The organism is Vibrio coralliilyticus ATCC BAA-450 (assembly GCF_000176135.1).
GTDB lineage: Bacteria > Pseudomonadota > Gammaproteobacteria > Enterobacterales > Vibrionaceae > Vibrio > Vibrio coralliilyticus.
This window is the reverse complement of the sequence record NZ_ACZN01000013.1, coordinates 1-57,671: the sequence shown is the minus strand read 5'-3', so window position 1 is coordinate 57,671 and position 57,671 is coordinate 1. Positions and strand designations below refer to the sequence as shown.

The 57,671-nt window shown below is 46.2% G+C and carries 55 protein-coding genes and 1 pseudogene (1 of these 56 running past the window's edge); 43 read left to right on the top strand and 13 right to left on the bottom strand.

Annotated features, from left to right (window positions below; translation table 11 throughout):
- From nrdR to pgpA, 8 genes are all read left to right on the top strand, one after another.
- Positions 1-396, top strand: partial view of a transcriptional regulator NrdR gene (gene nrdR, locus VIC_RS03695; protein WP_006957923.1) — the 3' portion only. 54 nt of this gene lie to the left of the window's left edge; 396 of the gene's 450 nt are visible here — the last part of the coding sequence; the start codon falls outside the window, past its left edge; its stop codon occupies positions 394-396.
- Between the two features lie 7 nt (positions 397-403).
- The gene (gene ribD / locus VIC_RS03690) at positions 404-1,510 is read left to right on the top strand and encodes a bifunctional diaminohydroxyphosphoribosylaminopyrimidine deaminase/5-amino-6-(5-phosphoribosylamino)uracil reductase RibD (protein WP_006957922.1); all 1,107 of its coding nucleotides are present in this window, start codon (positions 404-406) and stop codon (positions 1,508-1,510) included.
- A 2-nt stretch (positions 1,511-1,512) separates the two neighbouring features.
- Complete coding sequence (locus tag VIC_RS03685; RefSeq protein ID WP_006957921.1) at positions 1,513-2,163, top strand: riboflavin synthase; 651 nt, start codon at positions 1,513-1,515, stop codon at positions 2,161-2,163.
- A gap of 80 nt (positions 2,164-2,243) precedes the next feature.
- Positions 2,244-3,353 carry a bifunctional 3,4-dihydroxy-2-butanone-4-phosphate synthase/GTP cyclohydrolase II gene (gene ribBA, locus VIC_RS03680; protein ID WP_006957920.1) on the top strand — a complete coding sequence of 370 codons (1,110 nt, stop codon included), beginning with the start codon at positions 2,244-2,246 and terminating at the stop codon, positions 3,351-3,353.
- A 177-nt stretch (positions 3,354-3,530) separates the two neighbouring features.
- Positions 3,531-4,001, top strand: a complete 471-nt coding sequence (gene ribH / locus VIC_RS03675) for a 6,7-dimethyl-8-ribityllumazine synthase (RefSeq protein ID WP_006957919.1) — start codon at positions 3,531-3,533, stop codon at positions 3,999-4,001.
- A complete protein-coding gene (nusB, locus tag VIC_RS03670; protein ID WP_006957918.1) occupies positions 4,001-4,468 on the top strand; it encodes a transcription antitermination factor NusB in 468 nt (155 codons plus the stop codon). The genes ribH and nusB overlap by 1 nt, the downstream gene beginning before the upstream one ends.
- A gap of 66 nt (positions 4,469-4,534) precedes the next feature.
- Positions 4,535-5,500, top strand: a complete 966-nt coding sequence (gene thiL, locus VIC_RS03665; RefSeq protein WP_039951250.1) for a thiamine-phosphate kinase — start codon at positions 4,535-4,537, stop codon at positions 5,498-5,500.
- Positions 5,501-5,514: 14 nt separating this feature from the next.
- Positions 5,515-6,021: a phosphatidylglycerophosphatase A gene (gene pgpA / locus VIC_RS03660; RefSeq protein WP_006957916.1), complete on the top strand. Its 507-nt coding sequence runs from the start codon at positions 5,515-5,517 to the stop codon at positions 6,019-6,021.
- Between the two features lie 104 nt (positions 6,022-6,125).
- Here the strand turns inward: pgpA and VIC_RS03655 are convergent, their stop codons facing one another.
- The 3 genes from VIC_RS03655 to map all read right to left on the bottom strand — a co-directional run bounded on the left by VIC_RS03655 (position 6,126) and on the right by map (position 10,259).
- Positions 6,126-6,509 carry a DUF3461 family protein gene (locus VIC_RS03655; RefSeq protein WP_006957915.1) on the bottom strand — a complete coding sequence of 128 codons (384 nt, stop codon included), beginning with the start codon at positions 6,507-6,509 and terminating at the stop codon, positions 6,126-6,128.
- A 147-nt stretch (positions 6,510-6,656) separates the two neighbouring features.
- Positions 6,657-9,278, bottom strand: coding sequence for a bifunctional uridylyltransferase/uridylyl-removing protein GlnD (gene glnD, locus VIC_RS03650; RefSeq protein WP_006957914.1), 2,622 nt, complete (start codon positions 9,276-9,278; stop codon positions 6,657-6,659).
- A gap of 102 nt (positions 9,279-9,380) precedes the next feature.
- On the bottom strand, positions 9,381-10,259 hold the full coding sequence (map, locus tag VIC_RS03645) for a type I methionyl aminopeptidase (protein ID WP_006957913.1): 879 nt from the start codon (positions 10,257-10,259) through the stop codon (positions 9,381-9,383).
- A 361-nt stretch (positions 10,260-10,620) separates the two neighbouring features.
- On the opposite strand from map, the gene rpsB reads away from it, so the two are divergent.
- The 21 genes and pseudogenes from rpsB (at position 10,621) to VIC_RS03540 (ending at position 33,171) form a co-directional block, all read left to right on the top strand.
- Entirely contained in the window at positions 10,621-11,349 is a 729-nt protein-coding gene (rpsB, locus tag VIC_RS03640; protein ID WP_006957912.1) for a 30S ribosomal protein S2, read from the top strand.
- Between the two features lie 132 nt (positions 11,350-11,481).
- The gene (tsf, locus tag VIC_RS03635; protein WP_006957911.1) at positions 11,482-12,324 is read left to right on the top strand and encodes a translation elongation factor Ts; all 843 of its coding nucleotides are present in this window, start codon (positions 11,482-11,484) and stop codon (positions 12,322-12,324) included.
- Between the two features lie 181 nt (positions 12,325-12,505).
- Positions 12,506-13,237: a UMP kinase gene (pyrH, locus tag VIC_RS03630; RefSeq protein WP_006957910.1), complete on the top strand. Its 732-nt coding sequence runs from the start codon at positions 12,506-12,508 to the stop codon at positions 13,235-13,237.
- Positions 13,238-13,338: 101 nt separating this feature from the next.
- Positions 13,339-13,896 (top strand): ribosome recycling factor, encoded by a 558-nt coding sequence (gene frr / locus VIC_RS03625; RefSeq protein WP_006957909.1) that lies wholly within the window; start codon positions 13,339-13,341, stop codon positions 13,894-13,896.
- Positions 13,897-13,992: 96 nt separating this feature from the next.
- Complete coding sequence (locus VIC_RS03620) at positions 13,993-14,748, top strand: isoprenyl transferase (RefSeq protein ID WP_006957908.1); 756 nt, start codon at positions 13,993-13,995, stop codon at positions 14,746-14,748.
- 11 nt (positions 14,749-14,759) lie between these two features.
- Positions 14,760-15,602: a phosphatidate cytidylyltransferase gene (locus VIC_RS03615; protein ID WP_006957907.1), complete on the top strand. Its 843-nt coding sequence runs from the start codon at positions 14,760-14,762 to the stop codon at positions 15,600-15,602.
- A 50-nt stretch (positions 15,603-15,652) separates the two neighbouring features.
- Positions 15,653-16,861, top strand: a complete 1,209-nt coding sequence (gene ispC / locus VIC_RS03610; protein WP_006957906.1) for a 1-deoxy-D-xylulose-5-phosphate reductoisomerase — start codon at positions 15,653-15,655, stop codon at positions 16,859-16,861.
- Positions 16,858-18,216 carry a sigma E protease regulator RseP gene (rseP, locus tag VIC_RS03605; protein ID WP_006957905.1) on the top strand — a complete coding sequence of 453 codons (1,359 nt, stop codon included), beginning with the start codon at positions 16,858-16,860 and terminating at the stop codon, positions 18,214-18,216. Before ispC ends, rseP begins: the two co-directional genes overlap by 4 nt.
- A 38-nt stretch (positions 18,217-18,254) precedes the next feature.
- Positions 18,255-20,660, top strand: coding sequence for an outer membrane protein assembly factor BamA (gene bamA, locus VIC_RS03600; protein ID WP_006957904.1), 2,406 nt, complete (start codon positions 18,255-18,257; stop codon positions 20,658-20,660).
- 26 nt (positions 20,661-20,686) lie between these two features.
- Entirely contained in the window at positions 20,687-21,187 is a 501-nt protein-coding gene (locus tag VIC_RS03595) for an OmpH family outer membrane protein (RefSeq protein WP_171366175.1), read from the top strand.
- 6 nt (positions 21,188-21,193) lie between these two features.
- Positions 21,194-22,226: pseudogene (gene lpxD / locus VIC_RS03590) on the top strand (UDP-3-O-(3-hydroxymyristoyl)glucosamine N-acyltransferase).
- Between the two features lie 158 nt (positions 22,227-22,384).
- Entirely contained in the window at positions 22,385-22,837 is a 453-nt protein-coding gene (gene fabZ / locus VIC_RS03585) for a 3-hydroxyacyl-ACP dehydratase FabZ (RefSeq protein ID WP_006957902.1), read from the top strand.
- A 1-nt stretch (position 22,838) separates the two neighbouring features.
- Positions 22,839-23,627: an acyl-ACP--UDP-N-acetylglucosamine O-acyltransferase gene (gene lpxA, locus VIC_RS03580; protein ID WP_006957901.1), complete on the top strand. Its 789-nt coding sequence runs from the start codon at positions 22,839-22,841 to the stop codon at positions 23,625-23,627.
- A gap of 73 nt (positions 23,628-23,700) precedes the next feature.
- Positions 23,701-24,846 carry a lipid-A-disaccharide synthase gene (gene lpxB / locus VIC_RS03575; RefSeq protein WP_006957900.1) on the top strand — a complete coding sequence of 382 codons (1,146 nt, stop codon included), beginning with the start codon at positions 23,701-23,703 and terminating at the stop codon, positions 24,844-24,846.
- 2 nt (positions 24,847-24,848) lie between these two features.
- Positions 24,849-25,469, top strand: a complete 621-nt coding sequence (gene rnhB / locus VIC_RS03570; protein WP_171340005.1) for a ribonuclease HII — start codon at positions 24,849-24,851, stop codon at positions 25,467-25,469.
- Positions 25,470-25,560: 91 nt separating this feature from the next.
- The gene (dnaE, locus tag VIC_RS03565; protein WP_006957898.1) at positions 25,561-29,040 is read left to right on the top strand and encodes a DNA polymerase III subunit alpha; all 3,480 of its coding nucleotides are present in this window, start codon (positions 25,561-25,563) and stop codon (positions 29,038-29,040) included.
- Between the two features lie 38 nt (positions 29,041-29,078).
- Positions 29,079-30,038, top strand: coding sequence for an acetyl-CoA carboxylase carboxyl transferase subunit alpha (gene accA, locus VIC_RS03560; RefSeq protein WP_006957897.1), 960 nt, complete (start codon positions 29,079-29,081; stop codon positions 30,036-30,038).
- A 94-nt stretch (positions 30,039-30,132) separates the two neighbouring features.
- A complete protein-coding gene (gene tilS, locus VIC_RS03555; RefSeq protein WP_006957896.1) occupies positions 30,133-31,467 on the top strand; it encodes a tRNA lysidine(34) synthetase TilS in 1,335 nt (444 codons plus the stop codon).
- Between the two features lie 36 nt (positions 31,468-31,503).
- The gene (locus tag VIC_RS03550; RefSeq protein WP_006957895.1) at positions 31,504-31,818 is read left to right on the top strand and encodes a c-type cytochrome; all 315 of its coding nucleotides are present in this window, start codon (positions 31,504-31,506) and stop codon (positions 31,816-31,818) included.
- Between the two features lie 103 nt (positions 31,819-31,921).
- Positions 31,922-32,260, top strand: coding sequence for a nitrogen regulatory protein P-II (gene glnB / locus VIC_RS03545; RefSeq protein ID WP_006957894.1), 339 nt, complete (start codon positions 31,922-31,924; stop codon positions 32,258-32,260).
- A 53-nt stretch (positions 32,261-32,313) separates the two neighbouring features.
- On the top strand, positions 32,314-33,171 hold the full coding sequence (locus VIC_RS03540) for an endonuclease/exonuclease/phosphatase family protein (protein ID WP_006957893.1): 858 nt from the start codon (positions 32,314-32,316) through the stop codon (positions 33,169-33,171).
- Here VIC_RS03540 and VIC_RS03535 read toward each other — a convergent pair.
- The 3 genes from VIC_RS03535 to gloB all read right to left on the bottom strand — a co-directional run bounded on the left by VIC_RS03535 (position 33,151) and on the right by gloB (position 36,228).
- Positions 33,151-33,837 carry a YIP1 family protein gene (locus VIC_RS03535; RefSeq protein ID WP_006957892.1) on the bottom strand — a complete coding sequence of 229 codons (687 nt, stop codon included), beginning with the start codon at positions 33,835-33,837 and terminating at the stop codon, positions 33,151-33,153. The genes VIC_RS03540 and VIC_RS03535 overlap by 21 nt on opposite strands.
- Positions 33,834-35,399: a lytic transglycosylase gene (locus VIC_RS03530; protein ID WP_006957891.1), complete on the bottom strand. Its 1,566-nt coding sequence runs from the start codon at positions 35,397-35,399 to the stop codon at positions 33,834-33,836. Before VIC_RS03530 ends, VIC_RS03535 begins: the two co-directional genes overlap by 4 nt.
- 70 nt (positions 35,400-35,469) lie before the next feature.
- A complete protein-coding gene (gene gloB, locus VIC_RS03525) occupies positions 35,470-36,228 on the bottom strand; it encodes a hydroxyacylglutathione hydrolase (protein WP_006957890.1) in 759 nt (252 codons plus the stop codon).
- A gap of 39 nt (positions 36,229-36,267) precedes the next feature.
- Here gloB and VIC_RS03520 point away from each other — a divergent pair, with 39 nt between their 5' ends.
- Entirely contained in the window at positions 36,268-37,011 is a 744-nt protein-coding gene (locus tag VIC_RS03520; RefSeq protein WP_006957888.1) for a class I SAM-dependent methyltransferase, read from the top strand.
- Here VIC_RS03520 and rnhA read toward each other — a convergent pair.
- On the bottom strand, positions 37,004-37,468 hold the full coding sequence (gene rnhA / locus VIC_RS03515) for a ribonuclease HI (protein ID WP_006957886.1): 465 nt from the start codon (positions 37,466-37,468) through the stop codon (positions 37,004-37,006). The two genes, VIC_RS03520 and rnhA, sit on opposite strands and share 8 nt — an antisense overlap.
- A gap of 56 nt (positions 37,469-37,524) precedes the next feature.
- On the opposite strand from rnhA, the gene dnaQ reads away from it, so the two are divergent.
- Both dnaQ and VIC_RS03505 read left to right on the top strand, forming a co-directional pair.
- On the top strand, positions 37,525-38,265 hold the full coding sequence (dnaQ, locus tag VIC_RS03510; RefSeq protein ID WP_006957885.1) for a DNA polymerase III subunit epsilon: 741 nt from the start codon (positions 37,525-37,527) through the stop codon (positions 38,263-38,265).
- 8 nt (positions 38,266-38,273) lie between these two features.
- A complete protein-coding gene (locus tag VIC_RS03505) occupies positions 38,274-39,521 on the top strand; it encodes a TIGR03503 family protein (RefSeq protein ID WP_006957883.1) in 1,248 nt (415 codons plus the stop codon).
- Between the two features lie 62 nt (positions 39,522-39,583).
- Here the strand turns inward: VIC_RS03505 and fadE are convergent, their stop codons facing one another.
- A complete protein-coding gene (fadE, locus tag VIC_RS03500) occupies positions 39,584-42,034 on the bottom strand; it encodes an acyl-CoA dehydrogenase FadE (RefSeq protein WP_006957882.1) in 2,451 nt (816 codons plus the stop codon).
- 309 nt (positions 42,035-42,343) lie between these two features.
- On the opposite strand from fadE, the gene lpcA reads away from it, so the two are divergent.
- Entirely contained in the window at positions 42,344-42,922 is a 579-nt protein-coding gene (lpcA, locus tag VIC_RS03495; RefSeq protein WP_006957880.1) for a D-sedoheptulose 7-phosphate isomerase, read from the top strand.
- Positions 42,923-42,996: 74 nt separating this feature from the next.
- Positions 42,997-43,842: a class II glutamine amidotransferase gene (locus VIC_RS03490; RefSeq protein WP_006957877.1), complete on the top strand. Its 846-nt coding sequence runs from the start codon at positions 42,997-42,999 to the stop codon at positions 43,840-43,842.
- Between the two features lie 85 nt (positions 43,843-43,927).
- Here the strand turns inward: VIC_RS03490 and VIC_RS03485 are convergent, their stop codons facing one another.
- Both VIC_RS03485 and tsaA read right to left on the bottom strand, forming a co-directional pair.
- A complete protein-coding gene (locus tag VIC_RS03485) occupies positions 43,928-45,643 on the bottom strand; it encodes a proline--tRNA ligase (protein WP_006957875.1) in 1,716 nt (571 codons plus the stop codon).
- Between the two features lie 111 nt (positions 45,644-45,754).
- Entirely contained in the window at positions 45,755-46,450 is a 696-nt protein-coding gene (tsaA, locus tag VIC_RS03480) for a tRNA (N6-threonylcarbamoyladenosine(37)-N6)-methyltransferase TrmO (RefSeq protein ID WP_006957873.1), read from the bottom strand.
- A gap of 116 nt (positions 46,451-46,566) precedes the next feature.
- Between tsaA and VIC_RS03475 the strand changes: the two genes are divergently transcribed.
- The 4 genes from VIC_RS03475 to VIC_RS03460 all read left to right on the top strand — a co-directional run bounded on the left by VIC_RS03475 (position 46,567) and on the right by VIC_RS03460 (position 49,385).
- Positions 46,567-46,827, top strand: coding sequence for a type B 50S ribosomal protein L31 (locus VIC_RS03475; RefSeq protein WP_006957871.1), 261 nt, complete (start codon positions 46,567-46,569; stop codon positions 46,825-46,827).
- Positions 46,828-46,953: a type B 50S ribosomal protein L36 gene (ykgO, locus tag VIC_RS03470; RefSeq protein WP_005380299.1), complete on the top strand. Its 126-nt coding sequence runs from the start codon at positions 46,828-46,830 to the stop codon at positions 46,951-46,953. It begins immediately after the preceding gene.
- A 228-nt stretch (positions 46,954-47,181) separates the two neighbouring features.
- Positions 47,182-48,768 carry an AbgT family transporter gene (locus tag VIC_RS03465; protein WP_006957869.1) on the top strand — a complete coding sequence of 529 codons (1,587 nt, stop codon included), beginning with the start codon at positions 47,182-47,184 and terminating at the stop codon, positions 48,766-48,768.
- Positions 48,769-48,887: 119 nt separating this feature from the next.
- On the top strand, positions 48,888-49,385 hold the full coding sequence (locus VIC_RS03460; protein WP_006957867.1) for a GNAT family N-acetyltransferase: 498 nt from the start codon (positions 48,888-48,890) through the stop codon (positions 49,383-49,385).
- Between the two features lie 75 nt (positions 49,386-49,460).
- On the opposite strand, the gene VIC_RS03455 is transcribed toward VIC_RS03460, so the two are convergent.
- The 3 genes from VIC_RS03455 to metN are packed head-to-tail and all read right to left on the bottom strand — an operon-like array spanning position 49,461 to position 52,003.
- Positions 49,461-50,270 carry a MetQ/NlpA family lipoprotein gene (locus tag VIC_RS03455; protein WP_006957865.1) on the bottom strand — a complete coding sequence of 270 codons (810 nt, stop codon included), beginning with the start codon at positions 50,268-50,270 and terminating at the stop codon, positions 49,461-49,463.
- Positions 50,271-50,301: 31 nt separating this feature from the next.
- Positions 50,302-50,979 (bottom strand): methionine ABC transporter permease, encoded by a 678-nt coding sequence (locus VIC_RS03450; protein ID WP_006957863.1) that lies wholly within the window; start codon positions 50,977-50,979, stop codon positions 50,302-50,304.
- Entirely contained in the window at positions 50,969-52,003 is a 1,035-nt protein-coding gene (gene metN / locus VIC_RS03445) for a methionine ABC transporter ATP-binding protein MetN (protein ID WP_006957861.1), read from the bottom strand. The genes VIC_RS03450 and metN overlap by 11 nt, the downstream gene beginning before the upstream one ends.
- A 224-nt stretch (positions 52,004-52,227) precedes the next feature.
- On the opposite strand from metN, the gene gmhB reads away from it, so the two are divergent.
- The 5 genes from gmhB to treC all read left to right on the top strand — a co-directional run bounded on the left by gmhB (position 52,228) and on the right by treC (position 57,559).
- Positions 52,228-52,779 (top strand): D-glycero-beta-D-manno-heptose 1,7-bisphosphate 7-phosphatase, encoded by a 552-nt coding sequence (gene gmhB / locus VIC_RS03440; RefSeq protein ID WP_006957858.1) that lies wholly within the window; start codon positions 52,228-52,230, stop codon positions 52,777-52,779.
- A gap of 60 nt (positions 52,780-52,839) precedes the next feature.
- Positions 52,840-53,178 carry an MliC family protein gene (locus VIC_RS03435; RefSeq protein WP_038160950.1) on the top strand — a complete coding sequence of 113 codons (339 nt, stop codon included), beginning with the start codon at positions 52,840-52,842 and terminating at the stop codon, positions 53,176-53,178.
- 51 nt (positions 53,179-53,229) lie between these two features.
- Positions 53,230-54,177, top strand: a complete 948-nt coding sequence (gene treR / locus VIC_RS03430; protein ID WP_006957854.1) for a trehalose operon repressor TreR — start codon at positions 53,230-53,232, stop codon at positions 54,175-54,177.
- Between the two features lie 193 nt (positions 54,178-54,370).
- Positions 54,371-55,795, top strand: a complete 1,425-nt coding sequence (gene treB / locus VIC_RS03425; protein WP_039951246.1) for a PTS trehalose transporter subunit IIBC — start codon at positions 54,371-54,373, stop codon at positions 55,793-55,795.
- Between the two features lie 84 nt (positions 55,796-55,879).
- Positions 55,880-57,559: an alpha,alpha-phosphotrehalase gene (gene treC / locus VIC_RS03420; RefSeq protein WP_006957850.1), complete on the top strand. Its 1,680-nt coding sequence runs from the start codon at positions 55,880-55,882 to the stop codon at positions 57,557-57,559.
- Positions 57,560-57,671 lie beyond the last annotated feature (112 nt).

The following is a 57,671-nucleotide window of genomic DNA, read 5'->3' as shown; positions in this document are numbered from 1 at the left end:
GTGGCTGACGGTCATCAGGTTCGCCGTCGCAGGCAGTGTCTAGCTTGTAGCGAACGCTTTACCACATTCGAAACTGCTGAACTGGTGATGCCTCGCGTGATTAAATCAAATGGAAACCGCGAACCATTTAATGAAGATAAAATGGTCGGTGGTTTGCAGCGAGCGTTGGAAAAACGCCCAGTGAGTGCGGACTCTGTTGAGCTGGCGATCAGCATGATCAAGTCTCAGCTACGGGCGACCGGAGAGCGTGAAGTACCTAGTGAAATGATCGGTAATTTGGTTATGGATCAGCTTAAAGAGCTGGATAAAGTCGCTTACATTCGCTTTGCGTCCGTTTACCGTAGCTTTGAAGATATTCGTGAGTTTGGCGAAGAAATTGCCCGATTAGAAGATTAACGTAAACATGTCTGAATTCACCCCTCAAGATTATCAAATGATGTCGCGTGCGATTGAATTGGCTAAAGGCGGCATCTACACCACGGCACCAAACCCGAATGTTGGTTGTGTTATTACCCTTGATGACGACATCGTCGGTGAAGGCTTTCACTACCGCGCTGGCGAACCCCATGCGGAAGTGCATGCATTAAGAATGGCAGGCGATAAGTCTGTGGGGGCGACCGCTTATGTCACCCTTGAGCCTTGTTCTCATTACGGCCGCACCCCTCCATGCGCTGAAGGTTTGATCAAAGCTAAAGTGGCGAAAGTGATTTGTGCCATGGAAGACCCAAACCCACAGGTGGCGGGGCGTGGCATTAAAATGCTGTGTGATGCGGGTATTGAAGTTCAGGTTGGATTGCTAGAAAGCGATGCGATGGCTCTGAACTCTGCTTTCATCAAGCGTATGAAAACCGGAATGCCTTTTGTGCAGTTGAAAATGGCCGCAAGCTTTGATGGCCAAACCGCGCTGAGTAATGGTCAAAGTCAGTGGATCACGTCTCCTCAGGCAAGGCAAGATGTACAAAACTACCGTGCTCAAGCCGGCGCTATCTTATCGACAAGCAAAACGGTGATTGAGGACAATGCATCGCTGAATGTTCGTTGGTATGAGCTACCTGAGTCTGTGCAGGCTAAACTGCCTGAAAGTGAAGTGCGCCAACCTGTCAGAGTGGTGTTGGATCGTCAGCAGCAGCTATCTTCTGAACTCAAATTCTATTCGACTGACGGCGAGCGTATTGTTGTCTCTGCACAAGGTGATGTAGCTCCCTTACTTAATGACTCAGAGCAAATTGATTTGAAATCAACATTTGCAAATTTGGTCTCCCATCACAATATTAATCATCTCTGGGTTGAAGCGGGCGCCACTCTGGCAAGCAGTCTGATTAAAGAAGGCTTGGTGGATGAGTTAATATTGTATCTAGCGCCTAAAATTATGGGCAGTGATGGCCGAGGCTTGTTTGGTGCACTTGGACTAGAGTCGATGGCAGAAGTCATTGAACTCGATATTCAAGATATCAGACAAGTTGGCCAAGACATTCGCCTTGTAGCCCGACTAAAGAACAAAGAAGCGTAAATATGTTTACAGGAATTATTGAAGCTGTTGGGACGCTAACAGCAATTACTCCGAAAGGTGAAGACATTAGTGTCACCGTTGAAGTGGGTAAGCTGGATATGTCAGACGTCAAACTCGGCGACAGCATAGCAACGAATGGCGTGTGTTTGACGGTTGTGGATTTTAATTCAACCAGCTATAGCGCCGATTTGTCGTTAGAAACTTTGAACAAAACTGGGTTTACGGATTACCAAGTGGGTGGCAAGGTCAACCTCGAAAAAGCCATGCTGCCAACCACGCGCTTTGGTGGTCATATTGTTTCTGGTCACGTGGATGGCGTTGGTGAAATTACTGAACGTAATCAGGTGGGGAGAGCGATTGAGTTTTGGGTTTCCATGCCTGAAGAACTATCTAAATATGTTGCTGAGAAAGGCTCTGTTACTGTGGATGGTATCAGCCTGACGGTGAATGCTCTGCGCAAAAATGCCTTCAAACTTACGATAGTGCCACACACTGGCGAAGAGACGACCATTGCAGATTTCCATGTTGGACGAAAAGTGAATTTGGAAGTGGACGTGTTAGCGCGCTACATGGAACGTTTACTAACCAGCCAAAAAGAGCAGCCAGAATCGCGTTTGACCATGGAGTTTCTCCAGCAAAACGGTTTTGCATAAATTAACGGACGCCCAGCCTAGAACGCTGGGCGTTGACACAGAATAAAGTCGCCAAGTGCCCAGATAACAGGAACAGAGAAATGCCAATTAGTACGCCTCAAGAAATCATCGAAGACATTCGCTTAGGTAAAATGGTCATCCTGATGGATGACGAAGATCGTGAAAATGAAGGCGATCTGATCATGGCGGCCGAACATGTGACTCCAGAAGCGATCAACTTCATGGCAACTCACGGCCGCGGCCTGATCTGCTTGACGATGACTAAAGAGCGTTGTGAGCGTTTAGGCTTGCCACCTATGGTTCAGGACAACAACGCGCAGTACACGACTAACTTCACTGTTTCTATTGAAGCGGCGGAAGGCGTGACAACAGGTATTTCAGCAGCAGATCGTGCGCGCACCGTGCAAGCTGCGGTTGCAAAAGACGCCAAAGCGGCGGACTTGGTTCAACCAGGGCATATCTTCCCACTTGCCGCACAAGACGGTGGTGTTCTGACTCGTGCTGGCCACACTGAAGCAGGTTGTGACTTGGCGCGTTTGGCTGGTTTTGAGCCTTCCGGTGTGATTGTTGAAATCCTCAATGACGACGGCACAATGGCTCGTCGCCCAGATCTAGAAATCTTCGCGGAGAAACATGGTATCAAGTTAGGTACGATTGCTGATTTGATCGAATACCGCAACAACACAGAAACGACTATCGAGCGTGTTGCAGAGTGCAAATTGCCGACAGAATACGGTGAGTTTGAACTGGTGACCTTCCGCGATACTATCGACAATCAGGTTCACTACGCGCTATGCAAAGGCAACGTGCAAGAGAACGCACCATTGGTTCGAGTTCACCTTCAGGATACGTTTACCGACCTACTGCGTAGCGATCGCAATGCTGAACGAAGCTGGACGCTAGATAAAGCAATGAAGCGCATTGGTGAAGAAGGTGGCGTCTTGGTTATTCTTGGTAATGAAGAGTCAACTGACTTGCTTATCCACCGCGTGAAAATGTTTGAAGCCCAAGATAAAGGCGAAGCGCCAACCTTGGCGAAGAAGCAAGGGACATCACGACGTGTTGGTGTCGGTTCGCAGATTTTGGCGGATTTGGGTGTACATGACATGCGTCTACTTTCTTCAACTAACAAGAAATACCACGCCTTGGGTGGGTTCGGTCTTAATGTGGTTGAATATGTTTGCGAATAAGCAGATAGAAAACGACTAGATTGTATAAGAAGGCAAAGGGTGATGAACCAATTGCCTTCTTTGTTTTTAACGCCGTTCTGCTAATTGAATAATGCTAAATTTCCATTAGATATTGCTCACAGATTTGTGCTAGAATCCGGCGATTCTCACTTGATGAACATAGTTAAAGGAAGGCTTATGAAAGTGATCGAGGGTGGCTTCCCAGCGCCAAACGCAAAAATTGCTATCGTTATTTCTCGTTTCAACAGTTTTATTAACGAAAGTCTATTGTCTGGTGCAATCGATACTTTAAAGCGTCATGGACAAATCAGCGAAGATAACATCACCGTTGTTCGTTGTCCGGGTGCGGTTGAACTTCCATTGGTAGCTCAGCGCGTAGCAAAAACAGGCAAGTTTGATGCGATCGTATCACTAGGTACTGTTATTCGTGGCGGCACACCTCACTTTGACTATGTTTGTAGTGAATGTAACAAAGGCCTTGCGCAGGTGTCTCTGGAGTACAGTCTTCCAGTGGCGTTTGGTGTATTGACCGTTGATACAATTGACCAAGCTATCGAGCGCGCAGGAACCAAGGCTGGTAATAAAGGTGCAGAGGCTGCACTAAGCGCACTTGAAATGATTAACGTTCTATCTGAAATCGATTCCTAATGGGGGCCAGTGTGAAACCAGCCGCACGTCGTAATGCACGTCGATTCGCTCTACAAGCGATCTACTCATGGCAAATTACTAAAGAGAATGTTGCCACTATTGAAGAGCAGTTCTTATCTGGTGGTAAGTATGATGAAGAAGAGCATCATGCTGCTGAGCCAGCGCTTGTTGCACCAGATACTGACGTTGCATACTTCCGTGACCTGCTAACAGGTGTTGTGCTAAGTCACACAGAGCTAGACAGCAAGATTCGTCCTTACACTGCTCGCCCAATGCAAGATTTGGACATGATGGAGCTGGCTTTGCTTCGTCTTGCTATGTATGAAATGACGCGTCGTGAAGATGTGCCTTACAAAGTGGTAATCAATGAAGCAATCGAACTGGCTAAAGTGTTCGCTGCTGAAGAGAGCCACAAGTTTGTCAATGGTGTGCTAGATAAAGCCGCACCACACGTTCGCAAAAAATAAGCCGAATTGATAGAAAAAGGTCAGCAAATGCTGGCCTTTTTTATGCCTAACGTTACATTGAGTACTATGTCTGGTGAATTTAATTTAATCGAAAAGTATTTCGTTGGCCGACAGGCGTCACGTAAAGATGTCCTGCTGGCGGCCGGTGATGATTGCGCCTTAGTCAAAGTACCTGAGGGGTTATCTGTCGCGATCAGCACAGATACTCTGGTGTCAGGGACTCATTTTCTTGAATATGCTAACCCTGCTTGGGTTGCACATAAAGCATTAGCATCCAACATCAGCGACCTCGCCGCCATGGGCGCAACGCCAGCATGGGTGTCATTTGCCTTGACGATGCCTGAACCCGATGAGGCGTGGCTTGAGCCTTTCTGTGAAGCATTTTTTGAGCTTGCGGATTATTATGGGGTGCAGTTGATTGGTGGTGATACCACTAAAGGCCCGTTAAGTCTAACGCTCACTGTACAAGGATTGGTTGACCCAGATAAAGCACTGCGTCGTGATGGGGCTCAAGTCGGCGATTGGGTTTATGTAACGGGTGATTTAGGGGACAGCAAAGCTGGTCTGGATGTCATCCTCAATCCGGAACTGAAGTCTCAACCTTTTGCTCAGGAGTTAGAACAACGCCACTACCTCTCGACGCCTCGCGTTTTAGTTGGTCAAGCACTCCTTAATCTAGCCAGCTCAGCTATCGATATTTCAGATGGTTTGATTTCAGATCTGCAACACATTCTGAAACGTTCTTCTGTTGGAGCAAGCCTTGACGTCTCGCTATTACCTGTCTCTAATGCTCTTATCCAATTTACGGGCACTTTAGCTAAAGCCCAGCAATATGCGTTGTCCAGCGGGGAAGAGTACGAACTGTGCTTTACGGTACCTGAGCAGAATAAAGGCTCCATCGAGAGTGCTCTTGCGCATTGTGGCGCTAAGATTACCTGCATTGGTCAAATACGACCACAAGGAACGTTTGAGTTGCACCAGCAAGGGCAAGCGTTAGATTGGATGCTGCAAGGCTATGATCACTTTAAATAATTCTAAGTAGTATAATGACAAATCCACTTTCACTTATCTCATTGAAAAACCCTTGGCACTTACTCGCTACTGGTTTTGGCAGTGGCCTTTCTCCTGTTGTTCCTGGAACGATAGGCACATTGGCTGCAGTCCCTTTCTATTTCCTTTTGGTCCAGTTGCCTTTACCTGTATACATCGTGGTTGTAGTTGCTTCTTGCTTAATTGGAATCAAAATATGCCAGGTTACCTCCGATGATATGGGAGTACACGATCATGGTTCCATCGTATGGGATGAATTTGCCGGTTTCTGGATAACCATGCTGGTGGTGCCATTGTTTCAACTTTCAGCGACGGACTGGAAATGGGTACTGACCGGGTTCGTGCTGTTTCGTTTCTTTGATATGGTTAAGCCATGGCCGATTGGCTGGTTAGATAAGCGTGTCCACGGTGGCTTGGGTATTATGCTGGATGATATCGTCGCGGGTATCATGGCTGGTGTTGCGCTTTACTTTGTGGGCAAATACGCAGGCTGGCTCGTCTAGTTTGATGAAGTGGTGAGCAGGTTTCTGGTCTCTCACACGTCTAAAAGAAAAGGGCTGATGCTCTCACATCTGCCCTTCAAATTGTTTTCTATTCTTGAAGCGATTTATTTCAGTTTTTCTAGATCAGCTTCGATCTCTGTGATCTTACTTGAAACGACTTTCTCTAAGTGGCGAAGATCGGAAAGAATCTTCTGCTTCACATCCACTTCAACGAGCTTTTCTGGCTTAGTGAGTTTGTTCAACTCATCGATCACTAGTGTCAGATTGCGGTTGATCTCAGTTACTTCTTTGTACTTATGGCTTCCGCTGTCCACAAGAACGTTTTTAACCTGACGGGGATATTTGAACTTTACGCTTTTAGCGAATAACTCGCCTTTCTGCTTGTGGAAATAGATCTTTAACACATCCTTGTGCGCTTCTTGGCGTAGTGAATAGCGCTCAATCTGTTTAGGATCGTGAATACCTAAACCAGTGAGGTGTGGGAACATAGGCTACCTCTTTGTGTTGATTCAAAATCACCCTGCGCGCTTATGAGCAGGGTGTACAAATATTGTTAACATCAATAATGTAGCAGCCTAATCACGTTGTAGATAGCTGATTTTTAGTACACCTTTACAACTTGTGGACAAGATCGCTTACGGTGCCAGCTCGGCCACATTAGCGGTCAGACTTTCTCTAAGTTGTGCTTCTTGCTCTTCAGTTAACTTGCCACCTTGCTCACTGGTGATGATGAACAAATCTTCTGCTCGCTCACCAATGGTGGTGATTTTTGCTGCATGAAGGTGAAGGTCTAAATCCGCAAAAGTCGCCCCGACGGTTGCCAGTAACCCTGGTGTGTCTAAGGCAACAAACTCCATTAAAGTACGCTTTTTGCTCTTTGTTGGTAGGAAATCGACCCGTGTTTTAACTTTAAAGTGCTGAAGATTGCGTGGTACACGACGGGTTTTGATTTTTGTTGGCCTGCCATCTTTCAATACGTGGGCTAGGTGTTTAATCACGGCCTTGTGACGGCTTTCATGAACCGCCTGACCGTGTTGGTCCAAGACCATAAAAGTATCGAGTACATAACCATCTTTACTAGTCATAACCTGAGCGTCGTGAACGTTAAAATTACGCCTATCCAGCTCGGCCACCACTGTTGCGAATAAGGCGTGTTGGTCACGGCTATAGACAAACACTTCCGTGCCCCCTCGGGTCGCTTTCTTCGAGATTAAGATTAGTGGTTTTGCATGATCTTCATGGCGGAGCAAGTGCATACAGTGCCAAGCGATCTGCTTGTGGGTGTGACGGAGAAAATAATCCGCTTTGAACCGCTGCCATAGCACTTCAATTTCTCGTGCACTAAATCCTTCTTTGCGTAATAGGGCAGAGGCGAGCTGCTGGTTGTGGCGGATTCGCTCTCTCACATCGACAGGGTTCTCCAACCCGCGGCGTAATGCTCTTTGCGTGGAGTAGAAGAGCTCTGCCAATAGGGTCCGTTTCCAGCTGTTCCATAGTTCGGGGTTAGTCGCGCAAATATCGGCCACGGTTAAACACACTAGGTACTCAAGGTATTCTTCGTCACGTACCTGTTTGGCAAATTCAGTGATCACCTCTGGATCATAAATATCACGGCGTTGTGCAGTGACTGACATAAGTAGGTGATGCCTTACTAGCCAGGCGACCAATTTGGCTTCAGGTTTTGAGAGACCGTGCTCGATACAAAAGCTGTAAGCTTCCCCTTCACCAATCACTGAGTGGTCACCGCCGCGCCCTTTACCGATGTCGTGGAAAATAGCCGCAATGATCAACAACTCTTTCTTTTGAATACGTGGGTACACTTCGCAGCAGATAGGGTGCTTGTCGTAATTCTGTGAGTTACCGAAGGTGTTGATGTGTTTGAGCAACCTAACGCTGTGCTCGTCGACGGTGTACACATGGAACAGATCAAACTGCATCTGACCCACAATCTGGCTCCATTGTGGTAAGTAAGCGGCGAGAACACCAAGCTTGTGCATCAAACTGAAAGCCTTGTGCAGAGCGTTCGGATGGCGACAAAGCTCAATAAATTTTTCTCGCGCCTCTGGAATGGTATGAAGGAACTTGTTCAGACGGCGACGAGCGGTGCGGAGTTGACGTAGCGTCGGTGGTGCAACCCCTTCAATGCTCGAGTCATTGGCGATATGAAGGAACATATCGAGAATGGTTTCTGGACGAGCTTGGAATAAAGCTGGCTTGCGAGCTTCGATTAAGTGGCCGCGACGCTGAAAGTCTTCACTGAGGATCTCAGGTTGACACTCAACTCCATTGTTTAAAATGGCTTGGTCAAACAGTTTTAGCAGCATTTTGTTGAGCTCAGCGACACGACGCAGGGTTCGATAGAACTCCTTCATCATCATTTCAACGCCGCGATTCCCTTCGCCTTCGAAGCCTAGACAATCTGCGACTTGAGCCTGATGAGCAAAGGTAAGGCGATTGTCGTACCTTTTCAGATGTAAGTGCAGTGCAAAGCGCACTCGCCAGAGATAATCCTGACACTCAACCAGCTCACGATATTCAGCGTCGGTTAGAAAGCCATACTTGCTCATTTCAAGCAAAGACGTCGCGCCAAAATGGCGTCTGGCAACCCAGCTCAAGGTATGGATATCTCGTAGACCCCCTGGTGTCGATTTGATATCAGGTTCAAGATTGTATGTGGTGTCATGATATCTGGCGTGACGACTTCGCTGCTCTTGAATTTTCGCTTTGTAAAAGGTTTCACTTGGCCAAAACGATTCGGAATGAATTTCTAACTTTAATTTTTGGAAAGTCTCTTCACAGCCGCACAGTAATCTGGCTTCCTGCAAGTTGGTGGCAACAGTGAGATCGTCGCGACCTATAGCAGCACATTCTTCCACCGTTCGTACCGCATGACCTATTTCGAGTCTAAGATCCCAGAGTAAGGTAATGAACTCGCTGACTTTGCTCGCTAGGTTATCAGGCAAGCTATGGCGAGAAACGATCAAAATATCGATATCCGACAGTGGGTGAAGTTCACCCCGTCCATAGCCACCGACCGCCACTAAGCTGATATTCGGCAGGTCGGAAAAGCCAAAGTGTTGCCACATGCGGTTGAGAAGTAAGTCAATATAATCAGAACGACCCAAAACGAGGTCGGTCACAGGGTGATGTTCGAGAAATTGCTGCTTCTGATAGAGAGCAAATTGTTCCAGTTGAGATTTGAGTTCATTGACTGAGATCTGATCATCTTCGAATGTCAGAGGAGACTGAAAGGGCATACCGCGAGTCCGTGCTAAATATCCATTAGATACCAATCTATCAAAATGGCGCTGATAAAAAAATATCCCCGTGAAACGGGGATATTAAATCAATAAATCAGATTAGACGTTGTTCATTATACGAGGGATAGTGTCGTCGCTGCGTAAAGTCATGACTTCACAGCCAGTTTTGGTGACCAGCAACGTGTGCTCGTATTGCGCTGACTTCTTGCCGTCACCGGTATAGACAGTCCAGTCATCTTCAGCGTCAACTGTGACGCCGAACTTGCCCGCGTTAATCATCGGTTCGATAGTAAAGCACATGCCTTCTTGAAGAACACGGCGATCGTTGTTCTTGTAATGAACAATCTGTGGCTCTTCGTGGAACTCATTACCGATACCATGGCCACAGAAGTCTTTTACAATAGAGAACTTATTACGTGGGTTCTTTTTGTTGTTTTCTTTAATGTACTTTTCAATCGCAGTACCGATGTCACCGACAGTTGCTCCTGGTTTTACCTTGCGCATTCCCACATACAATGCTTCTTGCGTGACCATACAGAGGCGCTTGTCAGCCGGAGACACATCGCCGACGAAAAACATCTTAGATGTGTCGCCGTGATAACCCTGCGGGCGCACGCTGAGGTCGGCATTTTCATCATTAGGAACAATGACAGTAATATCAACGTTGATGATGTCTCCGTTTTTCAAAACGGCAGGTTTCGGCTGACCGTTGCTACCCACTTCGTCTTCTGACGCTGGGATACCGTGACACACAATGTGGTTGATTGAAGTACAAATGGATTTAGGGAATCCATGGTAATCAAGAGGGGCAGAGTAAGCGCCTTTTTCGATCCCGTAGTCGTGACAAATCTGATTCAATTCATCTGTCGTTACCCCTTCTTTGATGTGAGGTTCGATCATTTCTAGGATTTCAGCGGCCAGTGCGCCTGCGATTCGCATGCGCTCGATTTCTTCAGCGGTTTTGATCTTGATTGACATCGGCTTTCTCTATTTCATTCAGTGGCACTCTATGGTGCGAATGGGCGCATTCTAGCAGGAACCGTACATAATGAGAATGATTCTTCATGTAGCTCTATACGCAAGTAGGCACTGAGAGAGCCAGTCTGTGCAATGAATAATCGTTTTTTACTAGCCATGAAGGGCAAAAATATGGTATAAAGCGCGCCGGAAATGTGGTCTGTTCTCTCTGCTTGGTGAAACCTCGCGGCGAAGCTGACGACTTCCAATTAACTTATATCTTTAAATCACACACATTCCGTCACATATTCCGGGGTGCTGGGCAGAAGCCTAGTCGGAGTTATGGGGGATGTGGAGGCCTAACCCCATAGAGGATTTTAAAATGGCAACTGTATCAATGCGCGATATGCTTAAAGCTGGTGTTCACTTCGGTCACCAGACTCGTTACTGGAACCCAAAAATGAAGCCATTCATCTTTGGTGCTCGTAACAAGGTTCATATCATCAACCTAGAAAAAACTGTACCAATGTTCAACGATGCTCTAGCTGAGCTAGCTAAAGTTGGCGAAAAGAAAGGTAAAGTTCTATTTGTAGGTACTAAGCGCGCTGCATCTGAAGCTGTTAAAGAAGCTGCTGTTGCAAGCAACCAGTTCTACGTTAACAACCGCTGGTTAGGCGGTATGCTAACAAACTACAAAACTGTTCGTCAGTCTATCAAGCGTCTAAAAGACCTAGAAGCACAGTCTCAAGACGGTACTTTTGACAAGCTAACTAAGAAAGAAGCTCTAATGCGTACTCGCGAAATGGAGAAGCTAGAGAAATCTCTTGGTGGTATCAAAGATATGGGCGGCCTACCAGACGCTCTATTCGTAATCGACGCTGATCACGAGCACATCGCAGTTAAAGAAGCAAACAACCTAGGTATCCCAGTTTACGCTGTAGTTGATACTAACTCTAACCCAGATGGCGTTGACTTCGTTATCCCTGGTAACGATGACGCAATCCGTGCGGTACAGCTATACCTAAACGCTGCTGCTTCTGCAGTAACTGAAGGTCGTAACAAAGATGTTGCTGCAGCTGCTGAAAAAGACGGTTTCGTAGAAGCTGAATAATAGCGGCTCCGCGTCACACTTGGTCTATGTGAAATCTAGTTGTCGCATAAACTAAGTTATAGTTATCAGCAGGGGCCGAAAATGTAGGCCCCTGTTTTTTACCAAATCCAGATTTAAACTGAGGAATAGAGAATGGCTGTTACTGCTGCTCTAGTTAAAGAACTGCGCGACCGTACTGGCGCAGGCATGATGGAATGTAAGAAAGCGCTAGTTGAAACTAACGGCGACGTTGAACTAGCAATCGAAAACATGCGTAAATCAGGCGCTGCGAAAGCTGCTAAGAAAGCAGGTAACGTTGCGGCTGAAGGTGCAATCATCATCAAAGAAGACAACGGTGTATCAGTTCTTCTTGAAGTTAACTGCCAAACTGACTTCGTTGCTAAAGATGCTAACTTCACTGCATTCGCAGAGAAAGTTGCAGCAGACGCTCTAGCATCTAAAGCTTCTGTTGAAGAGCTAGTTGCTAAATTCGAAGAAGAGCGTGTAGCTCTTGTTGCTAAGATCGGCGAAAACATCAACATCCGTCGCGTTCAGTACGTTGAAGGTGCTGCAATCGCTTCTTACCGTCACGGTGAGAAAATCGGTGTAGTTGTTGCTGGTGAAGGCGACGCTGAAACTCTTAAGCACGTTGCAATGCACGTAGCTGCTTCTCGTCCAGAGTACGTAAACCCAGAAGACGTACCTGCTGACGTAGTAGAGAAAGAGAAAGCTGTTCAAGTAGAAATCGCTATGAACGAAGGTAAACCAGCTGAAATCGCAGAGAAAATGGTTGTTGGCCGCATGAAGAAATTCACAGGCGAAATCTCTCTGACTGGTCAAGCTTTCGTTATGGAACCTAAGAAGTCTGTAGGCGAAATCCTGAAAGAGCGCGGTGCTTCAGTAGCTACATTCGTTCGCCTAGAAGTAGGTGAAGGTATCGATAAAGGCGAAGAAATGAGCTTCGCTGACGAAGTAGCAGCTGCTCAAAAAGGTTAATCCTTAGAGAAGCGCATAAAGTTTAGACCGTAGCCAAGGCTGCGGTCTTTTTACGACTGGCGTCTAAACGATTAACCGTGATGAATGGGCAAGAATTCAGCGCTTTTCAGAATAGAAAATGCATCTCTTGTCCATCCATGACTGTTAATCAACAACAACTCTCTTTTGGAAGGTAAACTCCATGACTACGAACCCTAAACCAGCGTATCAACGTATTCTGTTAAAACTGAGTGGTGAAGCACTTCAAGGCGAAGAAGGTTTTGGTATTGATCCTGCGATCTTGGATCGTATGGCTCAAGAAGTAAAAGAACTGGTTGAACTGGGTGTTCAGGTCGGTGTGGTTATCGGTGGTGGTAACTTGTTCCGTGGTGCAGGTCTTGCTGAAGCGGGTATGAACCGTGTTGTTGGTGACCACATGGGTATGTTAGCAACAGTAATGAATGGTTTGGCGATGCGTGATGCTTTGCACCGTGCATACGTCAATGCTCGTGTTATGTCTGCAATCCCACTAAAAGGTGTGTGTGACGATTACAACTGGGCAGACGCAATCCGTGAGTTGCGCCAAGGTCGTGTTGTTATCTTCTCAGCAGGTACAGGTAACCCATTCTTCACAACAGATTCTGCTGCATGTCTACGCGGAATTGAAATTGAAGCTGACGTAGTTCTAAAAGCGACAAAAGTTGATGGCGTATTTACGGCTGACCCGGTAGCCAACCCTGACGCAGAGCTGTATGATAACCTGAGCTACGCAGAAGTTCTTGATAAAGAACTAAAAGTGATGGATTTAGCAGCATTTACACTGGCTCGTGACCATAAAATGCCAATCCGCGTATTCAATATGAACAAACCAGGCGCACTACGTCGCGTGGTAATGGGTGAAGCAGAAGGCACTCTGATTAGTACTGCTGAATAATTCATTCAACCGTAGCGTGACTAATTCATGCTGCGGCATTGCCTTTTGAAGAATCCTGATTAGGCTTTCTTCTGAAAAGAATTACACATTAAGGTGATATTGTGATTAACGAAATCAAACAAGACGCTCAAGAGCGCATGGAAAAAAGCGTAGAAGCGCTAAAGAACAACCTTTCTAAAGTACGTACAGGTCGTGCTCATCCAAGCCTACTTTCTGGTATCTCGGTAGAGTACTACGGTGCGCCAACACCTCTAAACCAGGTCGCGAACGTAGTAGCAGAAGATGCTCGTACACTAGCAATCACAGTATTCGATAAAGAGCTAACGCCAAAAGTTGAGAAAGCGATCATGACGTCTGACCTAGGCCTAAACCCTATGTCTGCAGGTACTATCATTCGCGTTCCACTTCCACCTTTAACGGAAGAGCGTCGTAAAGATCTCGTGAAAATCGTTCGTGGCGAAGCTGAAGGTGGCCGTGTGGCTATCCGTAATATCCGTCGCGATGCGAACGGTGAACTAAAAGCGCTACTGAAAGACAAGGAAATCTCTGAAGACGAAGATCGTAAAGGTCAGGATGAGATCCAGAAAATCACTGACGCAGCTGTTAAGCAAGTCGATGAAGTATTAGCGGCAAAAGAAAAAGAGTTGATGGAAGTTTAATTCCATCTAGACTCTGGATACAGAGAACGCTGTGCTCGCAGCACAGCGTTTTTTTATGCTACTCTTTGTCCCCTGCTGGTAATCATAAATCCTTGTATGCAAAACTCTCAACTCTCACCAGAATCACTTCCTAAACATATTGCAATCATCATGGACGGCAATGGCCGCTGGGCGAAAGCACAAGGCAAACCGCGTGTATTTGGCCATAAAAATGGTGTTGCAGCCGTCAGAAAGGCGATCTCTACCTCTGCCAAGCTAGGCATTAAAGCCATTACTTTGTTTGCTTTCAGTAGTGAAAATTGGCGTCGCCCAGAAGAAGAAGTGGGTGTCTTGATGGAGCTGTTTATTACAGTTTTGTCGACAGAAGTAAAAAAACTGCACAAAAACAACCTACGTTTGCGTGTGATTGGTGACACAAGTCGATTCAATGAGCGTTTGCAAAAGAAAATTGCCCAGGCTGAAGCACTAACGGCGGATAACAGTGGGATGGTCATCAATATTGCGGCCAACTACGGTGGCAAGTGGGATATTGTTGAAGCAACTAAAGTCATCGCAGAAAAGGTATCAAAAGGTGAGCTCAGTGCTGGTGAGATTGATGAAGCGCTAATCACACAACACCTGACGATGTCAGATTTACCTGAAGTTGATTTGCTGATTCGAACGAGTGGTGAATGCCGAATCAGTAACTTTATGCTGTGGCAAATGGCTTACGCTGAGATGTATTTTACGCCAATTTACTGGCCAGAGTTCGATGAAAACAGCTTGATTGAAGCAGTGACTTGGTTTGTTAATCGAGAGAGACGATTCGGTTGTACCGGTGAACAAATCAAGGCATTGATGGAAAGCGATTAAAGGAATCAAGTTTGAAACAAAGAATTATAACCGCGCTTATCCTTGCTCCATTGGTGATACTCGGCATTTTTGAGTTATCGCTCCCCTTGTTCATGCTAGCGATTGCAGCCGTGACAGTGATTGGGTATTGGGAATGGACTCAGTTTGTTGATTATAAAACACGTCTTACCGCATTAATCCCTGGTCTTTTAGTCAGTGTTGCGACACTGACCCTGCTACCTTTTGATGCTTTGAGCCTAAATGCGGTGACTGAAGGCCACTTAGCAGTACTGCTGGCGGGTGGTGTCTGGTGGCTGGCTTCCAGCAGTTTAGCCATCACTTACCCTAACTCAGCCAAATTCTGGCAACACTCCAACGTGCTTCGTCACCTGTTTGGTATTTTGACCTTGCTCCCCTTTTTCTGGAGTGTTTTATTGCTTAGAGCGGAAGGTATCAACCAAGATACTTATCACGGAGCAAAACTCGTCCTGTTTGTATGTTTTATTGTCTGGGCAGCTGACAGTGGTGCGTACTTTGCAGGAAAGAGCTTTGGTAAGCGAAAAATGGCTCCCCATGTTAGCCCGAACAAGACCATTGAAGGTTTGATTGGTGGCATTGTTACTGCGATTGCTGTTGGTTGGGCAACGGCGAATTGGTTTGAAATTGAGTTCAGCAGCCCGGTTGCAATGGTGATGATTACGCTAGTAACCGTAGTGATATCCGTATTGGGAGATTTAGTTGAAAGCATGTTCAAGCGTGTGTCTGGTATCAAAGATAGCAGCAACATCATTCCAGGTCACGGCGGTGTACTGGACCGAATTGACAGCCTGACAGCTGCGTTTCCGGTCTTTGCTCTTCTATACTTCATATTCTAATTTATAAGGCAGGTTAGAGCCTGCCGTTATACTCTCATTGGTTTCTAGCTATGCGTAAGCTGACAATTTTAGGTGCAACCGGTTCGATAGGTGACAGCACGTTTAAAGTTATTGAACAGAACCCTCAGCACTTCTCGATTGTGGCCCTGGCTGCAGGTAATAATGTCGATAAAATGCGCCAACTTTGTCAGAAATGGCAGCCTAAATATGCAGTGATGGCCAGCGATAGTGCCGCGATGACGCTGAAAACACAGTTGCAAGAACTCAAAATTTCAACGCAAGTGTTAGCGGGTCAGGAAGCCATGTGTCATGTTTCTTCATTTGACGAAGTTGATACCGTGATGGCAGCGATTGTTGGCGCGGCAGGTTTGCTACCGACAATGGCGGCAGTCAAAGCAGGCAAGCGCATCTTACTGGCTAACAAAGAAGCTTTGGTCATGTCAGGGCAGCTATTTATCGATGCGGTGAAAGCCCACGGTGCTGAACTCATGCCTGTAGATAGTGAACACAATGCGATATTCCAATGTTTGCCAGAGTCGATTCAGACCAATCTTGGTGGTTGTGATTTAAGTGAGCATGGCATCCAACATATTTTGTTGACTGGTTCCGGCGGCCCTTTCCGTTATAGCGATATCAGCACGTTGCCAGCTGTCACACCTGAGCAAGCCATTGCCCATCCAAACTGGTCGATGGGGCCAAAAATTTCGGTTGACTCTGCCACCATGATGAACAAAGGTCTGGAGTACATTGAAGCTAAATGGTTGTTTAACACATGCCGCGAGCAGCTCAAAGTTTTGATTCATCCTCAATCCGTCATCCATTCTATGGTTCAATACAAAGATGGTTCGGTACTGGCACAAATGGGTGAACCCGATATGGCGACGCCGATTGCGCTCACACTGTCCTATCCAGAACGTGTGTCTGCAGGTGTAAAGCCTTTGGACTTCACCACTGTGGGTGAATTGACTTTCTTAGAACCCGACTTTAAACGTTACCCTTGTCTGAAACTGGCCATTGAGGCTTGTTATGAAGGGCAGCATGCAACTACTGCATTGAATGCGGCAAACGAAGTGGCGGTCGAGCATTTCCTGTCACGCCAGCTCAAATTCACTGATATTGCTGTTGTCAACGAGCGAGTGGTGGAGCAAGTTTGCTCTAACAATAATCATTCAGTTTGTGATAGCTTGGAAAGCATCTTAGAGCTGGATAAAATGGCGCGAGCGTTGGCCGTCGAAATCATTGAAGAGCGTGCATTATGACTGGGATATTGTGGAATTTCGCATCATTTATCATTGCGTTAGGTATTTTAGTTGCCGTGCATGAATATGGCCATTTCTGGGTTGCGCGCCGCTGTGGTGTCAAAGTCGAGAAGTTCTCGATTGGTTTTGGTAAATCAATCTGGAGCAAAATAGGTAAAGATGGTACTGAATACAGTATTTCAATCATCCCATTAGGTGGCTACGTTAAGATGCTCGACGGACGTGTAGATGACGTACCTGAAGAGCAGAAAAAGCACGCGTTTGATACGCAACCTTTATGGAAGCGAACTTCGATAGTAGCGGCAGGGCCTGCATTTAACTTTTTCTTTGCTGTATTTGCTTACTGGTTGGTATTCATGATTGGTGTTCCAGCGGTTAAGCCTGTGGTTGGTCAGGTTGAGCCTCATTCTATCGCTGCTGAAGCAGGTTTAGAATCTGGAATGGAACTAAAAGCCGTCTCTGGCGTCCAAACTCCGGACTGGGAATCCGTCAATATGGGATTGATTGGCCATATTGGTGATAAGCGATTAACGATGACAGTGGCACCCGCTGATGGTGTGGGTGTTGAAGAAGTTAGAACGTTTGACTTAACCAATTGGAACTTTGACCCAGAACACGAGTCTGCTATGTCAGCATTGGGTTTTAAACCTTTTACTCCTGAAATCTCAACCACACTGGTGACGATTTCTGAAGGAGGTGCTGGTGAGGCGGCAGGCTTACAAGCTGGAGATACATTGCTCGCGGCTAATGGTCAACCGATCATCAATTGGCAGCAAGTAGTTGAGCTGATTCAAGGGCACCCGAATCAAGCCATTGACTTGCAGATTGAGCGTGCTGGTGAGGTACAAAACCTCATCCTAACTCCTGATAGTCGTGAACTTGCGGATAAGCGAACGATTGGATTTGCCGGAATCGCTCCTGAAGTCGCAGAATGGCCGGAAAATTATCGCTTCGAGCTCCAATTTGGTGTATTTGAATCAGTCGGAAAAGCGGTTGAGAAAACCGGACAAATTATCGATCTAACGATCAGCATGCTTAAAAAGCTGATCGTTGGTGACGTTGGATTAAATAACCTAAGTGGACCTATTTCAATTGCGAAAGGAGCAGGGACGACCGCCGACTACGGGCTGGTATATTTCCTAGGTTTCTTAGCGTTAATTAGTGTCAACTTAGGCATCATTAACCTTGTACCATTACCTATGTTGGATGGTGGACACTTATTGTTTTTTGCTATTGAAGCAGTGATCAGACGACCAGTTCCTGAGCGCATTCAGGAAATGGGGTACCGCATTGGTGGGGCAATTATTTTCTCTCTGATGGCAGTGGCGATATTTAATGATTTTGCTCGTCTGTAACAGGGCAAAGGTTGTAGTAAGGAATAACTAAAACAAATATGGCGATGAAAAAAATTCTATTTGCAACGCTATTGGCAACGAGCGTAACTGCAAATGGTGCCGAGAACTTTGTTGTTGAAGACATACAGATTGACGGTTTACAGCGTGTCGCACTGGGTGCGGCATTGTTAAAAATGCCGGTACGCATCGGTGATACTGTCGACAACCAAGACGTGTCTGAGATCATTAAAGCGTTGTACGCGTCAGGCAATTTTGAAGACATCAAAGTGCTGCGAGATGGTAACCAGTTATTGGTTCAGGTCAAAGAGCGGCCTACGATTGCTAACATCTCCTTTTCTGGTAACAAGGCTATCAAAGAAGAGCAATTACAACAGAATCTAGACGCATCTGGTGTGCGTGTGGGTGAAGCTCTGGATCGCACAACGCTATCGAACATTGAAAAAGGTCTCGAAGACTTTTACTACAGTGTTGGTAAGTACAATGCAACGGTGAAAGCGGTCGTCACTCCTTTGCCTCGTAACCGCTCGGATCTGAAATTTGTTTTCTCTGAGGGTGTGTCGGCAAAAATCCAGCAGATTAACTTTATTGGTAATGAGGTCTTTACTGATGAAGAGTTACTAAGTCGCTTCAACCTGAATGTAGATGTCGCTTGGTGGAACTTCCTGTCTGATGATAAGTATCAGAAGCAGGTATTAGCGGGTGACATCGAAGCTCTTAAGTCTTATTACCTAGACCGTGGTTATCTCAAATTCAAAGTCGATTCAACGCAGGTAGCGATCTCCCCAGATAAGAAAGGGGTCTACATTACCCTTGCGGTGAATGAAGGCTTACCTTACACGGTTAAAGACGTGAAGTTCCGTGGCGAGCTGATTGGCAAAGAAGCGGAGTTTGAAGCTCTGGTTCCGTTTGAAAGCGGTGACGTCTATAACGGTTCCCAGGTAACAAGCTTAGAAGAAAACGTGAAACGTGTTCTTGGTGAAGCTGGTTACGCGTACCCTCAGGTTCGTACTATTCCAGAATTTGATGATGAGACTCAACAGGTCTCTCTCGTGGTTAACGTTGAAGCTGGTAAGCGTATCTATGTGCGTGATATCCGCTTTGTCGGTAACAACGCTACTAAAGACGAAGTCTTACGTCGTGAAATGCGTCAGATGGAAGGCAGCTGGCTTAACTCAAAATCGATTGAAACCGGTAAGAACCGCCTTAATCGTCTAGGGTACTTTGAAACAGTAGACGTCCAAACTGTTCGTGTGCCGGGTAGCGAAGATCAAGTTGATCTCGTCTATAACGTTAAAGAAGCGAACTCAGGCAGCGTAAACTTTGGTATCGGCTACGGTACAGAGTCTGGTGTGAGTTTCCAGGTTGGTTTACAGCAAGATAACTTCTTAGGTTCAGGTAATCGCGTGGGCGTCAGCGCAATGATGAACGACTACCAGAAAAACGTGAGCCTTGATTACCGTGACCCATACTGGAACCTTGATGGTGTCAGTTTGGGCGGTAAGATTTTCTACAACACTTTTGAAGCTTCTGAAGCGGGTATCGTTGACTATACCAATGAAAGTTACGGAACCAGTTTGACATGGGGTTTCCCAGTTAACGAGCTGAACAGTCTAGAGTTTGGTATCGGATATACGCACAATAAGATTGGTAACGTCCCTACTTACGATCAGGCTCAATTATTTGCTCAGAGTATTGGTCAACCTGAAGGCGATATCATTACCAACGATTTTGATTTGAATATCTCTTGGACACGCAACAATCTGAACCGTGGTTTCTTCCCAACTGCCGGTAACTATCAGCGTGCATTTGCCAAAGCAACCATTCCAAGCTCGGACGCACAGTACTTCAAAGTTCAGTATGATGTACGTCAATACGTGCCAATTACTAAGAAGCACGAGTTTACTCTCTTGATGCGTGGTCGTTTAGGTTACGGTAACGGCTATGGTCAAACAGATGGTAACGATAACCTGTTCCCATTCTATGAAAACTACTATGCGGGTGGCTTTACTTCATTACGCGGCTTCCGCTCTAACTCAGCCGGTCCTAAAGCGGTGTATACCACCAATAATGGCAGCTGTGGTAACAACGGCTGTGTGAATGCTACCGATGATTCTGTGGGTGGTAACGCGATTGCGCTGGCGAGCATGGAGCTTATTGTACCGACGCCATTTGCTTCGGATGAAGCGCGTAGTCAGATTCGCACCAGTTTATTTGTCGATGCGGCTAGTGTCTGGGATACAGAGTTTGCTTATAACTCAGCCTATCAAGGTACGCAGTACTACGAAGATTACTCTGATCCAACCAATTACCGTGCATCTTATGGTGCCGCACTGCAATGGATGTCTCCAATGGGGCCATTGGTCTTCTCTATTGCGAAACCAATTAAAATTTACGAAGGTGATGACGAAGAATTCTTCACTTTCACTATCGGCAGAACCTTCTAAATACAGAGGAATATACAGTGAACAAAATGATTAAAGCGGCTGGTCTTAGCCTTGTTGTAATGTCGTCTTCATTCTTTGCTAATGCAGCAGAAGCCGCGCAGAAAATTGGCTATATCAATACAGCTCAAGTTTTCCAAGCACTTCCTCAACGTGAAGTCGTACTGCAAAAAATGCAGGAAGAGTTCAAAGATAAAGCCGATGAACTGAAATCTATTCAGGCTGAAGCTAAAACAAAAATTGAAAAATTGCAGCGTGATGGCGAGTTGTTAGGCCAAGAAGAAGTTGAAAAGCTGCGCGTTGAAGTTGCTCAGCTTGACAGCAAATACAAAATCAAAGCTCAAGCCCTAGAAAAAGCTTCAGCTCGCCGTGAAGCGCAAGAAAAACAGAAACTGTTCAAAGTAATTCAGGAAGCTGTTAAGAAAGTGGCAGAGAAAGAAGGCTACGACATCGTTGTCGATATTCAGACAATGCAATACGGTAAGCCAGAATACAATATCTCTGAACAAGTTATTAACTCACTGAAATAATTGGCTATGACAGCAATTACACTAGCCGAATTGGCTTCAATTACTGGCGGGAAACTACATGGTGATGCCGATGCAGTCGTGACCATGGTAGCCCCTATGGATAGAGCGATGGAAGGCCATGTTACTTTCCTATCTAATCCTAAATACGCTAAGCACCTTGGTGAATGTCAGGCGACTGTCGTAATGGTTAAGGATGCGCAGCGTGAGTTGTGCACTGGTAATGTTTTGGTGGTTGACGATCCTTACATCGCTTTTGCTAAAGTGACACAAGCTTTGGATACCACGCCACTACCGGCCAATGAGATAGCACCTTCCGCGGTTATCGCCGATGATGTTCAGCTTGGTAACAATGTTTCCATTGGTGCAAACGCTGTGATTGAGTCGGGTGTTCAACTAGCTGACAACGTCGTGATTGGCGCTGGCTGTTTTATTGGTAAAAAGGCTCAAATTGGTGCAAATACCAAATTGTGGTCGAATATCAGTATCTATCACGATGTTGTGATTGGTTCTGATTGTCTTATCCAAGCGAACACAGTTATTGGCGCAGATGGGTTTGGGTATGCGAATGACAAAGGTGAGTGGGTTAAAATCCCTCAACTGGGTACTGTGCGCATTGGCAATCGTGTTGAAATTGGCTCTTGTACAACGATAGACCCGTGGTGCTTTAGATGATACTGTGATTGAAGACAATGTGATCATTGACAACCAAATGCAGATCGCTCACAACGTACACATCGGATATGGTTCAGCTTTAGCTGGTGGTACGATTGTCGCTGGTAGTACTACAATCGGCAAATACTGCATTATCGGTGGTGGTACTGTTATCAATGGCCATATCGAAATTGTCGATGGCGTTACTATTACCGGTATGGGAATGGTCATGCGCGGCATTAAAGAAAAGGGCATGTACTCTTCCGGTATCCCACTGCAGCCAAATAAAGAGTGGCGTAAAACTGCAACTCGGGTTCATCGAATTGATGAGATGAACAAGCGTCTTAAGGCGGTTGAAAAACAGCTGGATCAGGGTGAAGACACTTAATCTGATTCTGAATAAAAAGACTCGCGATGTGCGGGTCTTTTTTTCTGACTGATTATGTGGACTCAATACAACAACATCGCAGTGCGTACTTAGCATATTGGGATGACTTGGGTATAATGCCTGCCAGTTAATTTAGCATTCAAGATAGGAATATGACTTTGACTACTGAAAACAAAACGATGAACATCACTGAAATCCAGGAACTGTTACCACATCGCTACCCATTCTTGCTGATCGATCGTGTTATCGATTTCCAAGAAGAAAAATACCTTAAGGCGATCAAAAACGTTTCAGTGAATGAGCCTCAGTTTACAGGTCATTTCCCTCAACTGCCGGTTTTTCCAGGTGTTCTAATCTTGGAAGCGATGGCTCAGGCTACGGGTCTTCTAGCATTTAAATCGTTTGGTGCGCCTTCTGAAAACGAGCTGTACTACTTTGCAAGTGTTGACGGAGCAAAGTTCCGCAAACCAGTAACGCCAGGCGATCAACTGGTTATTGAAGTAGAATTCATTAAAGAGCGTCGTGGTATTGCAGCATTTAACGGTGTTGCGAAAGTAGACGGCGAAGTTGTGTGTTCTGCAGAGCTTAAGTGTGCTCGTCGAGAGTTTTAATATGATTCATGAAACAGCTCAGGTGCATCCTTCTTCAGTGATTGAAGGAGATGTGAAAATTGCCGCTAACGTGACTGTCGGCCCTTTTACCTATATTTCAGGCAACGTTGAAATTGGTGAAGGTACAGAAATCATGTCGCACGTGGTTATTAAAGGCCATACCACGATTGGTAAAGATAACCGTATTTTCCCGCATGCCGTGATTGGTGAAGAAAACCAAGATAAGAAATACGGTGGTGAAGATACAACAGTTGTTATTGGCGACCGAAATGTGATTCGTGAAGCAGTGCAGATCCACCGTGGTACCGTGCAAGACAAAGCGACAACGGTCATTGGTGATGACAATTTACTGTGTGTTAATGCACACATTGCTCACGATGTAATTGTTGGTAACCACACTCACGTTGGCAACAACGCTATCTTAGGTGGCCATGTGACAGTTGAAGATCATGCCGGTGTGATGGCATTGTCTGCAATTCATCCTTTCTGTAAAGTGGGGGCATTCAGCTATATCGGTGGCTGTTCAGCGGTAGTGAAAGATGTCCCGCCATATGTGCTTGCTCAAGGTAACCATGCGACACCATTTGGGTTGAATTTAGTGGGCTTGCAGCGTAATGGCTTTGAAAAGAGTGAACTGCGCGCATTACGCAACGCTTATAAAGAATTCTACCGAGCGGGTAAAACACAGGCTGAGGCCAAAGAAGTTTTGCTGGAAATGGCACAACAGTGGCCGTCCATTAAGCACTTTATTGATTTCGTAGAAAGTTCAGAGCGTGGCGTTATTCGCTAACTGTTACTGAATCTAAATTGAAAAGATCGCGGCCTTAGGTTGCGGTCTTTTTGTGTTTTTGAGGTTAGGGATTATGGATAACAAAAAGCCACTTCGCGTTGGTATCATTGCTGGGGAGTTATCTGGCGATACTTTAGGTGAAGGTTTTATCAAAGCCGTTAAGCAACAGTATCCAGACGCAGAGTTCGTGGGTATTGGTGGCCCGAAAATGATCGCTCAGGGCTGTGAATCTCTGTTTGATATGGAAGAACTTGCGGTTATGGGGCTTATTGAAGTGCTAGGCAGGCTCCCTCGCTTACTGAAAGTCAAAGCTGAGTTAGTTCGCTATTTCACCGAAAATCCACCGGATGTCTTTGTCGGAATTGATGCACCAGACTTTAATCTGCGCCTTGAACTTGACCTTAAAAAAGCGGGAATCAAAACCGTGCATTATGTCAGCCCTTCCGTATGGGCATGGCGTCAAAAACGGATTTTTAAAATTGAAGCAGCCACTAATTTGGTGTTGGCTTTTCTGCCATTTGAAAAAGCGTTTTATGATAAATACCAGGTGCCATGCGAATTTATTGGCCATACCTTAGCCGATGCGATTCCTCTAGAGTCTCCAAAAGCGCCGGCCCGTGAGCTGCTAGGTCTCGAGCAGGAGAAAAAGTGGCTCGCTGTTTTACCGGGGAGTCGTGGTAGTGAACTAAAAATGCTGGCTGCCCCTTTTATTGAAACGTGTCGTCGTTTGCATCATAAATATCCGGATCTAGGCTTTGTCGTCGCCTTGGTCAATCAAAAACGCCGTGAGCAATTTGAACAAGTTTGGCAGGAACTGGCTCCAGAATTGGATTTCAAATTGGTCAATGATACTGCCCGAAATGTGATCACTGCTTCTGATGCGGTAATGCTGGCATCGGGTACTGTAGCATTGGAGTGTATGCTGATTAAGCGACCAATGGTGGTAGGTTACCGGGTGAATGCTGTGACTGCGTTTATTGCTCGCAAAATGCTCAAAACTGAATACGTTTCTCTCCCTAATATTCTTGCTGAACAAGAGCTGGTCAAAGAGTTGTTGCAAGAAGACTGCACGCCTGAAAACTTAGAGATCGAAGTTGAAAAGCTGCTTGGTGAACAAGGGCAGTGCATGATTGAGAAGTTCACAGAAATGCATCACTGGATTCGAAAAGATGCAGATAAACAAGCCGCCAAAGCCGTATTGAACCTGATAGGTAAATAGCCATCATGACAAAAGAAAAAAAAGAACTGCCACCATTTGAATACCCACAAGGGTACCGCTTGATTGCCGGTGTTGATGAAGTGGGGCGTGGCCCGTTGGTCGGTGATGTGGTGACTGCGGCCGTGATTTTGGATCCGAATAACCCTATCGAAGGTCTCAATGATTCAAAAAAATTGACTGAGAAGAAGAGACTCGCATTACTGCCAGAGATTAAAGAGAAAGCACTCGCTTGGTCTGTCGGGCGCTGCTCTCCGGAGGAAATTGATCAGCTCAATATTCTCCAAGCGACCATGGTCGCGATGCAACGAGCGATAGAAGGGCTGGAGGTGGCGCCTGACTTTGCACTCATCGACGGAAACCGCGTACCTCAACTCAATATGGATGCTCAGGCGGTGGTCAAAGGTGATATGCGCGTCGCAGAGATCAGTGCAGCTTCGATTATTGCTAAGGTTGTGCGCGATCAAGAGATGGAAGAGCTCGACAAGCTTCATCCTCAATTTGGTTTTGCAAAGCATAAAGGCTATCCAACCAAAGCCCATTTTGAGGCCATTGAGCAACATGGTGTGATTGATCAGCATCGTAAGAGCTTCAAGCCAGTCAAAAAAGCCTTGGGTTTAGATTAGAAACCCTTACTGACTGGGGTATATCTAAGATTTTATATCACGTAAAATACCCCAGTAATCTCTCCGAATAAGCAAAACTGCGGAATCATTGATGTCAGATCCTAAATTTATTCACCTAAAAGTTCACAGTGACTTTTCCATGGTCGATGGCCTATCGAAAGTGCCTCCTTTGGTTAAGAAAGTGGCTGAAATGGGAATGCCAGCCATGGCATTAACTGATTTCACCAACTTATGTGGTTTGGTGAAGTTTTATGGAACGGCTCATGGGTGTGGCGTGAAGCCAATTATTGGCGCTGATTTTGCGATGCAGTCAGAAGAGTTTGGTGAAGAGTTGACTAAACTCACCGTGCTGGCAGCAGACAATGAAGGGTATAAAAACCTAACTTTGTTGATATCTAAAGCGTATCTGCGCGGCCATGTTCAGCATCAACCCGTCATCGATAAACAATGGCTAGCTGAGTTGTCGGCAGGGCTGATTGTTCTATCAGGAGCAAAAAGTGGAGAGATTGGTAAAGCGTTACTGAAGGGGAACCATAAAGTTGCTCAAAACTGCGCGGATTTTTATCATCAACACTTTGCAGACCGATTTTTCCTTGAGCTGACGCGTACAGGACGAGCAGATGAAGAAACTTATCTTCATTTCGCCTTGGAGTTTGCAGAGAAAGAGCAACTGCCTGTTGTCGCTACTAACGATGTGGTGATTCTAGATGAAACGACGTTTGAGGCACATGAGATTCGAGTAGCGATTCATGATGGTTACACGTTAGAAGATCCTCGCCGCCCTAAAAACTACAGTGCTCAGCAATATTTACGTAGCGAAGAAGAGATGTGCGAGTTGTTCGCCGATATCCCTGAAGCGCTGGAAAATAGTGTTGAAATTGCTAAGCGTTGTAATGTGACGGTACGTTTGGGCGAGTACTTCCTGCCTGCATTTCCGACAGAAGGGATGGAGGAAACCGAATTTCTGGTCAAAAAGTCAGAGGAAGGTCTTGAAGAACGCTTGGAATTTCTGTTTCCCGACGAAGAAGAGCGAGCGAAGCGACGTCCTGAATATGATGAACGCCTAAAAGTCGAATTGGAAGTTATCAATAATATGGGTTTCCCCGGTTACTTCCTGATCGTAATGGAGTTCATTCAGTGGTCGAAGGATAATGATATCCCTGTTGGACCTGGACGTGGTTCGGGGGCTGGTTCGTTGGTGGCTTATGCGTTGAAAATTACCGACCTTGACCCGCTGGAATACGATCTGCTCTTCGAGCGATTCCTCAACCCAGAACGTGTCTCCATGCCCGACTTCGATGTCGACTTCTGTATGGATAAGCGTGACCAAGTGATTGACCACGTAGCAGAAATGTACGGCCGTGATGCGGTATCTCAGATCATCACCTTCGGAACCATGGCCGCTAAAGCGGTAATTCGCGATGTAGGCCGTGTACTAGGCCACCCATTTGGCTTTGTTGACCGCATTTCAAAACTGGTGCCGCCTGATCCTGGTATGACACTGGAGAAAGCGTTTAAAGCCGAGCCTGCGTTACCTGAACTGTACGAAGCTGACGAAGAAGTGAAAGAGCTTATCGATATGTGCCGCATCCTTGAAGGGTGTACACGTAACGCCGGTAAGCACGCGGGTGGTGTTGTAATCTCGCCAACCACCATTACTGACTTCGCGCCAATTTATGCCGATGCAGAAGGTCACTTCCCGGTTACTCAGTTCGATAAGAACGACGTAGAAACTGCTGGTCTGGTCAAGTTTGACTTCTTAGGTCTACGTACCTTAACCATCATCGACTGGGCTCTTGGCCTGATTAACCCACGCCTTGAGCGTGAAGGCAAAGATCCCGTTCGCATCGAATCGATTCCATTGGATGATGCGGCATCATTCCGATTGTTACAAAACTCGGAAACGACCGCGGTATTCCAGCTCGAATCGCGCGGTATGAAAGAACTGATCAAACGCCTGCAACCGGACTGTTTTGAAGACATCATCGCATTGGTGGCGCTGTTCCGCCCGGGTCCTCTACAGTCGGGCATGGTAGATAACTTTATCGACCGTAAGCATGGTCGAGAAGCGATCTCGTACCCAGATGAAAAGTGGCAACATGAATCGCTAAAAGAAATCCTCGATCCGACTTACGGCATTATCCTCTATCAGGAGCAGGTAATGCAGATCGCACAGGTATTGTCTGGCTACACCCTTGGTGGCGCGGACATGCTTCGTCGTGCGATGGGTAAGAAAAAACCGGAAGAAATGGCGAAGCAGCGTGCGACCTTCGAAGATGGTGCGGTAAAGAACGGCGTCGACGGCGAGTTGGCGATGAAAATCTTCGACTTGGTAGAAAAGTTTGCTGGCTACGGTTTCAATAAGTCACACTCAGCCGCTTATGCATTGGTGTCTTACCAAACGCTGTGGCTGAAGATGCATTACCCAGCTGAGTTTATGGCTGCCGTAATGACCGCCGATATGGACAACACCGAAAAAGTGGTCGGCCTGGTAGACGAGTGTTTCCGTATGAAGCTCAAGGTGCTTCCGCCGGATATCAACGCTGGCTTGTACCGTTTTAACGTCGATGAAAATGGTGCGATCGTCTACGGTATTGGGGCGATTAAAGGGGTTGGTGAAGGTCCAATTGAAGCCATTCTAGAAGCGCGCAATAAAGGTGGTCACTTTAAAGACTTGTTCGATTTCTGTGCTCGTATTGATCTTAAGAAAGTGAACAAGCGCGTGATAGAGAAGCTCATTTATGCAGGAGCGCTTGACCGACTTGGCCCGCACCGTGCGGCGATGATGGCATCGCTTAATGATGCGGTAAAAGCTGCCAGCCAATACCACCAAGCGGAAGCGTTTGGTCAAAGCGACTTGTTTGGTGTTCTGACCGAAGCGCCTGAAGAAGTTGAACATAAATATACCAAGGTACCCGCGTGGCCAGAAAAAGTTTGGCTGGAAGGAGAACGTGATACACTTGGCTTATATTTGACCGGGCACCCAATAAATGCCTACATAAAGGAACTTGGTAAGTACACCAGTTGTCGACTAAAAGATGCGACACCAACGAGACGTGATCAGAGTGTCACGGTTGCCGGTCTGGTGATTGCGGCTCGAGTAATGACAACCAAGCGCGGTACTCGTATTGGTATCATGACCTTGGATGACCGTAGCGGTCGTATGGAAGTCATGTTGTTCTCCGATGCGCTTGATCGCTACGCTGAATTGCTCGAACAAGACAAAATTTTGGTCGTTTCTGGACAGGTCAGCTTTGATGATTTCAATGGTGGTCTTAAAATGTCCGCGCGCGAGGTTATGGATCTCGGCACGGCGCGTGAAAAATATGCCCGTGGCTTATCGGTATCCATTGAACAATCTCAAATTGATGATCAATTTTTTGAGCGCTTTAGTAAGATACTAGAGCCTTACAAGGCAGGAACGGTTCCTGTTCATATATACTACCAACGCAGTGACGCGCGAGCGCGCTTAACGTTAGGTACCGAATGGCGTGTGACGCCTAGTGACGAATTAATAGACAATTTGAAACAACTGCTTGGTAAGAGCCAGGTAGAACTCGAATTTAACTAAGTTCGGCAGTCGAATGCCGAATCAGAAAGGATCTATAGATGAGCCTGAACTTTTTAGAATTTGAAAAGCCTATCGCAGAACTTGAAGCTAAGATTGAAGCACTTCGTGGTGTTTCTCGTCACGGTGGTGACTCTGGCGTTGATCTAGACAAAGAGATCGAACAGCTAGAAAAGAAAAGCTTAGAACTGAAGAAGAAAACGTTCAGCGACCTTGGCGCGTGGGAAACAGCTCAGATGGCTCGTCACCCGCTACGCCCATACACGCTTGATTACATTGAGCACGTTTTTACTGAATTCGAAGAACTAGCCGGTGATCGTGCTTACGCTGACGACAAAGCGATTGTTGGCGGTATGGCTCGTCTTGATGGCCGCCCTGTTATGATCATTGGCCACCAGAAAGGTCGTGAGACGAAAGAGAAAGTGAAACGTAACTTTGGTATGCCAAAGCCAGAAGGTTACCGTAAAGCGCTTCGCTTGATGGAAATGGCTGAGCGTTTCAACATGCCAATCATCACTTTCATCGATACTGCAGGTGCATACCCAGGTGTTGGTGCTGAAGAACGTGGTCAGTCGGAAGCGATTGCGAAAAACCTTAAAGTAATGGCTGGTCTAAAAGTGCCTGTTATTTGTAACGTGGTAGGCGAAGGTGGCTCTGGTGGTGCACTAGCTATTGGCGTAGGCGACTACGTGAACATGCTGCAATACTCGACTTATTCTGTTATCTCACCTGAAGGTTGTGCTTCAATCCTTTGGCGCGATTCAGATAAAGCGCCACAAGCAGCGGAAGCGATGGGACTAATTGCTCCACGTTTGAAAGAGCTAGAACTGATCGATGAAATCATCGAAGAGCCTTTAGGCGGTGCGCATCGTGATCACATCCAAATGGCTTCTAATATGAAAGCGACTTTGGTCAAGCAGCTTGATGAGCTACAACATTTTGACAATGATGCTCTGCTTGAACGCCGTTACCAGCGCTTAATGAGCTACGGTTATTGTTGATCGCTCAAGATTAAAAATCAAAGGCTGAACTTAGGTTCAGCCTTTTTTGTTATGGGTGGTAAACTAGCAGCATTGAAAACTCTCTTCTTTGTGTATGAATTTATATCAGACATTTTCTTCTGTCATTGACCAACACAGGCTGCCTGACGGTAAGTTAGTGCTTGCTTTGAGTGGTGGTCTGGATTCCAGAGTCCTGCTGTCACTAATGGCGAGGTACTGCCGCGAGCATCAGCAAGAGGGGCTAGCAGTACACGTCCATCATGGTTTAAGTAGTAATGCTGACGATTGGGCTGAGCAGTGTAAGCAGTGGTGCTCAGAAGACGGTATTCCTTTTAATCTTGAGAGAGTGACGCTGGAAAAAAGCGGAAAAAGCATTGAAGAAAGCGCACGAGAGGCTCGCTATCAGGCTCTAAGTAAGTATGTTTCCAAGGAAGATTTACTGCTTACGGGTCAGCATAGTGACGATCAGTTTGAGACATTCTTGCTGGCATTGAAACGCGGCAGTGGACCCAAAGGACTATCCGCTATGGCTCAGGCTATGTCTTTTGGTGAAGCACTGCTTGTTAGGCCATTGCTAGCAGTAAGCCGATCAGATGTAAAAGCCTATGCAGTAGCTGAACAGTTGCAGTGGGTTGAAGATGAAAGTAACCAAGACACGCGATTTGATCGCAACTTCATTCGCCATCAGGTAGCGCCTGTCATCACACGACGTTGGCCGCATTTCTCTCAGGCCGTGCAGCGCAGTGCCGAGCTGTGTGCTGAGCAAGAGCAACTTCTTGATCAATTATTGACTGAGCGCTTAGTAGAGGTGCTGCATCAAGATGGCAGCTTATGGATTGAGCCTTTGCAGAATATGACGCCCTTGATGCGAGCTCGCTTACTCAGGATGTGGCTCTCTCATCATCAGGCACGCATGCCCAGCCGTGAGCAACTGAACAAGGTGTGGCAGGAAGTAGCGCTCAGTCGTCAAGATGCCAACCCTGCACTCTCCATATCGGGTGGACAAGTTCGCCGCTTTGAACAGCGCTTGTATCTGGTTGAGCAGTGGCAAGAACTGTCTGGCTGGCAGCGGGATATTACCATTGGTACAGCGTTGAACTTGCCTGACTCATTAGGCTCTTTATTACTCCAACCTAGTAATAATGGGCAGCTTTCAAAAGCTGCACTTGAAGCCGCGCCATTATCCGTTACGTTTGAGCCTCAAGGCTTGAGCGCGAAGCCTACTGATCGCAACCATAGCCGAAAATTGAAAAAATTGTTTCAGGAATATGGAGTGCCGAGTTGGTTGAGGCGCCGCGTGCCGACTTTAATGTGTGGGGAGCGGGTTGCCGCTGTAGCCGATTTATTTGTTGATCATCACTTTGCAGGCCAAGACTGTGAACTTGTCTGGGACAAGCCAGTACCAGTTGTGTCAAAATTGTATACATAAAGACATATAAATAAAATGGAATTATAAGGAAGAGCAATGAAAAAAATCGCTATTGGACTAGTAGTCGGAATGAGTCTGTTTGCTGGACAAGCTATGGCTGCAGGTGATGTCGCAGCCGGAAAAGCAAAAGCGGCGGTATGTGCCGCGTGTCACGGCGCAGATGGTGTCGCTGTTATTCCAGGTTACCCTAACCTGAAAGGCCAAAACGAACAGTACATTGTGACGTCAATTAATGCCTACAAAAACAAAGAACGTAACGGTGGATTAGCTGCTGTTATGCAGGCACAAGCTGCAGCGTTAAGTGATGCGGATGTGGCCAATTTAGCGGCGTACTACGCGAGTCTAAAGTAAGTCATTAACAATAGTATTTGGCCCGAGCATAAAAAGCTCGGGCTTTTTATTGCCTGTTTATCATGGGATAATGAGACAAATTGCTGAAGTTTAAGGGATGAACATGAAAAAAATCGAAGCCATTATTAAGCCATTTAAATTGGATGACGTTCGTGAAGCGTTGGCGGAAGTTGGTATTACGGGCATGACGGTTTCTGAAGTGAAAGGCTTTGGTCGTCAAAAAGGGCATACAGAGCTGTACCGTGGTGCAGAATACATGGTGGATTTCTTACCTAAGGTTAAGCTTGAGATTGTTGTGACGGACGATGTTGCAGAGCAATGTGTCGATACCATTGTTGAGACGGCTCAAACCGGTAAGATTGGTGACGGCAAAATCTTTATCACTGATATTGAGCGCATTGTCCGTATTCGTACTGGTGAAGAAGACGAAGACGCAATCTAATTCGATATTCTTAAAAGAGCCGCAAGGCTCTTTTTTCTTAATGGTCGTTTCAAGTGAAAAAAAAGCGTCTGCTGATCTTACCTATTGTTGTTCTTGCCGCTGTAGTTGGAGGTTTCCAGCTGACATTTTCTCTTCCTAAGCAGCCTCAACTATTGACTATTTCTCCGTCAGGGGAAGATATTTCAATGCGTTGTACGCATGCATCTAACGTGGAGCCCATTGACAACAATGGCAACATAAATCTGCTCGTTTGGAATATTTATAAGCAAAATCGTGGCAACTGGTCACAAGAACTGACCAAGTACTCTAGCGAAAAACAGCTGGTTTTACTTCAAGAAGCTAGCATGACCGCTGAACTAAAGGAGTGGATGAAACAGCAACTTTGGTTTGGTAACCAAGTGGACGCGTTTAAAGCGTTTGAACGCAGCGCTGGGGTGCTTAATTTATCTAAGTCTCTGCCTAAACTCGCTTGCGCTTACACTGAGCTGGAACCTTGGCTGCGCTTACCTAAATCTGCTATTTATGCCACGTACCCTTTATCTGATGGTCAGGTGCTGTCGGTTGTCAATATCCATGCGGTGAACTTTACCTATGGTACGGATGAGTATCAGAGGCAGCTTGGTACACTGGTTGATGAGCTGAGCAAGCATCAAGGGCCGATTATCGTCGCCGGTGATTTTAATAGTTGGAGTGCAGATAGGATGGCGGTAATGAGAAGCGCACTGGACACGCTTGGAGTGAAAGAGGTGAGCTATCGCCCTGATCACCGTACTCAATTTATAACCGGATTGCCACTCGATCATGTTTTTTATCGAGGATTAACCCTGATAAAAGCAGAGGCGCCGGAATCCGACGCCTCTGACCATAATCCTCTTGAGGTTACGTTTAGCTTAGCTGATGACGATATATAGCGCCCAGATAATGTAATACGCCACCCATGGTAGCGCTGAAATTACCAACGCTTGACCACGTTCGAATTCCGTCCAAGTTCCGACAGCAGCATAGCCTAAAGCGATATACCAAGGTAAGAGCAGCGGGAATGAACTGGCAAATTGTGACCACTCATTGGTCAACGGCAGTTTCAACAGGCCATTGAGGCTATTGAGATCCGCCGCATACACCATTACCTGACCATGCTTGAGAAGCAGGCTGACGTAACTCGCCAGATCGCCAATGATCGCTGGAAACACGACGACAGTGCTTGCGGCAAACCAGCGCCAGAAGCCATGTTGGTGCTGACTGGGTTTGGTGGCTAAATTGAACCAGAACGCCAACATCACAATAGTTAACGTTCGGCCTGCTACGTCGCTGATGATCTCACTGGCCATCAGAGTGTTCGCATCAAGCAGCTCCAATTGTGTCGGGTTGGTTTGTGCGAGCTGAGCAGACAAGCCCTGTCGCAGCCACTCAAAATCGACAATATCAAAGTAGGCGCCCCAAAAGAGAAATGGGGACAACATCAACACGATATAGGTTTGCCAGCCCCAAGCACCACGTTGGTAAAGTGCGAGGAAACAAGCGCTGGGTGAGCGAAATACGTCAACCAGCATCACGAGAGGGTTTGAAGAAGGCGTCATACACTCACCTTAGTTACATCGACATAGAGTTTTAGCTTTTGACCAGGCTGTAGATATTTCTTTTTGCTTAGCCCGTTCCACTTCACGATGTCATTAGATTTCACTTTAAATTTGTTGGCGATGCCGCTGATGGTATCGCCAGATTTCACGTTGTAGAAAACGGTACGGATGATTGCGCCGTCAGAACTGTTTTTCCAGATAACCAGCTTTTGTCCAACACGTAGCGTGTCTCTTGGTCCCATGCCATTCCATTTTGCTAGAGACTGATGGGAGACTTTATTGGCACGCGCGATGCTCCATAAGCTATCGCCTGAGCGTACAGTGTGGGTGAGCTTATACTGACCACGCGATTTGGCTTGAGTTTTTGCCAATCGGTTGGTTGCACTCAGTGTATAGGCTTGATCATCCTTGGTTGATGTCGGGATCATCAAATGCTGGCCGACACGGATGTTGTATCCGTTAAGGTTGTTTGCACTCTGAATGACTTTCGTTGTGGTGTTGTATCGGGTGGCTAATACACTCAAGCTATCACCGGACTTGACCTTGTAACGAACCACTTTCATGCCTTTGCCACGGTTTTCCGCCACTTTGGCTTTGAACGTGTTGATCTTTCCAACTGGCAGCAACAGTTGATGTGGGCCATCAGGGGCAGTTGCCCACTGGTTGTATGCGGGGTTTAGGCTTTGTAGCTGTTTGACACTGATGCCTGCGTAGTTAGCGGCTATCGCTAAATCCAGTTGTTCCTTAGGATCAACCAGTTCTACTACTGGTCGGTTGGCAATGGCAGGTATATCGATGCCGTATTTATCTTGGTTTGCGATGATATCTGCCAGTGCGAGTAGTTTTGGCACATATCCACTGGTTTCCTTAGGCAGGTCCAGAGAGAAGAAATCAGTTGGCTTACCTAAACGCTTATTCTTGCGAATGGCGCTGGAAACACGGCCACCGCCGCTGTTGTATGCCGCGATTGCGTGACTCCAGTTTCCTTCAAAACGCTTATTCAATACTTCTAAATAATCAAGAGCCGCATCTGTAGAGGCGGCAACATCACGACGCCCGTCGTACCAGAAGTTTTGCTTTAATCCGTAATATTTTCCTGTACCTGGAACAAACTGCCATAGACCAGCGGCGCTGCCGTGAGAGTATGCAAAGGCATCAAATGAGCTTTCAACGATAGGTAGAAGAGCAAGCTCTAGGGGGAGGTCACGTTGTTCAATTTTTTCCGTGATTAGGTAAAGAAACGGCTGGGCACGTTCGGAAACGGTTTTAAGGTGATTGGGGTGTTTGAGATACCAGGTACGGTAGTAATCCACCATTTTGTCATCAGGAATCGGGAAATCCAATTGCATGGCAATGCGATGCCAAACATCTTCCTGAGATTGAGGTGTTACAACAGTTTTAGATGACTCTACCGACTCTGAAGTTTTGGTGGTCGGTTCTGAAGAAGTTACCGGTGGTGGATTATTGGTCTCCGGAGAAGCAGTTTTATCGCTCTCTGTCTGCTGGGTAAGCTGACATCCTGTTAGTAGCAGTGCTAATACCCAGCTGTGTTTAACTCGCATTTCACAGCCCTTTTTTTATTTGGCTGCTGATAATACTTGTCTAAATATGGAAGTGACAAGTTGCAAAACGTTAAAATTCGTTCTTCCACTCACGTAACGCCGAAAAAATGGCGAGTGAGTCCGTTTGTTGGGTCCGGTTAGCGACGGAACGTATGACGCTTTGCTGGTCTGTACGCAGAAAAGGGTTAATCCATTTTTCCTTACGAATGGTGGTCGGCAGAGTCGGTTTGTTTTGCGCTCGCAGGCGATTCACTTCGTCACGGTATTGCTGCAGTAGTTCGTTGTCTGGCTCCACCGCAAGGGCAAAAGCGACATTGCTGGCTGTGTATTCATGCGCACAGTAAACTTCGGTTTCCTCGGGTAGGGCAACCAGTTTATTGAGCGAAGTGTGCATTTGTTCCATCGTGCCTTCAAATACGCGGCCGCATCCGGCGGAGAACAGAACATCGCCGCAGAACAGTTTTCCATCACCGACATAACCAATATGTCCGCGTGTATGCCCTTCTAAGCCTAAAACGAAAAAGATCTCGCCAAACAGCTCGATTTGCTCACCGGCCTCAACGGCGTGGGTCAGCGTTGGCACTGGCTCATTGGCAGGGCCTACCACATCGACGCCCGGAAATTGTCTGACCAACTCTGGAACGCCGCCGATGTGATCATTATGGTGGTGGGTAATTAAGATCGCCTCTAAGCTTAACTCGTGCTGTTTAAGGTATTCCAATACTGGGGCCGCGTCTCCCGGATCGACAACAGCACAACGCTGATCGCTATTTTTAATCAGCCAGATGTAATTGTCGTTAAATGCAGGTATGCTTTTGATATCTAACATAGTTGTCTCTCCGGTTACCAAGAGTGAAGCAGGTTAAGTATGAAGCCAGCACGCAGTACTAAGAAGCTCGAAAAGCCTCATTCATGGTCTCAGCTTAAGAATGGCCAATGGGTCAGTGAATCAATACAAACCCGTGTTGATGAATGGTGCCCAAAACTATTTGGCTATCATATGCTTAAGCTGGGTGGGCTGAGCTGCGAGTTAACCAGCTTTAATTGTAATATTCAACACCAAGTTAACCTCGATATCCAGAACCCTTTGCACAATGTGATTGCAGATGGTTATGACCTTCCGTTTCTTGAAAAAAGTTTCGATGCTGTTGTGATGGCGCACCAGCTGGATTATTGCAATGACCCCCATCGAATGTTGAGAGAAGTCGATCGGGTGATGATCGACGATGGGTATTTGATCATCACTGGGTTTAATCCTATCAGCCTCACTGGTTTGGCGAGTCTGATGCCGTGGCGTAAGAATAACTTGCCTTGGAGTGGGCGTATGTTTACCCCGAATCGTATCCGCGACTGGTTGAGTGTCTTGAACTATCAAGTGATTGAGTGTGACAGCTACGCACTGTTTCCAATGCAGAAATACCGCACAATGTGGACTTGGCTGGAAAACAGCTTAGGGGATTGGGCATCTCCTATGGGCAGTTTGTACTTTATTGTTGCCCGCAAACGTACTTACCCACTAAAGCCTATCAAGCCACATTGGAAGCTAAAACGAAAATTGACGCCGATTGGCGTCAATTACAAAATCTCGAGCAAGCGAAGCAGCTCTAACTAGGCTGATAGCCTGTGTCTTCGTCGGTCGGATTTTCAGCAGCAGCACGGGCGAGCTCATCGCACATCTCATTCTCTCGATGACCCGCGTGGCCTTTGACCCAGCGCCAGTCTATTTTATGACGTCCGGTTTCAGCGTCGAGCGCTTTCCATAAATCGGCGTTCTTAACTGGCTTCTTATCGGACGTTTTCCAATCCCGTTTTTTCCAGTTATGGATCCATTGAGTAATGCCTTGTCGAACGTACTGGCTGTCAGTGGTGAGTATGACGTCACAAGGTTCTTTTAATGCTTGCAGTGCGACTATAGTAGCCATCATTTCCATGCGATTGTTCGTGGTTAGGGTATAACCTTTAGCAAGGGTCTTTTCTACTTGTTTGTAGCGTAAAACAATGCCGTATCCGCCAGGACCCGGATTGCCTAAACAAGAACCATCTGTGAAAATTTCCACCTGTTTCGTCATGATTTGATACTATTGGGTTAAGCACATTATTGGCATAGTCTGACACACAATTTGTTATGAATACCAGCAACAATTCCAACCACAATCGTATCGTGGTACTCGATACCGAAACTACAGGTATGAACCGTGAAGGCGGGCCTCATTATCAAGGGCACCGTATTATCGAAATCGGTGCGGTGGAAATCATCAACCGTAAACTGACCGGACGTCATTTTCATGTTTACATCAAACCCGATCGCGAAATTCAGCCTGACGCGGTCGAAGTTCACGGTATCACTGACGAGTTTCTGGTCGACAAACCAGAGTATCAGGATGTCCATAAGGAATTTCTCGAGTTTATTAAAGGCGCTGAATTAGTCGCTCACAACGCGCCCTTCGATACCGGCTTTATGGATTACGAGTTCAATATGCTCGATCCCGGCATTGGTAAGACGGATGACTACTGTAAGGTGACCGATACCCTTGCCATGGCGAAGAAAATCTTCCCAGGTAAGCGAAACAACCTTGATGTGCTATGTGACCGCTATGGTATAGATAACTCGCACCGTACCCTCCACGGGGCATTGCTCGATGCGGAGATTCTGGCTGACGTCTATCTGTTGATGACAGGTGGCCAGACATCACTGCAATTTAATTCTGGCAACGCAGACGGCAATGTGGGAGGCGAGTCAATAAAACGTGCAGCTGGTGGTCGAAAATCACTAAAGGTTATCCGTGCAACGGCCGATGAACTAGAAGCACATCAAAATAGATTGGATCTGGTGGAGAAGAGCGGAAGCTGCCTCTGGCGTCAATAGGAGAAGGAATGTTGAGGATTTGGTTTGCCCTGCTGGGCTTGTTGGTCAGTACCTTTGGTTATGCTGAGGAATCCTCAATGTCGCTGCTCGACAACCGTTTTCGAGTAGACCCAACCATTAAACAAATTACCTTTGTTATCTATCGTGCGGAGCGCTCACGTCCGGTCGTTCTGGTACGCCCGGATGGTAAAAAGTACTACGCCTGGCGCAGCCCAGACAATGTCCGTTGGTATCAAGAATCGTCCATGGACATCATCTCGATTGACAATCCCATGCCCGGTCCTTGGCAGGCAATAGGCAAAATCACACCTAAGAATAAAATCATTCTTATCTCCCACCTTGAATTGTCGACGGATACCATGCCGACACGGCTATTTCAAAATGAAGAAATTAAATTTACCGCTCGCTTGACGGCGGATGGCAAACCTTTGGTGCTCAGAGACTTCCTTGAACGAGTCAAGCTGATGGTCACTTTTACCAAGTATGTAGAAAACGAAGAGGAACTGATCAAGGAAGCAAGACCAATTCCCTACACGATTGGTGAGTTTGCTGATGATGGCCGTGGATTGGATGAAGTGGCAGGGGATGGTGTATTTACGGTTTCTTTGAACATATCCCCAGAACCGGGCAAATATCGTGTACGCATTACATCAGGCAATGGTGTGTTCCTCCGTGCTCAGGAGCAGGAAGTGCTGATTTATCCAACACCGATTGAAACCACTTTTATTCAAAGCCGAGAAGAAGGGAAAGATCACCAAGTGGTTTTCTCTGGGGAGCAGGGGATGATTCAGCCGGGCAGTTTGGCAGCCCAGATTGAGCACAAGTCTCCAGATAATAGCGAAATCTCGGCGGCGGAAAGCGCCTCAGAAGAATCAGAAAAAGTGGTACTGACCATCCCTTATAACGGCGAAATCGGCAATTATTCTTGGATGGGGCAGGTGTTTGCGACTGAAATGGGCTCCGGCCGCCCACTGGTGTTTCCAATCAAAGAACATACTTATAGTGTGCTTGAAGAAATTGATTTTGCAGAAACGCGTCGACTGCAGGAAGAAGAACGCATGATGCAACAGAAGCTGATGGAAGAAATGCGTTTGATTCAAATGCGAGAAGAAAAACGCACTCGAACCTTCATTATGATTGGGGTCGGAAATGTTGTGATGATTATTCTTGGTTTAGCGGTTTGGTTTGTGATGCGTAAGTTAAGAGCTAAGAAAGAAATGATGCCTGAAATGCAATTAGAGATGCCGAAGAAATAAGATTCGTGGTTACCTCAAAAAAGGGTTGCCAACTTGGCAGCCCTTTTTAGTCAGTGTGAACGTTATGCCACTTCATCCATCTGAGGTGTTATCTCTAGCGGCTTGGCAGCTAAGTCCTTTGAGTCAAAATCATCCACGTTAATGGCATATAAGCGATGCTCTTCTGCTTTGCGCAGTAGTTGTGCATCCGCAGAATCGATAATGCCTTTTTCTAAGCCAATGTCTGCGATTAAGTCGAGACGTAGGAATGGACGTCGTTCGTTGATGGCTTTACAGACTTTCTTAAATACCGGCTCAGCCTCAAGAATGATGTGCAGTGCCTCTTCAATCTTACCTGCGGCATTGAACTCGCTCGCCTGGAAGTATTGGTTGCGACCCAATCGATCACGTGTCGCTGACGGTGTTTGAAGAATCTGAGCAACTTGGCTATCAATCTTATCGCTTGGCGCTTTACGCACTCGACCAAATGGCAAGATCATCACGCGTAGCACTTTGCCCAGCCATTTGTTCGGAAAGTTAGCTAGGAATTCATCAATCGCTTCTTCTGTCTGCTTCAGGCTATCTTGTAGTCCCCAGTGAACCAGTGGAAGATCGTCGGCGATACGGCCATCGCTCTCATAACGTTTGAGTGTTGCTGAGCTGAGGTAAAGCTGGCTGAGAATATCACCCAGACGTGCTGATAAACGCTCTTTACGTTTCAGCGAACCACCTAACACGGCCATTGAAATATCTGACAGGAATGCAATGTTCGCACTGTAGCGGTTAAGCTGCTGGTAGTAGCGAGTAGTAGTGTCTTTGACTGGTGCGGATGAGAAACGGCCATCAGTGAGACCTAGCCAGAAGCTGCGTACCAGATTGCTCATTGTGAAGCTGATGTGGCCTGCAAGTGCAGCATCAAACTTATCTAGTGCATCAGAAGCGTCTGAATAAGCCGCATTCATCTCTTCAAGAACGTAAGGATGGCAACGGATAGCACCTTGACCATAGATGATCATTGAGCGGGTTAAGATGTTTGCCCCTTCAACGGTTACAGCAATAGGTGCGCCTTGGTAGCCACGTGCTAGGAAGTTCGAAGGCCCCATACAGATACCTTTACCGCCCACAATGTCCATGGCATCGATGATGCTCTGCTGACCTCGGTGGGTACAGTGGTATTTTACAATCGCGGAGATAACGGAAGGTTTTTCGCCCAAATCAATACCTGCGACAGTTAGGTTACTGGCTGCATCCATCACGTAGGCGTTGCCACCCAGACGCGCTAATGGCTCTTCCACACCTTCCATCTGACCGATTGGCTGTTTGAACTGGCGGCGAATACGAGCATAAGCCCCTGTAGCAAGCGCTGCCGTTTTAATACCACCTGTAGAGTTTGAAGGCAGTGTGATACCACGGCCAACTGACAGACATTCAACCAGCATACGCCAGCCTTGGCCAGCCATCTTAGGGCCACCGATGATGAAGTCGAGTGGAACAAACAAGTCCTCACCACGAGTTGGTCCGTTTTGGAAAGGAACGTTCAGTGGAAAATGGCGGTTACCAATCTCAACACCTTTAAGGTGGGTAGGGATCAGAGCACAGGTGATGCCCAGTTCTTCCTGTTCACCAAGTAAGCCTTCAGGGTCACGCAGTTTAAAGGCAAGGCCCAGAACCGTAGCTACAGGCGCTAAGGTAATGTAGCGCTTGTTCCAGGTTAAGCGCATACCTAGGACTTCTTTGCCTTCCCACTTGCCTTTACACACCACGCCGAAGTCAGGAATGGAACCCGCATCAGAACCAGCTTCAGGGCTGGTTAGGGCGAAACAAGGGATTTCTTTACCTTCTGCAAGGCGAGGTAGGTAGTAATCTTTTTGATCTGTCGTACCGTAATGTTGAAGTAATTCACCTGGGCCTAAAGAGTTAGGTACACCAACGGTAGAAGAAAGAACGCCAGACACGCCGGTCAATTTCTGTAGTACTAAGGACTGGGCATAAGCAGAAAACTCTAAACCACCGTATTTCTTTTTGATGATCATGGCGAAGAATTTGTTGTCTTTGAGGTACTGCCAGACTTCAGGGGGTAAATCTGCCAGTTCGTGCGTCACTTGGTAATCATTCACCATTGCGCAAACCTCGTTTACTGGACCGTCAAGAAACGCTTGTTCCTCGGCAGTGAGTTGAGGGTTTTGAATTGCATGCAGTTTGTTCCAGTCTGGCTTGCCTTTGAACAGCTCGGCTTCCCACCAAACGGTACCAGCATCGAGAGCTTCTTTTTCCGTTTGCGACATCGCTGGTAAGACTTTTTTAAATAAAGTCAGCGCTTTTTGACTGATCAGAGATTGGCGAACGGAAGGAATCGCGATTACCGCAGTAGCTGCGATGAAAAGAATCCAGCTGAGTGAGCCTGCGGTGCCAAGTATAGAAAGCACTGCCAGAGTGGCGGTAAGAGCAGCAATCGACTTCACCAGCGAAGTGCGATGGTAGAGACAGATCGCCAGAACTGCAGCAAATCCAAGTATAGAGAGCAAGATGTCCATAGTTAATGTTCCTTGTTCGGCGCTTGATATTCAGGTTACGCCGTTATCTAGTAAGAGGTCATACCAGTTAAAGTGTAATCAAAATATTAAAGAAATGTAAAACCCAAATGTGTTCAAAAAGTGATCTTGGTAGAGTGAAAGTTCTAAAAATGAAGAGGCAAGCGCTTTTTGATAGTGCAGAAACGGAATAAAGACGCAATTGTTTGCGGGCAGCTATCGACAGTGAGAATTGTTTGAGTAAACTCTGACTATAACCTTGGCGACGATAAGCGTCGGCCTTTTTAATACAAAATAATTAGAGAAAAACCTATGTACCAGGATCTGATTAAAAACGAACTTACCGAAGCTGCTGACGTACTGAATAAATTCCTTAGCGATGAAAGTAACATTGCGCAAATCGAAGCGGCGGCGAAGATGCTCGCTGACTCATTTAAGCAGGGTGGCAAGGTGCTTTCTTGTGGTAACGGCGGCTCACACTGTGACGCTATGCACTTCGCTGAAGAGCTGACAGGTCGTTACCGTGAAAATCGCCCGGGTTTACCAGGTATCGCTATCTCAGATCCAAGCCACCTATCTTGTGTAAGTAACGACTTTGGTTACGAGTATGTGTTCTCTCGTTACGTAGAAGCAGTTGGTGCGAAAGGCGATGTTTTGTTTGGTCTGTCGACATCGGGCAACTCTGGTAACATTCTTAAAGCGATTGAAGCCGCTCAGGCCAAAGGCATGAAGACGATTGCTCTGACTGGCAAAGATGGCGGTAAGATGGCGGGCTTGGCGGATATCGAAATTCGTGTTCCTCATTTTGGTTACGCTGACCGTATTCAAGAGATCCACATTAAGATCATCCACATTGTGATTCAGTTGATCGAAAAGGAAATGGAAAAGTAATTTTCAAACTGGTTTAGCAAGTGCCAGTGTTGTTTAAGCTGGCACTTAGGTAGTGCAAGGGAGTTTTATAAACCATGTGTGAATTGCTCGGAATGAGCGCCAATGTACCGACAGACATTTGTTTCAGTTTTACTGGCTTGATGCAGCGTGGTGGCAATACCGGCCCTCATCGCGATGGCTGGGGGATCACTTTCTATGAAGGTAAAGGTTTTCGGACGTTTAAAGATCCGAACCCAAGCTGCAAGTCTAAAATTGCTGAATTGGTTCAGAATTATCCGATCAAAAGCTGCGCAATAGTCAGCCATATTCGTCAGGCGAATCGTGGAGGTGTCAATCTAGAGAACACGCATCCATTTACCCGAGAATTGTGGGGACGCTATTGGACTTTTGCTCACAATGGTCAGCTGTCTGGTTATCAGGATCTGCATACGGGGCGTCATCGACCTGTGGGTCAGACAGACAGTGAATTAGCTTTCTGTTGGTTGCTTAAGCAGATGGAAGACCGATTTCCAGAGCCGCCTCAGGATATGATTGGTGTGTTCCGCTTTGTGGCGAAATGTTGTGAAACCCTGAAAAGTAAAGGGGTGTTCAACATGCTGTTGTCAGATGGTGAATATGTCATGACGTATTGTACCAACCATCTCTACTGGATTACTCGTCGTGCTCCATTTGGTAAAGCTTCTTTAATTGATGAAGACGTCGAGATTAATTTTCAGGAAGAAACGACACCCAATGACGTGGTTTCAGTTATCGCGACGCAGCCGCTAACTGATAATGAAGAGTGGCATCGAATGAAGCCTGGGGAATTTGGCATTTTACATTTTGGTGAAATTATCGATGGCAATGCCGATGAGCTCATTGACGTGCCATTTGCTCCGAAAAAGGTCGAAAGTCAGGCGCCAACTGAGCCGTTGGAGTGAGACAACAGATTGGGCTTGATGGAAACTCCAAGTAAAAAAGGCTGATGCAATGCATCAGCCTTTCTGTTTTTAAGCGTTAATCAACTTAAGCCAGTTGAGCTTTAATGTGTTCAACGATGTCAGCCATCGCAACAGGTGTCTTGTCACCAGTGCGGCGGTTCTTGTACTCAAAGTTTCCTTCTTTCATCGAACGATCGCCGATCACGATAGTGTGAGGGATACCGATAAGTTCCATATCAGAGAACATAACACCCGGGCGCTCTTTACGGTCATCGAATAGTACTTCGATGCCCATCGCCGTCAGTTCAGCATACAGCTTCTCAGCCGCTTCTTTTACTTCTTCTGACTTGTGCATGTTCATAGGAACGATAGCCACTTGGAAAGGTGCTAGTGCGTCTGGCCATATGATGCCGTACTTGTCATGATTTTGCTCAATCGCAGAAGCAACAACACGGGAAACACCAATGCCGTAACAACCCATCTCTAGAATAACGTTCTTACCGTCTGGACCAAGAACTCCACAGTTCATGGCTTGTGAGTAAACGTTACCTAGCTGGAAGATGTGACCCACTTCGATACCACGTTTTAGTGCGATAGTACCTTTACCACAAGGGCTTGGATCGCCTTCAACTACGTTACGCAAATCTTCAACTTGGCTTAGCTCAACATCACGACCCCAGTTGATACCGAAGTAGTGTTTGCCGTCAATGTTAGCGCCCGCGCCAAAGTCACTCATGACTGCTACAGAGCGATCAACGATGAATGGCAGTTCAAGACCCACAGGGCCTAGTGAGCCAGGGCCAGCACCGATTAGACCACGGATCTCTTCTTCTGTTGCCATCTCTAGAGGAGCTGCAACTTGAGGAAGGTTTTCCGCTTTCACTTCGTTCAGTTCGTGGTCGCCACGGATGATAAGCGCAATTAGGTCAGCTTCAACTTCATCAGACGCCTTAACAAATAGAGTCTTAACGGTTTTCTCAATTGCTAGACCGTGTTGCTCGACTAACTCTGCGATGGTTTTCGCGTTTGGTGTATCAACAAGTTCCATCTCTTGAGTTGGAGCAGCAGCTTCGTCAGCCAGAGCTAGCGCTTCAGCTTTTTCGATGTTCGCTGCGTAATCCGATTCAGTAGAGAATGCGATCAGATCTTCACCGCTTTCTGCTAGTACGTGGAACTCTTGAGAACCGCTGCCGCCGATTGCGCCAGAGTCAGCCAGTACCGGACGGTACTCAAGACCCATGCGGTCAAACGCTTTACAGTAAGCATCGTGCATTGCATCGTAAGACTTCTGCAGACCTTCTTTATCGATATCAAAGCTGTACGCATCCATCATGCAGAATTCACGTGCACGCATTACGCCGAAACGTGGGCGGCGCTCATCACGGAACTTAGTTTGAATTTGGTACAGGTTTAGCGGTAACTGCTTGTAAGAGCTTACTTCATTGCGCACAAGGCTAGTGATGACTTCTTCAGCGGTAGGGCTAAGAACAAACGGACGAGTATGACGGTCAGTAAAGCGAAGTAGCTCAGGACCCATCTTTTCGCTGCGGCCTGTCTCTTCCCATAGTTCAAACGGCTGAACAACGGGCATCAAAGTTTCGACTGCACCTGCATTGTCGATTTCCTGACGAACGATGTTTTCGACTTTACGCAGTACACGTAGACCGGTAGGTAGCCAGGTGTATAGACCTGAAGCCAGCTTACGGATCATACCTGCACGTAGCATGAGCTGGTGGCTCACTACTTCTGCGTCGTTTGGAGTCTCCTTCAGAGTAGAAAGAAGATAATTACTGGTACGCATTAAATTTATCCGTTTATTTAAGTTAGATACTCTAGCCAGAACGAGCTCGAGTAAAGAGATCCCATCAAGGGAAAATAGTTAGCCGCCTATAATATCAGCCAATTGGCTTTGTCAAAAGCGTTCAATGGTCGTAACCGTCACTAAGTTGCCTTCAACACGAAATTTCACGTTCAGATCGAATAGATTTACCGCGTATTCCTTATTGTCGGGCTTATTCTTCTTATAAGCGGGACGAGGATCTTGAGCCAGCACTTGTTCAATAACCAAAGTGACGTGTTGGCTGTCAGGAAGGAGGCTGAGTGTCGCTAACGCGCTATCGGTGAATACGACTTCTGAGGTGGACGGCGCTTCGTCGGCATAGCCGTTACTGCTATCAGTAATAGCATCTGAGTATTCGATGTAAGGTTTGACGTCGATAACAGGGGTACCATCAACTAAGTCAACACTTCCAAGCTCGATATAAAATTGGTCACCACACTGTGACATGCCTTTGAGTTCCACCGCAGACATGCCAATCCCGTTTGGTCTGAATGTCGAGCGTGATGCGAACACACCAATGCGTTCGTTTCCGCCTAATCTTGGTGGGCGTACTGTCGGCTTCCATCCGGCCTGCAAATTCTGATCGAACATAAACAGCAGCCATAGGTGGCTAAACTGCTCGATGCCTCTGATCGCTTCTGCACAATTTGCATCGCCCACTAAACGAAGTCTCGCTTTTGCCTCAGGCACCAGTCTAGGCTGCCTTGGTACGGCAAACTTCTCTTTATAAGGACTTTCAATAAAACCAATCGGCTCTACAGAATACATTTGTTTTCTCTCAAATACAGTGATTCGCAAAAAGTATCACAAAAAGGGTAGTAAAACCTTTTGATAATGATTATCATTTATTATGTTATAACATAACAGTTTATAGTGAGGTAACTATGCAACCTAATATTCACCCTGAATACAGAACCGTCGTTTTTCATGACACAAGTATTGATGAGTACTTCTTGATTGGCTCAACGCTGCAAACACAACGCACGATCGAGTGGAAAGATGGCAAGACGTATCCGTACTTTACGATTGAAGTTTCATCAAAATCCCATCCTTTCTATACCGGCAAACAGCGTGTTATTCATCAGGAAGGTCGAGTAGCTAACTTCAAGCGTCGATTTGGCCAATTCTCGAAAGGAGATAAGTAAATGAAAGTCGTGAAGTCTCTGAAAAGTGCCAAGAGCCGCCACCCTGATTGTCAGATTGTAAAAAGAAGAGGACGGTTATACGTAATATGTAAAACTAATCCCAGATTCAAAGCTGTCCAAAAATAGTGAATACATTATAAATTTCGATGATTCTATGTAATTTATAATTCTAATGATTGTTATATATGTGGATGAAACTGCTGGTTTTTTGTTTTTTTAGCGTTAAATATAATGATCTGGATAACACTTTATTACATTTCCGATTTCTAATTGACCTCTTTGTCGAGTAACCTGCGCGAGTTTTGTGGCAGCTCGTCACAATGACGCGCAGGAATAACTACAAGGAGGGAACAGATGAGTTCATCTGCTTCGATTAAACAAAACTCGCCTAAGAGGCCGATATTTACGCGCTTCTTAGATACAGTCGAATATTTGGGGAACCTGTTACCCCACCCGATCACACTTTTCGCCATCTTCTGTGTTGCTATATTAGTAGCTTCCGGTATTGCTGGTTACTTTGAAGTGGCGGTGGCAGACCCTCGTCCGGAAGGCGCACCTGGTCGTGCGGCTGACGGTATGATTCAGGTTGTTAGCTTATTAAATGCTGACGGTCTTGAGTTAATTGTTACCAATCTGGTTAAAAACTTTGTCGGCTTCGCGCCATTGGGCACTGTATTAGTTGCACTACTAGGTGTCGCGGTTGCTGAATATTCAGGTCTACTGTCTGCTGCAATGCGTGGTTTGGTGATGGGTGCTTCGAAAAGCATGGTCACTGTCACGGTAGTATTTGCTGGTATCATTTCTAATACGGCATCTGAGCTAGGCTATGTGGTACTTATCCCACTAGCGGCTATGCTGTTCCACTCTTTAGGTCGTCACCCTCTTGCGGGTCTGGCAGCTGCATTTGCAGGTGTATCGGGCGGCTATTCAGCAAACTTACTAATCGGTACCGTTGATCCACTGCTTTCTGGTATTACAGAAACTGCAGCACAAATGATCGACCCGACTTACACTGTTGGCCCAGAAGTTAACTGGTACTTCATGTTTGTTTCTACTTTCTTCATCGCTGGTATGGGTGCCTTCGTAACGGAGAAAATCGTTGAGCCTAAATTAGGTAAATACAACGAAGAAGAAGCGTCAGAAGATTTGTCCAACGATTCAATGGGCAAGCTGACAGACGTTGAGAAGAAAGGTCTGAAAATGGCTGGCCTAGCGGTACTTGCGGTTTCTGCTCTACTTGCTTGGACAATCGTTCCAGCAGATGGAATTCTTCGTTCAGACGCAGGCACGGTTGCGGGGTCTCCATTCCTGAAAAGTATCGTTGCTTTCATCTTTGTCTTCTTTGCTATCCCTGGCCTTGTTTACGGTAAGGTAGTTGGCACAATGAAGAACGATCGCGACGTGATTGATGCGATGTCTAAGTCAATGTCTTCAATGGGTATGTACATTGTACTGGTGTTCTTCGCGGCTCAATTTGTTGCGTTCTTCAAGTGGACTAACTTTGGTCAGGTGTTCGCGGTAGCAGGTGCAGACTTCCTACAGAGCATTGGTTTGACAGGCCCTATGTTGTTCTTCGCCTTCATTCTGATGTGTGGCTTCATCAACCTGATGATCGGCTCAGCTTCTGCACAATGGGCTGTGACTGCACCAATCTTCGTACCTATGCTGATGCTAGTCGGTTACGCGCCTGAAACGATTCAAGCGGCATACCGTATCGGTGACTCTACGACCAACATCATTACACCAATGATGAGCTACTTTGGTCTGATTCTGGCTGTTGCATCGCGCTACATGAAGAACCTAGGTATCGGTACGCTGATTGCGACCATGTTGCCTTACTCAATCTGCTTTATTGTGGGTTGGAGTCTACTGTTCTATCTATGGGTATTCGTATTTGGCTTGCCAGTTGGTCCTGGCGCAGCAACTTACTACACACCATAACGTATTATCGAACGACAAAACCGGAGCCAAGTGCTCCGGTTTTTTGTTTTTGGTATTGTGAGTAGACCTAACATTGCACAACTTGCGATTTCTAGTGGATAAGGGTGATGAGAGTGCCAATGGAAGTAACAATTAGAGAAGTCAAAATCGAGGATGCTGATGGTGTTCGTGGTGTATTAAATCCAATTATTGAGCAAGGCAAATTTACCGTGATTGATACCCCGTTTTCACTTGCCGAAGAGCAGGCTTTTATACGCCAGTTTCCTGAGCGAGGTGTCTTCAATGTTGCCATATCAGAGAATCAACAGGTTCTAGGGTTTCAGAATGTAGAGCCGTTCGCGTCCTATACTCAGGCCTTTGCCCATGTTGGAATTATCGGGACCTATGTGGATGAGCAGTTTCGAGGGATGAAGATCGCCAGCCGTCTATTTGCTGAGACGTTTGCAGCGGCAAAAAATAAGGGATACGAAAAGCTGTTTGCTTACGTTAGAGAAGATAATCTAACGGCGTTAGCGGCGTATCTTAATCAGGGCTTTGAAGTGATAGGGACGGCAAAGAAGCACGCTTATGTGCAAGGTCAGTACATAGATGAAGTGCTGATTGAGAAGTTCCTTTGAACAATAATCAAAAAGAGGAAAGAAAAAGGGCTGACGCAGTAACGTCAGCCCTTGTTTAATTCGGCGAGTAAGTGATTACCAACCCTTAACTACGCCACCTTTAAAGATGTCTGAAGCGGCTGTGTATACTTCGTCTGTCTGGTAAGACTTAACGAAGTTTTGTACGTTTTCAGCTTCGACGTTATCTTCACGCGCAACAATCAGGTTTACGTATGGAGACTCTTTGTCTTCAACAAATACGCCATCTTTTTGTGGTGTCAGGTTAATTGAGCTTGCGTAAGTCGTGTTGATGATAGACAGAGCTACATCGTCAAGAGAACGAGGAAGCTGAGCGGCATCTAGCTCAACAATGGTGATGTTTTTTGGGTTCTCTGCGATATCACGCACAGTTGCTAGGAGGCCAACACCGTCGCGTAGTTTAAGCAGGCCTTGCTGTTCAAGAAGCAGTAGAGATCGACCTAAGTTAGTTGGATCGTTTGGCACTGCGATACGTGCACCGTCTTGAATTTCATCAACCGATTTCACTTGCTTAGAGTAACCCGCGATAGGGTAAACAAACGTATTACCAGCAATCGTTAGCTTGTAGCCACGGTCAGTCACTTGCTGATCTAGGTATGGTTTGTGCTGGAACGCGTTGATGTCGATAGAACCATCATCCAAAGCTGCGTTTGGCGTTACGTAATCTGTGAAAGTCACTAGCTCTACATCCAGACCGTATTTTTCTTTTGCAACTTTAGCTGCGACTTCTGCTACTTGAGCTTCAGCTCCCGCCATAACACCAACTTTAATCTTGCTAGTATCTGCTTGCTTTTCACCACATCCTGATAGGACAAGTGCAGAAGCAACTGCTGCGATGGCGAGTAGACCTTTTAATCCAAATTTCATGACTTTCTCCTTATTCGTATCTGTAAATTTATTATCTGTGATCGACGCGGCGCACAATTGCATCACCGATAGACTGAATGATTTGTACCAAAACAATAAGCATCACCACGGTTACTGCCATGATAACTACATCATAGCGATGGAAGCCGTAACGAATGGCGACATCACCTAAGCCGCCGCCACCAACCGTTCCGGCCATGGCTGAATAGCTGACTAAAGTGACCAACGTGATGGTGACTGAGTTCACTATCGTTGGCATTGCTTCAGGAAGCAGAACCTTGTTGATGATTTGCATCGGAGTAGCGCCCATCGATTGAGCCGCTTCCACTAAGCCTGTTGGTACTTCCAACAAAGCACCTTCAATAAGGCGAGCAACAAATGGGATCGCGCCGATAGTCAACGGTACGATAGCTGCTGTAGTACCAATAAAAGTGCCGACCAGAATTTTAGTGACTGGAATGATGGCAACCATTAATACTAGGAATGGCACTGAGCGGCCAACGTTGACGACAGCGCCTAGAATGCTATTAAGTTTGGTGTTCTCAAGTAGGCCACCTTTCTTCGTTGTATGAAGAATAACGCCCAGTGGAATACCAACGGCAAAGCCAACAATACCTGCCACTGCGACCATGTAGATGGTTTCCCAAGTCGCACCGATTAAAAGGTTACTGTTAAGGCTCAGCCACTCAGAAATTGTGTTAAAGGACATAACCCAGTACCTCTACTTTTACATTGTGTTCACGGAGGAATTCGATTGCCGCGTTGTCATCTTGCTCGTTACCAAACAGCTCAGCGACCATCATGCCGAATTTAACGCCACCGGCGTAATCAAGATCAGAACTTAGAATGCTGACATCAATATTGAATTTACGCGCGATCTGGCTGACGAGTGGCGCGTCTACAGTTGCACCAGTAAACTCAAGTCGAACTAATGGGTAGCTACCTTCAACACGAGTCTCTTGCAGGCGTGCCTGATAATCATCAGGGATAGATAGATCAAGCGTAGAACGGATGAACTCATGAGCCAGCTCTGTTTTCGGGTGGGCAAAGATTTCACCTACCGTGCCTTTCTCAACCAGTTCTCCGCCACCAATGATCGCCACTTCATGGCAGATACTCTTTACCACGTCCATTTCGTGGGTGATGAGCAGCATAGTGATATTCAGCTTACGGTTAATCTCTTTAAGCAGTTCGAGAATAGACTGCGTTGTCGCAGGGTCCAAAGCGCTGGTTGCCTCGTCACACAGCAATACTTTTGGATCAGAAGCCAGAGCTCGTGCGATAGCCACACGCTGCTTTTGGCCACCACTCAGGTTAGAAGGGTAGCTTTCTTGTTTATCAGAGAGGCCTACCAATTTGAGCAGTTCGGTGACTTTCTCATCGATTTGAGCCTTATCTTTGCCTGCAAGCTCTAGGGGTAGAGCAACATTATCGAACACAGTACGTGAAGATAGCAGGTTAAAATGCTGGAAGATCATGCCGATGTTACGGCGCGTTTCACTCAGTTCTGATTTGGACTGCTTAGTAAGATCAATACCGTCAACAATGATAGAGCCCGACGTTGGCGCTTCCAGCATATTGACACATCGAATAAGCGTACTTTTCCCTGCTCCTGATGAGCCAATTACACCGAATATCGTCCCCTGTGGGATATGAAGGTTGATGTCCTTCAGGGCATGTATTTCTTTGCTTCCTTGAAGAAATACCTTGTTTACTTGATTAATTTCTATCATCGAGAAATCCGCTATCAGACTGCTTTGGGAAAAAGTAGATAATTTTGAACTACCTCTCATTTAGTAGAGGATGCTATGGCTTTGCATTAATTGTGTCAATAGATATTTTTACGGCTAGACGTCTAAACGTTCATTTCAATCAAACAGATTAGTAATTAGATAGTGATGAAAGAAATAAAGCGTGTAATAATTCTGGTAATAAATAGTAGACAGAGAAGCAAATTTTGGCGAAACCAGCAGTCTTTTTGGATCGTGATGGCGTAATCAACGTCGACCACGGATATGTTCATGACGAGCACGACTTTGAATTTATTGATGGCGTGTTTGAAGCGACGAAAAAGCTCAAAGAGATGGGCTATATGCTTGTATTGGTGACCAACCAGTCAGGGATTGCTCGTGATAAATTCAGTGAAGATCGTTTCCTTTCACTAACGCAGTGGATGGATTGGAACTTTGTTGATCATGGCGTTGAATTTGATGGCTTCTACTATTGTCCACACCATGCAGAACATGGTCAGGGTAAGTACAAAGAAGATTGCAATTGCCGTAAACCTAAGCCAGGCATGTTCATTTCTGCTCGTGACTTTCTCAAAATCGATATGGCGAATTCTGTTATGGTCGGCGACAAGGCTGAGGATATGATGGCCGCAGAAGCCGCTGAAGTGGGTACGCGTATTTTAGTACGTACTGGCAAGCCTGTTACGGAAAAAGGTGAGGCGATTGCCTCTGTTGTACTGGACAGTATCAAAGAAGTCCCTGCCTACTTAGCGAAGTAAATTATCGAGAAAAGAGGTCGCTTGAGGCGGCCTTTTTTCTATTGGAGAGTTTGGATGAAAATGAATGCTTTGTTAGCGTTTCTGGCTGGAACGACACTATTTGGTTGCAGCCACTCAGCGATTGAGCGCGAAGCAGATGACACTTATCAATTCGTGACCTACCAGTGTGAATCAAACAAGCAGTTTGAGGTCGCCTATCTGATTGAAGAGCAAGCAGCGCTTTTACGTTTGCCTAAACATGACTACCGCCTCACTCAGGTCCCATCTGGTTCTGGTGCAAAATACATCCTAGATAATGGAACAAAGCCGATTCTTAATCCGGTAACTTTACACACCAAAGGTGATGATGCGCGGTTAGAATTAGGCAGAGTCGTTTACAAAAACTGTAAAACCCAATAGCGTTAATCTTCTGTACACTCTGCTTTGTCAATTGAGCGAATCCACAGCATTATGAATAAAAAACTGACAATCCTTGATATTGCGAAACTTTCTGGCGTTGGTAAATCTACGGTTTCCCGTGTGTTAACTAATGATCCTAAAGTCAAACCGGAAACTCGTGCCAAAGTTGAGCGTGTGATTGAAGAGTCTGGCTATGTGCCTTCTAAGTCGGCGCAAGCGATGCGTGGCGGTAGTCAGAAAGTGGTTGGGGTTATCATTTCGCGTCTTGATTCGCCATCGGAAAACAAAGCCGTCAGCAGCATGCTGCAAGTTCTCTACAGTAACGGCTATGACGCGGTGATCATGGAAAGCCAATTCGACCGCAAGATGACCAATGAACATCTCGACGTCCTGCGTAGGCGTAATGTTGACGGCGTGATTGTGTTTGGCTTTAGTGATTTTGACATTGAACGTCTCTCTAGTTGGCAACATCGTTCACTGGTGATTGCCATGGATACCGACGCAACCTCATCAATAAACTACGACAATACAGGCGTCATTCGCTGTGCGCTGGAACACCTTCAGCGCCAATCGGTGAGTGAGATTGCTTTTATTGGTGTTGATCCTTCAGACCGAACTACTGGGCAGATTCGTCTCAATGCATACTTAGATTGGTGTTCAGAGCGGCGATTATCCCCTAACTACCAAACAGGTCATCTTCATCACGAAAGTGCTTATCAGCTGGTGGATAAAGTGTTGAATCCAACCACACAGGCAATTGTGTGCGCCAGTGATACTTTGGCACTTGGTGTAATTAAGCGTCTTCAGGAGTTGGATAGGGAAGACGTGATGGTGACTGGTGTCGGTGGTAATGAGCTGCTGTCTTTTCTATTTCCGAGAGTATTCAGTATTGACCCGGGTTATGCTCAGGCTGGAGAAAGAGCTGCCAAGTTATTGATTTCTCAGCTTAATGGAGAGTCTGAACTGGTGCACCTCACTCAGGAACCAATCCTGAGTTAAGCCTCTCTTTTCTCTATGGTTTAAAATTATACTGTGATCTCATTCAATTAATGGGATTGTTCCCATTTATCTGTTTCGATAGATTTGACAATATAATAAATACAAATGGGAATGTTCCCAAATTAATTATAACTAACCTTTTGATCAGAGAGTTCTGATCTGAACGAGAAACCAATTTAGGGTGGACAAGGATATGAGTAAGATTGCGAAACAAGAGGTTGAGCGTCTGATAGAACTGGTTGGCGGTCGCGATAACATCGCCAGTGTAAGCCACTGTCTGACGCGCCTTCGCTTTGTGTTAAATGACACGAGTAAAGCCGATACTAAAGCACTGGAAGCATTGTCGCTGGTGAAAGGCTGTTTCACTAATGCGGGTCAGTTTCAAGTTGTTGTCGGTACTGAAGTTGATGAAGTGTATAAAGTTCTGATTGAACTGTCGGGTAAGTCTGAAGCGTCGAAAGATGAATCCAAACAGGCTGCACGTCAGAATATGAACATTTTGGAACGTGGTATCTCCCATCTTGCTGAAATCTTTGTACCACTGTTGCCAGCAATCATTACAGGTGGTTTGATCTTGGGCTTCCGCAACGTGATTGGCGACATCAAGATGTTTGATGGTCAATCATTGACGGAAATCAGCCAATTCTGGGCGACTGTTCACAGCTTCCTATGGTTAATTGGTGAAGCTATTTTCTTCTTCCTGCCTGTTGGCGTGTGTTGGTCAACAGTGAAGAAACTCGGTGGTACACCGATTCTCGGCATTACGCTTGGTGTCACTTTGGTCTCTCCTCAGCTGATGAATGCGTACCTGATTGGTAAGCAAGTGCCAGAAGTGTGGGACTTTGGCTTATTTGCTATCGAGAAGGTGGGCTATCAGGCTCAGGTTATTCCAGCCATGTTAGCGGGTATCGCGTTGGCGTTCATCGAAACGAACCTTAAGCGTATTGTTCCTTCTTACCTATATCTGGTTGTTGTTCCTTTTGTTTCTATCATTGTCTCTGTTGTATTGGCGCATTCTCTGATTGGCCCGTTCGGTCGCGTATTGGGTGATGGTGTGGCGTTTGCCGCGAAAGCAGCAATGACGGGTGATTTCGCTGTGATTGGCTCAATGGTGTTTGGCTTCCTGTATGCACCTTTAGTGATTACCGGTATTCACCATACAACCAACGCTGTTGATCTGCAGTTGATGCAAGACCTAGGTGGTACTCCAATCTGGCCTCTGATTGCGCTGTCTAACATTGCTCAGGCATCAGCGGTTGTCGGTATCATCATCATCAGTAAGAAACACGGTGAGCGTGATATCTCAGTACCTGCGGCTATCTCTGCTTATCTAGGTGTCACCGAGCCAGCGATGTACGGTATTAACCTTAAATACAAATTCCCAATGCTGAGTGCGATGATCGGTAGTGCTATTGCAGCAGCGATCTGTGGTAGTGCCGGTGTTATGGCTAATGGTATCGGGGTGGGCGGCCTGCCGGGCATTTTGTCTATCCAACCACAATTCTGGGGCATCTACGCGATTGCAATGCTGGTGGCGATTGCACTGCCAGCAGTATTGACCCTGTTCTTCTACAAGCGTGCACAAATGAAAGGTGAGCTAGAGCCTGCAAACGCTTAAGCGCAAACAAAAAGGAGCGATCGCAATTCGGCGATCGCTTCTGCTATTTTTTCGATTTTTATTTTTTGGTAAGTGAGTTTAGCAATGACAACAATCACAAATGATGCGAACTGGTGGAAAACGGCTTCGATATATCAGATTTACCCGAAGAGCTTCTGTGATAGCGGTAGTAAAGGAACAGGGGATATTAAGGGCATCATTTCTAAGCTCGATTACTTAAAATTGCTCGGTATTGATGCCATTTGGCTAACACCAGTCTATCAGTCTCCGATGATTGATAATGGTTATGACATCTCAGACTACTACGCTATTAACCCTCAGTTTGGCAGTATGGACGATTTTGAATGTCTGCTTGATGAAGCACACCAGCGTGGTATTCGTATCATCATGGACATTGTCGTTAACCACACTTCTACCGAGCACGCTTGGTTCCAATCTGCGCTGGGGGATAAGAGTAGCCCATACCGTGATTACTACATTTGGAAAGATCCGGTTGCAGGTGACGTTCCAAACAACTGGCAGTCCAAGTTTGGCGGAAGCGCTTGGGAAATGGATGAGCAAACAGGCCAGTATTTTCTGCACCTCTTTGCCAAAGAGCAAGCGGATCTTAATTGGGAGAACCCGACAGTTCGTGAGGAAGTGAAAAAGGTCATCAGCTTCTGGGCTGAGAAAGGAGTGGATGGCTTCCGTCTTGATGTGATTAACCTAATTTCTAAGCAGCAAGATTTCCCGAATGATGATATTGGTGACGGTCGCCGCTTTTACACAGATGGCCCTCGTGTACATGAATACTTGCAGGAAATCAGCGAAGCTGTGTTCCAAAAATATGGCAGCGTTACGGTTGGCGAAATGTCATCTACCACATTGGAACACTGCCAGCAGTATTCCTCTCTGGATAACAAAGAACTGTCGATGGTGTTTAACTTCCACCATCTCAAAGTGGATTACCCAAATGGCGAGAAATGGACCAAAGCGCCTTTTGATTTCTCACAACTAAAGCAGATCTTTAACCATTGGCAAACTGGATTGAACGGCAAAGGTTGGGGAGCACTGTTCTGGTGTAATCATGATCAGCCACGTGTCGTTAGCCGTTTAGGTGATGACAAAAACTATCGAGTGGAATCCGCTAAAATGTTGGGAGCCTCTGTCCATATGATGCAAGGTACACCATACATTTATCAAGGGGAAGAGATTGGGATGACCAATCCCGGCTATAGCTCGATAGAGCAATACCGTGATGTGGAAAGCACCAATATGTATGACATCATGGTCAACCAGCAAGGTGTCAGTAACGAAGAGATGATAGATATTCTGGCTCAGAAGTCCCGTGATAACTCACGTACACCAATGCAATGGAATGACGAGCAGTATGCTGGTTTCTCTCAGGCTCAACCTTGGTTGGCGGTGGCAGAAAATTATCCTCAAGTGAACGCAGCTAAAGCCGTTGATGACAGTGATTCGGTTTTTTACTTCTATCAGAAGTTAATTCAATTGCGCAAAGAAATTGAAGTTATCACGACAGGGGACTATCAAGATCTGTATCCGAATCACGACCAGATCTTTGGCTATCAACGTAAGAGCGCCAAACAGACGCTGATTTGTCTCAACAACTATTATGGCGTGGAAGCACAATGTGCACTACCAGAGTCCTTCAAGGTGGACTGTGCTAAATATGTATTAGGCAACTACGCTTTGCCTGAATCCGTTGCTCAAACTCAAACTCTACGTCCTTACGAGACACGCATTATTTTAATTGAAGAGTAAACACACCCCCTATAGTGTTTTCTTCATTGCCTCGCTTGTGCGGGGCATTTTTTATGCGTAACTGGAAAGTAGAAACGAAAAAAGCCAGCTCAATGAGCTGGCTTTTTGCTGA

Coding starts and splice junctions, on each gene's coding strand:
- ribD (WP_006957922.1), top strand. CDS start 404: ATGTCTGAATTCACCCCTCAAGATTATCAAATGATGTCGCGTGCGATT.
- VIC_RS03685 (WP_006957921.1), top strand. CDS start 1,513: ATGTTTACAGGAATTATTGAAGCTGTTGGGACGCTAACAGCAATTACT.
- ribBA (WP_006957920.1), top strand. CDS start 2,244: ATGCCAATTAGTACGCCTCAAGAAATCATCGAAGACATTCGCTTAGGT.
- ribH (WP_006957919.1), top strand. CDS start 3,531: ATGAAAGTGATCGAGGGTGGCTTCCCAGCGCCAAACGCAAAAATTGCT.
- nusB (WP_006957918.1), top strand. CDS start 4,001: ATGGGGGCCAGTGTGAAACCAGCCGCACGTCGTAATGCACGTCGATTC.
- thiL (WP_039951250.1), top strand. CDS start 4,535: ATGTCTGGTGAATTTAATTTAATCGAAAAGTATTTCGTTGGCCGACAG.
- pgpA (WP_006957916.1), top strand. CDS start 5,515: ATGACAAATCCACTTTCACTTATCTCATTGAAAAACCCTTGGCACTTA.
- VIC_RS03655 (WP_006957915.1), bottom strand. CDS start 6,509: ATGTTCCCACACCTCACTGGTTTAGGTATTCACGATCCTAAACAGATT.
- glnD (WP_006957914.1), bottom strand. CDS start 9,278: ATGCCCTTTCAGTCTCCTCTGACATTCGAAGATGATCAGATCTCAGTC.
- map (WP_006957913.1), bottom strand. CDS start 10,259: ATGTCAATCAAGATCAAAACCGCTGAAGAAATCGAGCGCATGCGAATC.
- rpsB (WP_006957912.1), top strand. CDS start 10,621: ATGGCAACTGTATCAATGCGCGATATGCTTAAAGCTGGTGTTCACTTC.
- tsf (WP_006957911.1), top strand. CDS start 11,482: ATGGCTGTTACTGCTGCTCTAGTTAAAGAACTGCGCGACCGTACTGGC.
- pyrH (WP_006957910.1), top strand. CDS start 12,506: ATGACTACGAACCCTAAACCAGCGTATCAACGTATTCTGTTAAAACTG.
- VIC_RS03620 (WP_006957908.1), top strand. CDS start 13,993: ATGCAAAACTCTCAACTCTCACCAGAATCACTTCCTAAACATATTGCA.
- ispC (WP_006957906.1), top strand. CDS start 15,653: ATGCGTAAGCTGACAATTTTAGGTGCAACCGGTTCGATAGGTGACAGC.
- rseP (WP_006957905.1), top strand. CDS start 16,858: ATGACTGGGATATTGTGGAATTTCGCATCATTTATCATTGCGTTAGGT.
- bamA (WP_006957904.1), top strand. CDS start 18,255: ATGGCGATGAAAAAAATTCTATTTGCAACGCTATTGGCAACGAGCGTA.
- VIC_RS03595 (WP_171366175.1), top strand. CDS start 20,687: ATGATTAAAGCGGCTGGTCTTAGCCTTGTTGTAATGTCGTCTTCATTC.
- lpxA (WP_006957901.1), top strand. CDS start 22,839: ATGATTCATGAAACAGCTCAGGTGCATCCTTCTTCAGTGATTGAAGGA.
- lpxB (WP_006957900.1), top strand. CDS start 23,701: ATGGATAACAAAAAGCCACTTCGCGTTGGTATCATTGCTGGGGAGTTA.
- dnaE (WP_006957898.1), top strand. CDS start 25,561: ATGTCAGATCCTAAATTTATTCACCTAAAAGTTCACAGTGACTTTTCC.
- accA (WP_006957897.1), top strand. CDS start 29,079: ATGAGCCTGAACTTTTTAGAATTTGAAAAGCCTATCGCAGAACTTGAA.
- tilS (WP_006957896.1), top strand. CDS start 30,133: ATGAATTTATATCAGACATTTTCTTCTGTCATTGACCAACACAGGCTG.
- VIC_RS03550 (WP_006957895.1), top strand. CDS start 31,504: ATGAAAAAAATCGCTATTGGACTAGTAGTCGGAATGAGTCTGTTTGCT.
- glnB (WP_006957894.1), top strand. CDS start 31,922: ATGAAAAAAATCGAAGCCATTATTAAGCCATTTAAATTGGATGACGTT.
- VIC_RS03535 (WP_006957892.1), bottom strand. CDS start 33,837: ATGACGCCTTCTTCAAACCCTCTCGTGATGCTGGTTGACGTATTTCGC.
- VIC_RS03530 (WP_006957891.1), bottom strand. CDS start 35,399: ATGCGAGTTAAACACAGCTGGGTATTAGCACTGCTACTAACAGGATGT.
- gloB (WP_006957890.1), bottom strand. CDS start 36,228: ATGTTAGATATCAAAAGCATACCTGCATTTAACGACAATTACATCTGG.
- VIC_RS03520 (WP_006957888.1), top strand. CDS start 36,268: ATGAAGCCAGCACGCAGTACTAAGAAGCTCGAAAAGCCTCATTCATGG.
- rnhA (WP_006957886.1), bottom strand. CDS start 37,468: ATGACGAAACAGGTGGAAATTTTCACAGATGGTTCTTGTTTAGGCAAT.
- dnaQ (WP_006957885.1), top strand. CDS start 37,525: ATGAATACCAGCAACAATTCCAACCACAATCGTATCGTGGTACTCGAT.
- VIC_RS03505 (WP_006957883.1), top strand. CDS start 38,274: ATGTTGAGGATTTGGTTTGCCCTGCTGGGCTTGTTGGTCAGTACCTTT.
- fadE (WP_006957882.1), bottom strand. CDS start 42,034: ATGGACATCTTGCTCTCTATACTTGGATTTGCTGCAGTTCTGGCGATC.
- lpcA (WP_006957880.1), top strand. CDS start 42,344: ATGTACCAGGATCTGATTAAAAACGAACTTACCGAAGCTGCTGACGTA.
- VIC_RS03490 (WP_006957877.1), top strand. CDS start 42,997: ATGTGTGAATTGCTCGGAATGAGCGCCAATGTACCGACAGACATTTGT.
- VIC_RS03485 (WP_006957875.1), bottom strand. CDS start 45,643: ATGCGTACCAGTAATTATCTTCTTTCTACTCTGAAGGAGACTCCAAAC.
- tsaA (WP_006957873.1), bottom strand. CDS start 46,450: ATGTATTCTGTAGAGCCGATTGGTTTTATTGAAAGTCCTTATAAAGAG.
- VIC_RS03475 (WP_006957871.1), top strand. CDS start 46,567: ATGCAACCTAATATTCACCCTGAATACAGAACCGTCGTTTTTCATGAC.
- ykgO (WP_005380299.1), top strand. CDS start 46,828: ATGAAAGTCGTGAAGTCTCTGAAAAGTGCCAAGAGCCGCCACCCTGAT.
- VIC_RS03465 (WP_006957869.1), top strand. CDS start 47,182: ATGAGTTCATCTGCTTCGATTAAACAAAACTCGCCTAAGAGGCCGATA.
- VIC_RS03460 (WP_006957867.1), top strand. CDS start 48,888: ATGGAAGTAACAATTAGAGAAGTCAAAATCGAGGATGCTGATGGTGTT.
- VIC_RS03455 (WP_006957865.1), bottom strand. CDS start 50,270: ATGAAATTTGGATTAAAAGGTCTACTCGCCATCGCAGCAGTTGCTTCT.
- VIC_RS03450 (WP_006957863.1), bottom strand. CDS start 50,979: ATGTCCTTTAACACAATTTCTGAGTGGCTGAGCCTTAACAGTAACCTT.
- metN (WP_006957861.1), bottom strand. CDS start 52,003: ATGATAGAAATTAATCAAGTAAACAAGGTATTTCTTCAAGGAAGCAAA.
- VIC_RS03435 (WP_038160950.1), top strand. CDS start 52,840: ATGAATGCTTTGTTAGCGTTTCTGGCTGGAACGACACTATTTGGTTGC.
- treR (WP_006957854.1), top strand. CDS start 53,230: ATGAATAAAAAACTGACAATCCTTGATATTGCGAAACTTTCTGGCGTT.
- treB (WP_039951246.1), top strand. CDS start 54,371: ATGAGTAAGATTGCGAAACAAGAGGTTGAGCGTCTGATAGAACTGGTT.
- treC (WP_006957850.1), top strand. CDS start 55,880: ATGACAACAATCACAAATGATGCGAACTGGTGGAAAACGGCTTCGATA.